This is a genomic window from Reyranella sp. (genome assembly GCF_004297405.1).
Classification (GTDB): Bacteria; Pseudomonadota; Alphaproteobacteria; order Reyranellales; family Reyranellaceae; genus Reyranella.
This window is the reverse complement of sequence record NZ_SCVC01000007.1, coordinates 57672-113096: the sequence shown is the minus strand read 5'-3', so window position 1 is coordinate 113096 and position 55425 is coordinate 57672. Positions and strand designations below refer to the sequence as shown.

Annotated in this window: 54 protein-coding genes (2 of these 54 running past the window's edge); 26 read left to right on the top strand and 28 right to left on the bottom strand. The window is 65.4% G+C overall.

The features are described from left to right. Nucleotides 1–976: the 5' portion of an alpha/beta fold hydrolase gene (locus EPO50_RS07475; RefSeq protein ID WP_296342539.1), read on the bottom strand. 584 nt of this gene lie to the left of the window's left edge; only the first 976 of its 1560 coding nucleotides appear in the window; the start codon lies at nt 974–976; its stop codon lies beyond the left edge, outside the window. Between the two features lie 71 nt (nt 977–1047). Here EPO50_RS07475 and EPO50_RS07470 point away from each other — a divergent pair, with 71 nt between their 5' ends. The 4 genes from EPO50_RS07470 (at nt 1048) to EPO50_RS07455 (ending at nt 7527) form a co-directional block, all read left to right on the top strand. Beyond that, nucleotides 1048–2298 carry an MFS transporter gene (locus EPO50_RS07470; protein ID WP_296342535.1) on the top strand — a complete coding sequence of 417 codons (1251 nt, stop codon included), beginning with the start codon at nt 1048–1050 and terminating at the stop codon, nt 2296–2298. 2 nt (nt 2299–2300) lie between these two features. Continuing rightward, a complete protein-coding gene (locus EPO50_RS07465; protein WP_296342533.1) occupies nt 2301–2432 on the top strand; it encodes a hypothetical protein in 132 nt (43 codons plus the stop codon). 66 nt (nt 2433–2498) lie between these two features. Then, nucleotides 2499–6527, top strand: a complete 4029-nt coding sequence (locus tag EPO50_RS07460) for a hypothetical protein (protein ID WP_296342531.1) — start codon at nt 2499–2501, stop codon at nt 6525–6527. A 10-nt stretch (nt 6528–6537) separates the two neighbouring features. Further along, the gene (locus EPO50_RS07455) at nt 6538–7527 is read left to right on the top strand and encodes a hypothetical protein (RefSeq protein ID WP_296342529.1); all 990 of its coding nucleotides are present in this window, start codon (nt 6538–6540) and stop codon (nt 7525–7527) included. A gap of 21 nt (nt 7528–7548) precedes the next feature. Here EPO50_RS07455 and hslU read toward each other — a convergent pair whose 3' ends face one another. Beyond that, nucleotides 7549–8859: an ATP-dependent protease ATPase subunit HslU gene (gene hslU, locus EPO50_RS07450; protein WP_296342528.1), complete on the bottom strand. Its 1311-nt coding sequence runs from the start codon at nt 8857–8859 to the stop codon at nt 7549–7551. 6 nt (nt 8860–8865) lie between these two features. After that, complete coding sequence (hslV, locus tag EPO50_RS07445) at nt 8866–9429, bottom strand: ATP-dependent protease subunit HslV (RefSeq protein ID WP_043284295.1); 564 nt, start codon at nt 9427–9429, stop codon at nt 8866–8868. A gap of 75 nt (nt 9430–9504) precedes the next feature. On the opposite strand from hslV, the gene EPO50_RS07440 reads away from it, so the two are divergent. Together EPO50_RS07440 and EPO50_RS07435 are read left to right on the top strand one after the other, a co-directional pair. Further along, nucleotides 9505–10749 carry an FAD-binding oxidoreductase gene (locus tag EPO50_RS07440; protein ID WP_296342524.1) on the top strand — a complete coding sequence of 415 codons (1245 nt, stop codon included), beginning with the start codon at nt 9505–9507 and terminating at the stop codon, nt 10747–10749. Nucleotides 10750–10757: 8 nt separating this feature from the next. Continuing rightward, complete coding sequence (locus tag EPO50_RS07435) at nt 10758–11168, top strand: GFA family protein (protein WP_296342523.1); 411 nt, start codon at nt 10758–10760, stop codon at nt 11166–11168. 23 nt (nt 11169–11191) lie between these two features. Here the strand turns inward: EPO50_RS07435 and EPO50_RS07430 are convergent, their stop codons facing one another. Continuing rightward, nucleotides 11192–12067: an FkbM family methyltransferase gene (locus EPO50_RS07430; protein ID WP_296342521.1), complete on the bottom strand. Its 876-nt coding sequence runs from the start codon at nt 12065–12067 to the stop codon at nt 11192–11194. 64 nt (nt 12068–12131) lie between these two features. Continuing rightward, entirely contained in the window at nt 12132–12875 is a 744-nt protein-coding gene (locus EPO50_RS07425) for a M48 family metallopeptidase (protein ID WP_296342519.1), read from the bottom strand. 16 nt (nt 12876–12891) lie between these two features. Between EPO50_RS07425 and EPO50_RS07420 the strand changes: the two genes are divergently transcribed. From EPO50_RS07420 to add, 4 genes are read left to right on the top strand one after another with little or no spacing between them, the layout of a single operon-like run. Continuing rightward, a complete protein-coding gene (locus EPO50_RS07420) occupies nt 12892–13287 on the top strand; it encodes a carboxymuconolactone decarboxylase family protein (RefSeq protein ID WP_296342517.1) in 396 nt (131 codons plus the stop codon). Nucleotide 13288: 1 nt separating this feature from the next. Next, on the top strand, nt 13289–14470 hold the full coding sequence (locus tag EPO50_RS07415) for an aminotransferase class V-fold PLP-dependent enzyme (RefSeq protein WP_296342515.1): 1182 nt from the start codon (nt 13289–13291) through the stop codon (nt 14468–14470). A 51-nt stretch (nt 14471–14521) separates the two neighbouring features. After that, complete coding sequence (locus tag EPO50_RS07410; protein WP_296342514.1) at nt 14522–16105, top strand: ABC transporter substrate-binding protein; 1584 nt, start codon at nt 14522–14524, stop codon at nt 16103–16105. Nucleotides 16106–16116: 11 nt separating this feature from the next. Next, nucleotides 16117–17184 carry an adenosine deaminase gene (gene add / locus EPO50_RS07405; protein ID WP_296342512.1) on the top strand — a complete coding sequence of 356 codons (1068 nt, stop codon included), beginning with the start codon at nt 16117–16119 and terminating at the stop codon, nt 17182–17184. A gap of 29 nt (nt 17185–17213) precedes the next feature. Here add and msrA read toward each other — a convergent pair whose 3' ends face one another. Next, nucleotides 17214–17876, bottom strand: coding sequence for a peptide-methionine (S)-S-oxide reductase MsrA (gene msrA / locus EPO50_RS07400; protein ID WP_296342510.1), 663 nt, complete (start codon nt 17874–17876; stop codon nt 17214–17216). Between the two features lie 89 nt (nt 17877–17965). Here msrA and EPO50_RS07395 point away from each other — a divergent pair, with 89 nt between their 5' ends. Both EPO50_RS07395 and EPO50_RS07390 read left to right on the top strand, forming a co-directional pair. Beyond that, the gene (locus EPO50_RS07395; RefSeq protein WP_296342508.1) at nt 17966–18352 is read left to right on the top strand and encodes an MAPEG family protein; all 387 of its coding nucleotides are present in this window, start codon (nt 17966–17968) and stop codon (nt 18350–18352) included. Between the two features lie 41 nt (nt 18353–18393). Then, nucleotides 18394–19263 (top strand): YihY/virulence factor BrkB family protein, encoded by an 870-nt coding sequence (locus EPO50_RS07390; RefSeq protein ID WP_296342507.1) that lies wholly within the window; start codon nt 18394–18396, stop codon nt 19261–19263. 17 nt (nt 19264–19280) lie between these two features. Here EPO50_RS07390 and EPO50_RS07385 read toward each other — a convergent pair whose 3' ends face one another. Beyond that, a complete protein-coding gene (locus tag EPO50_RS07385; RefSeq protein ID WP_296342505.1) occupies nt 19281–20066 on the bottom strand; it encodes a SapC family protein in 786 nt (261 codons plus the stop codon). Between the two features lie 294 nt (nt 20067–20360). Further along, nucleotides 20361–21356, bottom strand: a complete 996-nt coding sequence (locus tag EPO50_RS07380) for a D-glycerate dehydrogenase (protein WP_296342503.1) — start codon at nt 21354–21356, stop codon at nt 20361–20363. A gap of 164 nt (nt 21357–21520) precedes the next feature. Here EPO50_RS07380 and EPO50_RS07375 point away from each other — a divergent pair, with 164 nt between their 5' ends. The 3 genes from EPO50_RS07375 (at nt 21521) to EPO50_RS07365 (ending at nt 24453) form a co-directional block, all read left to right on the top strand. Then, a complete protein-coding gene (locus EPO50_RS07375; RefSeq protein WP_296342501.1) occupies nt 21521–22066 on the top strand; it encodes an SH3 domain-containing protein in 546 nt (181 codons plus the stop codon). Nucleotides 22067–22129: 63 nt separating this feature from the next. Then, the gene (locus EPO50_RS07370) at nt 22130–23344 is read left to right on the top strand and encodes a cell envelope integrity protein TolA (protein WP_296342499.1); all 1215 of its coding nucleotides are present in this window, start codon (nt 22130–22132) and stop codon (nt 23342–23344) included. Nucleotides 23345–23412: 68 nt separating this feature from the next. Then, nucleotides 23413–24453 carry an energy transducer TonB gene (locus EPO50_RS07365; RefSeq protein WP_296342497.1) on the top strand — a complete coding sequence of 347 codons (1041 nt, stop codon included), beginning with the start codon at nt 23413–23415 and terminating at the stop codon, nt 24451–24453. A gap of 10 nt (nt 24454–24463) precedes the next feature. Here EPO50_RS07365 and EPO50_RS07360 read toward each other — a convergent pair whose 3' ends face one another. The 4 genes from EPO50_RS07360 to irrA all read right to left on the bottom strand — a co-directional run bounded on the left by EPO50_RS07360 (nt 24464) and on the right by irrA (nt 27471). Further along, nucleotides 24464–25051 carry a DUF3501 family protein gene (locus EPO50_RS07360; RefSeq protein ID WP_296342495.1) on the bottom strand — a complete coding sequence of 196 codons (588 nt, stop codon included), beginning with the start codon at nt 25049–25051 and terminating at the stop codon, nt 24464–24466. Continuing rightward, on the bottom strand, nt 25048–26406 hold the full coding sequence (locus tag EPO50_RS07355) for a heterodisulfide reductase-related iron-sulfur binding cluster (protein ID WP_296342493.1): 1359 nt from the start codon (nt 26404–26406) through the stop codon (nt 25048–25050). The genes EPO50_RS07360 and EPO50_RS07355 overlap by 4 nt, the downstream gene beginning before the upstream one ends. A 98-nt stretch (nt 26407–26504) precedes the next feature. Beyond that, nucleotides 26505–26924 carry a rubrerythrin family protein gene (locus EPO50_RS07350; protein WP_296342491.1) on the bottom strand — a complete coding sequence of 140 codons (420 nt, stop codon included), beginning with the start codon at nt 26922–26924 and terminating at the stop codon, nt 26505–26507. 139 nt (nt 26925–27063) lie between these two features. Continuing rightward, nucleotides 27064–27471 (bottom strand): iron response transcriptional regulator IrrA, encoded by a 408-nt coding sequence (gene irrA, locus EPO50_RS07345; RefSeq protein WP_296342489.1) that lies wholly within the window; start codon nt 27469–27471, stop codon nt 27064–27066. Nucleotides 27472–27641: 170 nt separating this feature from the next. Here irrA and fabA point away from each other — a divergent pair, with 170 nt between their 5' ends. The 4 genes from fabA to EPO50_RS07325 all read left to right on the top strand — a co-directional run bounded on the left by fabA (nt 27642) and on the right by EPO50_RS07325 (nt 30805). After that, entirely contained in the window at nt 27642–28172 is a 531-nt protein-coding gene (fabA, locus tag EPO50_RS07340; RefSeq protein WP_296342487.1) for a 3-hydroxyacyl-[acyl-carrier-protein] dehydratase FabA, read from the top strand. Further along, nucleotides 28172–29407, top strand: a complete 1236-nt coding sequence (gene fabB, locus EPO50_RS07335) for a beta-ketoacyl-ACP synthase I (RefSeq protein ID WP_296342485.1) — start codon at nt 28172–28174, stop codon at nt 29405–29407. Before fabA ends, fabB begins: the two co-directional genes overlap by 1 nt. Before the next feature lie 121 nt (nt 29408–29528). Further along, nucleotides 29529–30320 (top strand): SDR family oxidoreductase, encoded by a 792-nt coding sequence (locus EPO50_RS07330; RefSeq protein WP_296342581.1) that lies wholly within the window; start codon nt 29529–29531, stop codon nt 30318–30320. A gap of 41 nt (nt 30321–30361) precedes the next feature. Continuing rightward, nucleotides 30362–30805, top strand: a complete 444-nt coding sequence (locus EPO50_RS07325) for a hypothetical protein (RefSeq protein ID WP_296342483.1) — start codon at nt 30362–30364, stop codon at nt 30803–30805. 66 nt (nt 30806–30871) lie between these two features. Here the strand turns inward: EPO50_RS07325 and pnp are convergent, their stop codons facing one another. From pnp to truB, 3 genes are all read right to left on the bottom strand, one after another. Further along, nucleotides 30872–33019, bottom strand: coding sequence for a polyribonucleotide nucleotidyltransferase (pnp, locus tag EPO50_RS07320; protein WP_296342482.1), 2148 nt, complete (start codon nt 33017–33019; stop codon nt 30872–30874). Nucleotides 33020–33235: 216 nt separating this feature from the next. After that, the gene (rpsO, locus tag EPO50_RS07315; protein WP_296342480.1) at nt 33236–33505 is read right to left on the bottom strand and encodes a 30S ribosomal protein S15; all 270 of its coding nucleotides are present in this window, start codon (nt 33503–33505) and stop codon (nt 33236–33238) included. A gap of 17 nt (nt 33506–33522) precedes the next feature. After that, nucleotides 33523–34428, bottom strand: coding sequence for a tRNA pseudouridine(55) synthase TruB (gene truB / locus EPO50_RS07310; RefSeq protein WP_296342478.1), 906 nt, complete (start codon nt 34426–34428; stop codon nt 33523–33525). An 80-nt stretch (nt 34429–34508) separates the two neighbouring features. Here truB and EPO50_RS07305 point away from each other — a divergent pair, with 80 nt between their 5' ends. Continuing rightward, nucleotides 34509–36731 (top strand): hypothetical protein, encoded by a 2223-nt coding sequence (locus EPO50_RS07305; protein WP_296342477.1) that lies wholly within the window; start codon nt 34509–34511, stop codon nt 36729–36731. Here the strand turns inward: EPO50_RS07305 and rbfA are convergent. From rbfA to EPO50_RS07270, 7 genes are all read right to left on the bottom strand, one after another. After that, the gene (rbfA, locus tag EPO50_RS07300; protein WP_296342475.1) at nt 36718–37122 is read right to left on the bottom strand and encodes a 30S ribosome-binding factor RbfA; all 405 of its coding nucleotides are present in this window, start codon (nt 37120–37122) and stop codon (nt 36718–36720) included. The genes EPO50_RS07305 and rbfA overlap by 14 nt on opposite strands. 151 nt (nt 37123–37273) lie before the next feature. Beyond that, a complete protein-coding gene (infB, locus tag EPO50_RS07295) occupies nt 37274–40096 on the bottom strand; it encodes a translation initiation factor IF-2 (protein WP_296342473.1) in 2823 nt (940 codons plus the stop codon). A gap of 32 nt (nt 40097–40128) precedes the next feature. Further along, nucleotides 40129–40719 (bottom strand): RNA-binding protein, encoded by a 591-nt coding sequence (locus EPO50_RS07290; protein WP_296342471.1) that lies wholly within the window; start codon nt 40717–40719, stop codon nt 40129–40131. 37 nt (nt 40720–40756) lie between these two features. Next, on the bottom strand, nt 40757–42307 hold the full coding sequence (gene nusA / locus EPO50_RS07285; protein WP_296342469.1) for a transcription termination factor NusA: 1551 nt from the start codon (nt 42305–42307) through the stop codon (nt 40757–40759). Nucleotides 42308–42335: 28 nt separating this feature from the next. Further along, the gene (gene rimP / locus EPO50_RS07280) at nt 42336–42998 is read right to left on the bottom strand and encodes a ribosome maturation factor RimP (protein ID WP_296342467.1); all 663 of its coding nucleotides are present in this window, start codon (nt 42996–42998) and stop codon (nt 42336–42338) included. A gap of 48 nt (nt 42999–43046) precedes the next feature. Beyond that, nucleotides 43047–43775: a tRNA (guanosine(46)-N7)-methyltransferase TrmB gene (gene trmB, locus EPO50_RS07275; protein WP_296342465.1), complete on the bottom strand. Its 729-nt coding sequence runs from the start codon at nt 43773–43775 to the stop codon at nt 43047–43049. 20 nt (nt 43776–43795) lie between these two features. After that, nucleotides 43796–45340 carry an acetolactate synthase large subunit gene (locus EPO50_RS07270; RefSeq protein ID WP_296342579.1) on the bottom strand — a complete coding sequence of 515 codons (1545 nt, stop codon included), beginning with the start codon at nt 45338–45340 and terminating at the stop codon, nt 43796–43798. 207 nt (nt 45341–45547) lie between these two features. Between EPO50_RS07270 and EPO50_RS07265 the strand changes: the two genes are divergently transcribed. Further along, the gene (locus EPO50_RS07265) at nt 45548–45988 is read left to right on the top strand and encodes a hypothetical protein (RefSeq protein WP_296342463.1); all 441 of its coding nucleotides are present in this window, start codon (nt 45548–45550) and stop codon (nt 45986–45988) included. Nucleotides 45989–45991: 3 nt separating this feature from the next. Here EPO50_RS07265 and EPO50_RS07260 read toward each other — a convergent pair whose 3' ends face one another. Beyond that, nucleotides 45992–47185 carry a M20 aminoacylase family protein gene (locus tag EPO50_RS07260; RefSeq protein WP_296342462.1) on the bottom strand — a complete coding sequence of 398 codons (1194 nt, stop codon included), beginning with the start codon at nt 47183–47185 and terminating at the stop codon, nt 45992–45994. Nucleotides 47186–47312: 127 nt separating this feature from the next. Between EPO50_RS07260 and hisA the strand changes: the two genes are divergently transcribed. From hisA to EPO50_RS07245, 3 genes are all read left to right on the top strand, one after another. Beyond that, complete coding sequence (gene hisA, locus EPO50_RS07255) at nt 47313–48041, top strand: 1-(5-phosphoribosyl)-5-[(5-phosphoribosylamino)methylideneamino]imidazole-4-carboxamide isomerase (RefSeq protein WP_296342460.1); 729 nt, start codon at nt 47313–47315, stop codon at nt 48039–48041. A 4-nt stretch (nt 48042–48045) separates the two neighbouring features. Next, entirely contained in the window at nt 48046–48819 is a 774-nt protein-coding gene (gene hisF, locus EPO50_RS07250) for an imidazole glycerol phosphate synthase subunit HisF (RefSeq protein WP_296342456.1), read from the top strand. A 106-nt stretch (nt 48820–48925) separates the two neighbouring features. Then, on the top strand, nt 48926–49309 hold the full coding sequence (locus EPO50_RS07245) for a phosphoribosyl-ATP diphosphatase (protein ID WP_296342454.1): 384 nt from the start codon (nt 48926–48928) through the stop codon (nt 49307–49309). 10 nt (nt 49310–49319) lie between these two features. Here the strand turns inward: EPO50_RS07245 and EPO50_RS07240 are convergent, their stop codons facing one another. The 4 genes from EPO50_RS07240 to EPO50_RS07225 are packed head-to-tail and all read right to left on the bottom strand — an operon-like array spanning nt 49320 to nt 53974. Beyond that, nucleotides 49320–50186 carry a hypothetical protein gene (locus EPO50_RS07240; RefSeq protein ID WP_296342452.1) on the bottom strand — a complete coding sequence of 289 codons (867 nt, stop codon included), beginning with the start codon at nt 50184–50186 and terminating at the stop codon, nt 49320–49322. Continuing rightward, nucleotides 50183–50863 carry an ABC transporter ATP-binding protein gene (locus EPO50_RS07235; protein WP_296342451.1) on the bottom strand — a complete coding sequence of 227 codons (681 nt, stop codon included), beginning with the start codon at nt 50861–50863 and terminating at the stop codon, nt 50183–50185. Before EPO50_RS07235 ends, EPO50_RS07240 begins: the two co-directional genes overlap by 4 nt. A 3-nt stretch (nt 50864–50866) precedes the next feature. Further along, entirely contained in the window at nt 50867–52105 is a 1239-nt protein-coding gene (locus EPO50_RS07230; RefSeq protein ID WP_296342449.1) for an ABC transporter permease, read from the bottom strand. 45 nt (nt 52106–52150) lie between these two features. Continuing rightward, nucleotides 52151–53974, bottom strand: coding sequence for a hypothetical protein (locus EPO50_RS07225; RefSeq protein ID WP_296342448.1), 1824 nt, complete (start codon nt 53972–53974; stop codon nt 52151–52153). Between the two features lie 149 nt (nt 53975–54123). On the opposite strand from EPO50_RS07225, the gene EPO50_RS07220 reads away from it, so the two are divergent. Then, a complete protein-coding gene (locus EPO50_RS07220; RefSeq protein ID WP_296342446.1) occupies nt 54124–54843 on the top strand; it encodes a hypothetical protein in 720 nt (239 codons plus the stop codon). A 19-nt stretch (nt 54844–54862) separates the two neighbouring features. Here the strand turns inward: EPO50_RS07220 and EPO50_RS07215 are convergent, their stop codons facing one another. Then, a complete protein-coding gene (locus tag EPO50_RS07215; RefSeq protein WP_296342444.1) occupies nt 54863–55171 on the bottom strand; it encodes a hypothetical protein in 309 nt (102 codons plus the stop codon). Between the two features lie 110 nt (nt 55172–55281). Here EPO50_RS07215 and EPO50_RS07210 point away from each other — a divergent pair, with 110 nt between their 5' ends. Next, a protein-coding gene (locus tag EPO50_RS07210) for a histidine triad nucleotide-binding protein (protein WP_296342442.1) crosses the window boundary here: on the top strand, nt 55282–55425 show its start. Its footprint extends 243 nt past the window's final position; the window shows 144 of its 387 coding nt (coding positions 1–144); the start codon lies at nt 55282–55284; its stop codon lies beyond the right edge, outside the window.

Below are 55425 nucleotides of genomic sequence, written 5' to 3'. Positions count from 1 at the left end.
GCATCATGTTCAGCAGCACCATCAGGAGCTTGGTGCCGTCGAGCTGCACGGATTGCGGTCCGTCTTCCAGGGCAAGCGTAAGGTCGAGAGGTTTGCGATCGGCGGCCTCGATCACGCCTTCGACCGTGGCGCGCAGGTCGGGTTGCCGCTCACGGCAAAGCGCATCGGCGGCGCAGTCTGCATAGAGCTGCTCGAAGGCACGGCGCACGATCGCAGGCTCGTTCTGCTCGCCGTTGATCTGCGGCGGGTAGACGCCGTCGAAGACGGCCGCACGCACCAAACTGGGATGCCGGCGCATCACCTCGAGACCCCAGCGCGTACCGTAGGACACGCCGTAGATGTTGATGCGGCTCAATCCCATCGCTGTCGCCAGATCGGCCACGTCGTCGGCCAGCACGGGTGTGTTGTACATCGTGAGGTCGATCTTGCGGCGATCGAGGTTGGCCCGGCAGCGCGCCAGGATCTCCTTCTCTTGCTGTTCGGTGACGGCGCGGCGGCGCGCCTTGGCGGGCTCTGTCATCCGGGTATCGAAACAGTCGAGATTGGGCGTCGAACCACCGGCGCCGCGCTGGCTCAGGATGATCACGTCGCGCTTGCGGCGAATCACGGCCGTCTCGTTCCACCAATCGCCTTCGGCCAGCGCATCGGCGCCGGGACTCGAAGCGACCAGCGGCGCGTCGCCCGGCCCGCCCGAGAGATAGACCAATGGCTCGACACCGGCCGTGCGCTTGGCCTTGAGGACGGCGACCTTCAGCTTGACCTCGCGGCCCTGCGGCTGCTCGCGATTCTCCGGGACGATCAGCACGAAGCATTCGACCCTGTCGCCGCGCGGCGGCTTGAAGGTGCAGCGCTCGCGTTCAAGGCGCGGCGCCGCGACAGCGCTCTCTGCCAAAATGAGCAGAAATGCTGCCAGACCGCACAGGAACCGCAATCGCGCCATGGCTATGTTCTGCCACATCGTGGCTTGTGACGGCATGAAGTAATTCTATGGAAGGGATGCCGGCGAACATCTTGCCAGCCCGACCGCCCCGCCTCACTTTGCCGGTCATGACCTCCCGCTCATATTGGACCGCCGTCTGGTGCGGCTTCCTCGTCCTCACCATCGGGCTCGGCGTCCGCCAGAGCTTCGGCATCTTCCTCAAGCCCGTCTCGGCCGAATTGAATGTCGGTCGCGAACTCTTCTCCTTCGGCACCGCGCTTTCCATGCTGCTGATGGGCGCCGTGGCGCCCTTCGCCGGCCGGCTCTGCGACCGCTTCGGGTCGGCACCGACGATCGCCGGCGGTGCCGCTCTCTACGTGGCGGGCATGGTCGTGACGGCGGTCATGCATGACGGGTTCATGCTGATCCTCGGCAACATCCTGGTCGGCGTCGGCCTCTCGGCCGCGAGCTTCGGACCAGTGCTGGGCGTGATCCTGCGCGTGGCGCCGCCGGCCAAGGCCGCGCTCGCCGTGGGCATCTGCTCTGCCGGCGGCTCGTTCGGCCAGTTCTTCATCGTGCCGCTGGCCGCCGTGCTGCAGAATTATTTCGGCGACTGGCGCCCCACCATGTGGGCGCTGACCGGCATTGCCGTGCTGATGATGCTCCTGGCCGTCGGCCTGAACGACAGCAAGGAGATCGCGGCCAGCAAGAAGGCCGGCGGCGGCAACCAGACCACTGGTGCGGCGCTCTCCGAGGCTTTCGCGCAGAAGAGCTACATCCTGCTGGTGATCGGCTACTTCGTGTGCGGCTTCCACGTCGCCTTCGTGGGCGGCCATCTGCCGGCCTACATCTCCGACAAGGGGATCGGCCTCTCGCTGTTCGGCATGAAGCTCTCGCCCGCAGAGCTGGGCGGTTGGGCGATCGGCATGGTTGGCCTGTTCAACATCGCCGGCGCCATCCTGTGGAGCTCGATGGGCGCCAGGTACAAGCGCAAGAACCTACTGTCGCTGCTCTACCTGCTGCGCTCGCTGGTCTTCCTAGGCTTCGTGCTGGCGCCGCTGTCGGCGGCTTCGGTGCTGACCTTCGCCGCGGCACTAGGCTTCCTGTGGCTGGGCACGGTGCCGCTCACCACATCTCTGGTCGGCTATATCTTCGGCCCGGTGCATCTCACCATGCTGAACGGCATCGTCTTCTTCGGCCATCAGGTCGGCAGCTTCTTCGGCGGCTGGGGCGGTGGCCGCATCTTCGACCTGCAGGGCAACTACGACCTGATGTGGTGGATCTCGATCGCGCTCGGCCTGGTTTCGGCGGCGCTACACTACCCGATCGTCGAGGAGCGGCTGACGCGGCCCGCGATGGCCGTGCCGCAGCCGGCATGAGCGTGAGCTGGCAAGCCCTGCTGCTCTGGGCTTCCGCCAGCCTCGTCGTGGCCGCGACCGCCGTCTCGTTCGTCCTGTGGGGCATGAACGGGCCTGCATATCTCGTGGACCTGATCGCGGCCTATTGTCTGTGATCCAGAGTCGCTAGGCTCGACCCGCGCACAATGCTCGACATTGGCGCGGGGAGCCGGGGGGCGACGATGCCGACAGCACGACTGGATCAGGATGTCTTCGCCGCGGGCGGGACGGTCGCCACCGATTGGGCACAGGCCGGTGGCAACGCCCAGGTCTCGATAGCCGCGGGAGCTCAGGTCCGACGCGGCCTCAATCTCGACCTCGGCATCCAGGCGCTGGCCAGTGTCGACGCCAGCGTCGGCAAGTTCCTGAGCGCCGAAGTCTCGGGGCAGGCCAGCGCGTCCGCGTCCGTGACGGCGCAGATCCAGGCGCCGATGAACCTGTTCCAGGAGATCGGCTTCGCCGTCCGCCTGCAGGCGATCGCCGAGCTGGCGGCAGCGGTCCAGGTCGGCCTTGGCCTGAAGATCGGCGACTTCCTCGAGCTGGCGGAGCGGGATCAGCAGATGCGTGGTCTGCCGATAGACTTGCTGCGGGTGTTCCTGTCGGAGGTCAATATCAAGGCCGGCGTCTACGCCAAGGCCGCCCTGACCGCGCAGGCCTACGCTCAACTCGTCGTCACTGGCACCGCCATCGCGCAGCCCGGGAAGAACATCAAGCCCGGCTTCAACATCGTCGCCGGTGCCGGTGTGGGGCTGAAGGCCGGCGCCGGATTCCGCGTGTTCGCCGCGATGGAGATCGACGATTTCAGTCGGTTCGTCGCGCGCTCGGTCGACGTGCTGGTCGAAAAGGCATGCGATGAGCTCAAGGATAACCTGCCGTCGGACAGCGTAGCGCCGAGGATGCTGCTCGACGCGGCGCGGCCGCTCTTCAAGACGGTGCTCCGTACCTCCTACGAGCTGGGCGAGTACCTCGCCTTGAATGCGCCCGCGGCAACGGCTGCAGGCGCCCAGGATGTCGCGCTGCGCTGTGCCCAGGTGGCCCTGGAGGAAGGTCAGCGCTTCCTGCTGAAAGGCCTGACCGACGCGGGGTTTACCGCGCTCGAAGCCACGCTCCGAACCTGGGTGGCGACCCTCTCGCAGGCCCAATGGGATCGGACCCTATCGGCCCGGCGCGCCCTCGCGAGCCACTTGCAGGCATTTCCTGCAGAGCCGTTCGAGGGCACGCCGGCAAACGAAACCTACTGGAACACGCTGGTCGCTCGCCTGGTCGATCTGACCACCGCCGCGCTGGGCGGCACGGTCGATGTCCAGACCCAACGCTTCGTCTCCGTGTTGTGGTCGGCCTCGCAGCTCGCGTTGATCGCCAATCGCCGGGTGATCCGCGCCGATGCCCGCCTCAGTGTCATCGGTCAGCCGCCGCGCCAAGCCAAGGCCGCCTTCTCCGGCAACCTGACGACACAGCCACCGGCGCTGGTGCGCGATCACATCCGCAGCTCCCTGCCGTCACCGCCTGCTGCCGGCTCCCTCAAGCTCGATCACGTCGTCGAATTCCTCGCCGCCGACGCCGCCCTCGATTTCCTGCGGCAGCACCAACCCGGCGTGGACCGCTTTCTGTCGGCCATGACCGGCCCGCTCGGCGCCGCGGCCAACGACGTCGGACGGACGATCCTGCGCAACATCGGCAGCGTGATCGCCAGTGGCTCCGGCCAGCCCGATGCGCAGGCCACCCTCGCGGCGATCGCCGGCGGGTTACGGACATTCATGTCCGACCAGATCCACGACGAGCTCGCGCCGGTCCTGCGGGATCGGCTGGCATCGCGTCCTGACCTCAAGAGCTATTTCGACGAAGTCTTCCTGCCGACGACCGACTTCACGATGGAAACGGTGTTCGGCATCGTCCTCGACTGGCCACGACGCGGCGCCGACCGTGAGGCGCTGAAAGAGGCTCTCTCTGGCGTGCTGATGAAGCTGGTCGGGCGCAGCCTCGTCGTCACGACCGATATCATGCTGGCCACTGCGCAGGCGCAGATGCACGGCATCCTCAACGGCCTCGCCGACAACGTCGACGCGCCAAACGGGATCGTGAAGCAGCTCTCGAAGGCCGCCAACCTGCCGGTCCCGGTGAACGAGATCGCCGAGCTGACGGCCGATGCACTGCGCATCGGCGCCGAGGTACTGGGACCGCTCGACGAGGCCCAACGGGCAAAGATCCGCTCGCTGATGTACGAGGTCATCGATCCTCTGCCGAGCACGGCCGGCGCCGGTTTCCTGCAGGAACTCGGCGACGGCGCCTTCATCCCCAACAGCGACGCCATGATGGCGCTGGCGACCGAACTGGCGGCCGTCGGGGGCGAACGTTTCCTGCAGTTCGTCACGAAGCTGATCGAACTGATCGGCACCAAGATCCTGGAAGAGCTGGCCGAAGTGCTCGAGGCCGCGCAACGCCAGGTGCAGCAATGGGTCGACGACGCGCAGCAGGCGCTCGAAGACATGCAGCGACAGCTAGGCCAGCTCCTGGCCGATATCGAGCGGCTCGCCCGAGAGGTTGCCGACCAGTTCGACCAGGCCGCTGAAAGCCTGTTGGGCGCGCTCACGCCGTTGGCGACAAGCTCGGGGCGGCGCAAGTTCAAGTCGAAGCTGGCGGCCGAAATCGTCGACCAGGCGCTGGCCGTGCTGACCGACAATCACGTCTATCGCACGCTCGCACCGCCGGATTTGAAGCGGGCGATGCGGGGCATGGCGCGTGACGCCGTCGAGGATGCGCTCGACAACGACGTGATCGACGGTGTGCTCGATATCGTGGGCGAACTGGCGGAAGAGCTCGACTCGATCATGGACGACGTCCGCGAACTCGACCCCGATCGCGATCTCGCGCAGCAGATCGGCAATCTGCTGATCAACCGGCTCACCGACGCGATCTACGACAATCTCGGTCGTGATCCGCATATCCGAGTCGCCTTCGACGTCAATGTCCTGGGGGTCCGTCACCGGATTTCCCTGGGCCGCGTGGACGTCCCGGTGGAGGCGATCGTCGATGGGCTGCGTCGCGCCGTACGCGAACTCGATGCCTTCGAAGATGCTGTCCGCGACGCAGCCCGGTCGCTGTCCTCGGCCTTCACCAAGGAGGCCATACTTCAGGAAGCGGAGGCCGAACGGGCGGATGTCGGCGCAAAGCGCGAGCGTCTCAGCCGGCAACGGACAGCCCTCGAAGCCGCTCCGCGCGGCGTGAGGATCCTCTCGCCAACGCCAGGGACCGTGGCGCACGGCGAAGTGCGCGTGCGGATCGAAATCCAGGGCCTGTCGCGCGAGGCCGTGCTCGATGAGGACGATCGACCCGACTCGGTCCATGTCTTTCTCAACGGCCAGGAACTGCCGCTGAAGTCCTTCTCCGTCGCCGATCTCGGATCAACATCGGAAGCCACTTCCGAGGTTGTCCGAAAGGCAGGCCGGTTCGATCCGCGTGCAGACCTGACCTTGCGCCCGCATTGGGCCGCTTCAAAGCTGGACAAGGTCGGTGTGAAAGGTACGCCGCGCGGCGGGCTGCGGGCACTGGACGCGAGCTTGGTGAAGGGCCAATCGCGCAAAACCGACAAGTTCTCGTTCACCATGTCGGGCGCCAATGCTCTGGCCAACACCCGAGGCAATCGGATAGCGGCTCTCGCCACTGTGGCCGTACCGGGAGGAGCGCGAGGACGGTCGATTGCACCCAAGCAGCCTGAGCCGACAGCGCCGCCGCCGCGGCGCGGTGAACGGCGTTTTGGGGCGCCCCTCACGGTGACTCAGGTCGACCGCCTCACGGCACTGTCACCGGCCGGCATCGTGCTGTCGTGCACGGTCCCCGCCGTCCGACTCGAGGAAGGCATGAACACGCTGATCGTGTCGATCACGCCGCCGGGAGGGCAGCGCGTCGAAGCATCGTGCGTGTTCTTCGTCGAAGCCGCGCCTGTCCGACCGACCAAGCCGAAACCGGGTGAGAGCCGCCTGCCACGGAAGAAACCGCGCAACATCCGCGATCTCACGCCACAGAAGATCGCCGGCAAGTTCGCGCTCCCTCCGAAGAAGGATCGACTGAAAACAGTCGCCGCGCAGAAGAAGGCGATCATCGATCGCGGCGTGACAAAGCGAACCACGCTCATGGCTGCTCTTCCCGCAGGAGTGAAGCTGAAGCACCCGCCCGCCGGCGTGCGGCAACCCACACCCAAGCCGGGAGCATAGCCCCATGACGATGGGATTGATCATCGCCTTGCTGAATCTGCCCGGCCAGGTGCCTGCGGAAACACCGGAAGCACGGGCCCGACGACTGCAGGAAAGCGGAAGCAGATCCATCGCCCTGGACGCAATCGAGGCGTGGCTCCGTTCGTCATCTGCGAAAAAAGAATGGCACATGGAGCCTGACGCTTTCGCGGCACGCCTCAAAGTGCTGGTCGAAGCGCCGTACAAACTGGCCCAAAGCGGCTACCCCTGGTGCACCTACGCGTCGGTGCTGATGTGCCTGTTGCGGCGCGACCCATCGGGGGTCGTGAACTATGCTCTCAAACTCTACAATACCGGCAGGATCAGCCTCGGAAGGATCACCGGCGAAGTATCCTCCGACCTGCGCGCCTTCGATGTCGCGCGATATCTGCGCCGGGAACTGGACAAGAAGCCGCCCAACGGCAAGACCCACTATGCGCAGGCCGTCGATTTCATGTTGATGGCGGGGCTTTGCAGTCACGAGATGGACGGAATCATCGAGTTCGATGGCCCGATCGATGACTACAACGCCGCCCCTCCGATCGACGATCTCACGCCCACCAAGAACCTGATGCTGGCCAGTGGCATCTACGCATCAGTGACCGTGACCAAGATCAATCCTTCGGACACGGATGCCGCCGTGCAGGCGCTGATCGCGCCGTCCTCGGAGCAGGACATACTGCTCGTGGCGCCCATGTCCTATTTCATCGCCGGCCTCAACTTCGTTCCGAAGTTCAACAGACCCGGCCGACATATCGTCCCCGTCGTCAGAAACGACGGCACCAAGCTCGCCTTCTGGAGCTGGGGCGACGAACCGATAGAAGCACTCGGCATGACGGATGACGGCGACATGGCTCCGCCGACGCTGGACAGCGTGGCCGGCGGCTATTCCATGGCCATCAATCTTCCCGAACTCAAGAAGACGGTGACCGACAACAAGGCTTCTCGCTGGGTCGTAACCGCGACGCTCAAGCCGGCGTAGACACCACGCCGGTCCGAGACATCACAGCACGAACTTCGAGAGGTCGGCGTTCTTGGCGAGCGAGCTCACGCGCTCGCGAACATAGGCGGCGTCGATCTCGACCTTGTGGCCGGGCTTGTCCGAGGCGGTGAAGCTGATCTCCTCGAGGAGCTTCTCCATCACGGTGTGCAAACGGCGGGCGCCGATATTCTCGACCGTCTCGTTAATCTCGGCCGACAGACGTGCCAGCTCGTCGATGGCGTCGGGCTTGAATTCGAGCTCGACCTTCTCGGTGCCGAGCAGCGCCTTGTACTGCTTCACCAGGCTGGCCTCCGGCTCGGTCAGGATACGGCGGAAATCCTCCTGGTTGAGCGAGGCCAGGCTGACGCGGATCGGCAGGCGGCCCTGCAGTTCGGGCAGCATGTCCGAGGGCTTGGCGAGGTGGAAGGCGCCGGAGCAGATGAACAGCACATGGTCGGTCTTCACCGGCCCGTGCTTGGTGTTCACCGTCGTTCCTTCGATCAAGGGCAGCAGGTCGCGCTGCACGCCTTCGCGGCTCACGTCACCGCCGCCGCGGAACTCGCTGCGCGCCGTGATCTTGTCGATCTCGTCGATGAAGACGATGCCGTTCTGCTCGACCATGTCACGCGCTTCGCGCACCACGCGCTCCTGATCGAGGAGCTTGTCGCTCTCCTCGCGCATCAGCGTCTCGTGGCTTTCGGACACGGTCATCTTGCGCTTCTTGGTCCGGCCGCCGAACGCCTTACCCAGCATGTCGCCGATATTGATCATGCCGACCGACGCGCCGGGCTGGCCCGGCACTTCGAACTGCATGGGCGAGCCGGAATCGGCCACTTCGACCTCGATCTCGCGGTCGTTGAGTTCGCCGTTGCGCAGCTTGTGGCGGAAGCGCAGCCGCGTCTCCTCGCTGGCATTGGGGCCGCACAGCGCATCGATGACACGATCCTCGGCAGCCATCTCGGCCTTGGCGCGCACGTCCTTGCGCAGACGCTCCTTCGCCATCTCGAGAGCGGCTTCCATCAGATCACGCGCGATCTGCTCGACGTCACGGCCGACATAGCCCACCTCGGTGAACTTGGTGGCCTCGACCTTGAGGAATGGTGCGTTGGCCAACTTGGCGAGGCGCCGTGCGATCTCCGTTTTGCCGCAGCCGGTCGGGCCGATCATCAGGATGTTCTTGGGCAGCACTTCCTCGCGCAGCCCTTCGGGCAATTGCAGGCGGCGCCAGCGGTTGCGCAGCGCGATGGCGACGGCGCGCTTGGCGTCCTGCTGGCCGACGATGTGCTTGTCGAGTTCGGAAACGATCTCGCGGGGGGAAAAGTCGTTGCTCATGATTTTTTAGAGCTTCTCGATGACCAGATTGTGGTTGGTGTAGACGCAGATGTCGGCGGCGATCTTCATCGACTTGCGCGCGATCGCTTCGGCATCCATGCCGTCGACATCGATCAGGGCGCGCGCCGCGGAAAGCGCATAATTGCCACCCGAGCCGATGGCGATGATGCCACCTTCCGGCTCCAGTACATCGCCGGTCCCCGACAGCAGCAGCGACACATCCTTGTCGGCCACCGCCATCATCGCCTCGAGACGACGCAGATAGCGGTCGGTGCGCCAGTCCTTGGCGAGTTCGATGCAGGCGCGCAGGAGCTGGCCGGGATGGCGCTCCAGCTTGGTTTCCAGCCGCTCGAACAGGGTGAAGGCATCAGCCGTAGCACCGGCGAAGCCAGCGACGATCTGGCCATTGCCGATGCGGCGGACCTTGCGGGCGTTGCCCTTGACGATGGTCTGGCCCATCGACACCTGGCCGTCGCCGGCCATGACGACCTGATCGCCCTTGCGCACCGAAAGGATGGTCGTGGCATGCCAGCCCGGACCGGCGGAACTGTCTGATTGTGCGGAAGACATGCGCCCTAAATAGGCATTTGGGGGCACAAATCAATCGCGCATCTATGCCCGCAGAGGCCGTGCTAACGTCAGCCCATGAGCGACCCCGTCATCGTCATTGGCGCCGGCATCGTCGGCACCGCCACCGCCCGCGCCCTGCAACGCGCCGGCCATAGCGTCACCCTCCTGGACAGCGCCGAGCCCGGCAAGGCGACGTCCTTCGGCAATGCCGGCTTCCTGTCACTCGACAGCCTCATTCCGCTGGCCAGACCTGCGACCCTGAAGAAGGTGCCGCAGATGCTGATGGACCGTGACGGCCCCCTCACTTTGCACCGGCCGAGCATCCCGACCTTGCTGCCCTGGATGGCGCGTTTCGCCCTGGCGGCGCTCAGCACCGCAGAGGTCGACAAGGGCAAGGCTGCCTTCAAGCCGCTGATGCTGGAGGCCGATATTGCCTGGAAGGCGGAGATCCAGGCCTCGGGTCTCGGTGAACTCTTCCGGACCAAGGGCGCGCTCTATGTCTACGAAAGCGAGGCCTCGTTCCAGGGCACCGACGAGATGCGCGGCCTGCAGGCCGGCAAGGGTACGGAGTTCGAGATCGTTGACGGCAACCGTGCGCGCGAACTGGCGCCGGGCCTTAGCCCGCACATCGTGCGCGGCATCTACTATCCACGTGGCAGTCATACGGTGAACCCCTACCAGGTCGTGGCAACCCTGGCGGAACGCTTCGCGGCCGAAGGCGGCACCGTGATGCGTGGTCGGGTACGCGGATTTCGCCGCGACGGCGATCGCGTGACGGCCGTCCAGCTCACCGACGCCGAACTGCCCGCAAAGGCCGTCATGATCACCGCCGGCCGTGCCTCGGGCGAGTTGACGCGGCTGCTCGGCTTCAATGCGCCGCTGGTCGCTGAACGCGGCTATCACGTGATGCTGGCGCCCGACAATGTGCGCTTCGATCTGCCGGTCAGCCCGCCCGATCGCGGCCTCTTCTTCACGCCCATGGACGAGGGCTTGCGTCTCGCGGGCACGGTCGAGCTTGCCGCCCCGCACCAGCCGCCCTCCTGGCATCGCGCTGATCTGCTGATCAAGCATCTCAAGGCGATCTTCCCCGGTGTCGGCGGTGAGGAACGCAGCCGCTGGATCGGCGAGCGCCCAACCCTGCCCGACTATCGCCCGGCCATCGGCCGCGCGCCGCGTCTCGCCAATGTCTATTGCGGCTATGGCCATCAACATCTCGGCCTGACACTGGCGACCGCAACCGGTCGGCTGATCGCCCGTCAGATGGAGGGCGAGGAACTGCCCGACGCGCTGAAAGCCTGTGATCCGGGTCGTTTTGGGTGACGACGCGCATGCTTGCTGGGAAATGCTTTTGCGGTGCTGTGCAGTATGCCGTGGCCGATGCCTTCACCTACGCGCTGAACTGCCACTGCTCCAACTGCCGGCGCACGACAGGCTCCGCGTTCAAGCCTTTCGCCGGCATCACGCGCGACAAGTTCGCGGTCACCGAAGGCTGCGACAAGCTCCTGATCTTCGGCAAGGAGAAGACCCACGACGCGCATTGCAAGGTCTGCGGCTCGCTTCTCTATTCAGTCGTTCGCGACGGCATGTATGTTCATGTAACCATGGGCACGCTGGTCGATGCCCCTGCCATCCGGCCGACCGCGCATATCTTCGTCGGCTCCAAGGCGCCGTGGTTCACCATCACCGATGACCTGCCGCAGTACGACGAACACATGCCGACGCCTGCTGGTTCCGGCTGACGCCGCTCACCGGGTTGCGGGTGCTAAATCTTCCGGCCGAAGATCGTTACAGGTTTGGCGGTCGCCACGCGATTCTCGACGAAATCCCAATCCTTGACGAAAAACTCGTTGGAAAGCGTCCATTGGCCGTTGGAGAAGGCCAGCTCATTGGGCGCACGCTGCAGCAGGCGCGTGAACGGATCGTAGAACGCCCGCTCGAAGCCGTGCGTCTGGAAGAGCTTCAGGGTTTGGGGCGACGTCCCTTCCAACAGGATCGCCTTGAAACCCGGCTTCTTCAGCAGGCGCGGCGCACCGCTCAACACCTGCTCTTCGAAGCCCTCGACATCCAGCTTGAGCATCGCGGGTTCATCGTCTCCGACAATACTGTCGAGCGATCTTTGCGGAACGACGCGGACATTCTCGCCCGATGTCGAAACGACCTGGTTCATGGCGCCATGCCCGGTCGTGAAGAAGGCTTCTCCATCGCTCGGTCCCAACGCCACGGTCAGAACTTTCGCCAAGCTCGCCAGTCCGTTGATCTCGATATTCCGTGCGAGATCATGGCTGGTTTCGGCATCGGCCTCGATCGCCAGCGTCGTGGCGCGGCAGATGCCGGAGGCCAGCAAGGTGTAGGAGCCGATATTGGCGCCGGCATCGAGGAAGAGGTCGCCTTCCCGCAGAAAATGCAGGACGAACCCCATGCTCATGAACTCGTGCAGGCCAAAGTACAGATTGCCTGTCGCGCCGGTCATTCCCCGGCGAACGATCAGCCTCTGGCCGCCGATCCAGGGCATGACCACTTCCCGGTTGAGACGGCTCCTGACTTGCCATGTGGCGAACCTTGCCCAGGCACCGAGCTGGGCGTCGCGGGTGAGCGGATGGGCACCGATCGAATGGGCGATCGCCAGGAGCGAATTCATCGTCCTCGCATCCTAGCCCAGAGCCCCTCCGGACTCGACTGGACCAAACACGCCGGACGCTCCCCTAAGCCCCATACTGGAGCAAGGTCTCGCCGTTCTTCTTGAGCCAGGTCTGCGGCCCCTCGATGGGACTGTCGCAGAGGGCTCGAGCCAGTTCCCAGAAGCGTGGCCCATGGTTCAGGTGCACGAGATGGGCGACCTCGTGCGCCACCAGATAATCGAGCACCTCCGGCGGCGCGAAGACCAGCCGCCAGGAGAAGGACATCGCGGCATTCGGCCCGCAGCTCCCCCAGCGCGAACGGCTGTCGCGCAAGGTGATGCGCTTCACCGGCCGCTCGACCCGCTGCGCCTTGGCATGGACCAGCGGCACCAGCCGCGCCTTGAGCTCCGCCATCAGCCAGTCGCGCACGCGGCGCGGCAGATGTTCCGGCCTGCCGGCTACATGGATTTCCGCACCTTCCCGCCAGACGGTGCCGCGCTGGCCGGCGCGGTGGCGGATCACATGCGGCACGCCGAACAGCGGCACTTCGGCGCCATCGCAGAACGGCCGCCGCTCCGGCAGGCGATCGAGTCGGGCAGCAATCCAGCCGGCCTGTGCCTCGGCGAAGTCCACCGCCGTGCCGCGGGCCATGCGCAGCGGCGCCGTCAGCACGATACGCCGATTGGCCGGATCGACACGCAGCGACGCGCGCCGCGCCCGGGCGTTGCGCACGAAGGTGACGGGCAGCGTATCTCCGGCATGAGCAATGGTCAGTTGCTCGGGCTCGGGCAGCGTTTTAGGCAGGAGACGACTGAACCAGGATGACATCGAGGAGGGAAAGAGGATGAGCGAACAACAGGCGCACAAGACGCTGAGCGACGCCGGACGCAAGGTACTGGCCGAGGTGCTGGGCGAATCCTATCTCGCGCGGCGCGATGCGACCAACAACGATTTCTGGGCTCCCGTCCGCGCCTTCTCCGAGGAGTTCGCCTACGCCTCCCTCTGGACCCGCGACGGTCTCGACAAGAAGCAGCGCAGCATGATCACCGTGGCCATGCTCTGCGCCCTCAACCGCCCGCATGAACTCAAGATCCACCTCGTGGGTGCCCTGAACAACGGCTGCAGTAAGACCGAGCTCCGCGAGATCTTCACCCACGCGATCGCCTATTGCGGTTTCCCGGCCGCCATCGACGCCCTGCGGGTCGCCGAGGAAGTGCTGAAGGAACAGGGGAAGTTTTGACATGAGCCTCGATCTTGCCCGCATTCGCGCCGAGACGCCGGGCTGTGCCCGCGTCCTGCACCTCAATGCCGCCGGCTCGTCCCTGCCGAGCAAGCGCACGCTCGACGCGACGCTCGATCACCTGAAGCTCGAAGCCGAGATCGGCGGTTACGAGGCCGCGGACCAGGCCCGGGACACGCTGGATGGCTTTTACCCGTCCATCGCGCGCCTGATCGGCGCCGAAGCCGGCGAGATCGGCTTCATCGAGAATGCGACGCGCGCCTGGGATCTCGCCTTCTATTCACTCGACTTCAAGCCGGGCGATCGCATCCTGACCTGCGTCAGCGAGTATTCTTCGAACTACATCTCCTACCTGCAGGTGGCGAAGAAGACCGGCGCCGAGATCGTCGTGGTACCCGACGACAAGCACGGCCAGATCGACCTCGCCGCCCTGGAGCGCGCCATCGACAAGCGCACGAAGCTCGTCTCCATCTCACATATCCCGACCCAGGGCGGGCTCGTGCAGCCGGCCGAAGCGGTCGGCAAGATCGTGAACGATGCCGGCGTCCTCTACCTGCTGGATGCGTGCCAGTCGGTCGGGATGATGCCCATCGACGTCAAGAAGATCGGCTGCGACTTCCTCTCCGCCACCGGCCGCAAATACATGCGCGGCCCGCGCGGCACGGGCTTCCTCTACGCCCGCACCCGCAGCACTTCGCAGATCGAACCGATCTTCCTCGACAACCACGCTGCCCGCTGGACTGGCGACCAAGAGTACACCGTGCTCGGCGACGCCAAGCGCTTCGAGAATTGGGAGCGCTACTTCGCCGGTGTCATCGGCCTCAAGGTCGCGGCCGACCAGGCCAACGAACTCGGCATGGAGGCCGTATGGGCGCGTCTGCGCGCGTTGGCCGATGGCCTGCGCGCCCGCCTGGCGAAGCTCGACGGCGTGACGCTCACGGACCTCGGCGTGGTGAAGGGCGCCATCGTGACCTTCGCGGTCAAGGACGCCGATCACACGACGCTCAAGGCGGCGCTGCGCGGCCAGGGCATCAACGTGTCGGTATCGACGCAGTTTTCCTCGCGTCTTGATCTCAAGGGCCGTGGCTTACGCGATGTCATGCGCGCCTCGGTGCATGTCTATAATACGGAAGACGAGCTTGACCGGTTTGCCGCCGCGCTCGACTCTTTGATCCGACGCTAGCGTGGCATGGGGTTTGCTGCAGCGGCGTTGATTTTGGGGAAGGGAAACTCGATGACCGTTCGTCACACATGGACGCTGGCGGCGGTAGCCGCCATGGCGTTGTCGGCTGCCGTGCCGTTCGGCGCGGCCGGTCAGACGCAATCGACCTTGCGCGTGGCGCCCGAAACGCTGAGCCGCGTGCTCGATCCGCATTTCACGACGTCGTTCACGACTCGCGACCTTGGCTACCTGATCTACGACACGTTGTTCGCGATGAACGACAAGTTCGAACCGCAGCCCCAAATGGTCGGCAGCTATACGGTCAGCCCCGACAAGCTCACCTACACGTTCGTGCTGCGGCCCGGCCTCAAATGGCATGACGGCCAGCCGGTGACGGCGGGCGATTGCGTCGCCTCGATCCAGCGCTGGGCATCGCGCGACAGCATAGGCCAGACCCTGGCGAAGTTCATGACATCGCTGGAAGCCACGGACGCCAACACGATCAAGCTGGTGCTGCGGGAGCCCTATGGTCTGGTGCTGGACAGTCTCGGCAAGATCGGCGCACCGGTGCCTTTCATGATGCCGGAGCGCATCGCCAAGACGCCGGGCAGCGAGCAGGTGAAGGAGATCATCGGCTCCGGACCCTACAAGTTCCGCGCCGACCTGCATGAGCCCGGCGTGAAGATCGTCCTGGAGAAGTTTGCCGACTACAAGCCGCGCAGCGAGCCACCCAACTGGGCCTCCGGCGCCAAGATCGCCAAGTTGGACAAGGTCGAGATGCTGGGCATGCCCGACGCACAGACCCAGGTGAGCGCCCTGATCCGCGGCGAAGTCGATTATCTCGAGCGCGTGCCGGCCGACCTGCTGCCGTTGTTCGACGCCAAGTCGGGCGCCAAGGCCGAAGTGGTGAGCAAGTATGGCTTCCAGGCCATCATGCGCATGAACCACCTGCAGCCGCCGTTCGACAACGTGAAGGTGCGGCAGGCCATCGCCAAGGCGATCGACCGGTCGATGTACGCGGCTGTTGTGGCGGGCGATCCGCAGTTCGCCACCGACTGCGCGGCGATCTTCGGCTGTGGCATGCCGTACGAAAGCAAGGACGGCATTCCGGCGCGCGACGTCGCCGGCGCCAAGGCGCTCCTCAAGGAGGCCAATGTCGATATGTCCAAGCCGCTGGTGATGCTGCACGTCGCCAACGCGCCGGGCATCGCCGCGCTGGGCAACGTGACGCGTCAGGTGCTGGTCGATCTCGGCTTCAAGGTCGACATGGTGTCCATGGATTTCCAGACCTTCGCCACACGCCGGCTCAACACCGGCCCCGTCGCGCAGGGTGGCTGGAACCTCGCCCACACCACCAACTCCGTGCCCGACCAGGGCAATCCGCTCAGCAATCCGTTCCTGGTGGCGTCCGGTCCGCCGGCCGCCGCCTGGGGCTGGCCGACCGATCCCAAGACCGACGAGCTGCGCCTGAAGTTTGCGACCGCACCCGACGAAGCTGCGCGCAAGGCCATCGCCACCGAGATCCAGGTCCGCGCCTACGAGCAGGTGCTCTACCTGCCGCTGTCGCAGTTCACGACACCGTCGGCCTGGCGCAACAGCCTCGACGGCGTGCTGAAGTCGCCGGTGATGCTGCTCTACAACATCGAGAAGAAGTAAGGATTCCCGTCATGGCGAAAGCCGTTGCCGACGATTATCTGCGGCGCATTCCCAAGGCCGAACTGCATTGCCACCTGGCCGGCACGATCCGGGCCACCACGGTCGCCGAGCTGGCGAAGCGGTATGGAATGACCCTGCCCCGGCCGGCAGAAACACTCTACCAATGGCCCGACTTCGACGGGTTCCTGGAGATCCTGCGCATCGCTGCCGCGGTGTTGCGCACCCCTGCCGATTTCACGCGGGCAGTCTACGAATACATCGAGGACGCCGTGCGGGACGGCAACCTCAAGCACGTCGAGTTCTTCTTCAACCCGGACTACTTCTACCCCAACGGCATCGACTACCCCTCTCAAGTCGCCGGGATGGTGGAGGGCCTCCGTCAGGCCAAGGAGCGCTTCGGCGTGACCGGCCTGCTCATCTGCTGCATCGACCGCTCGCTCAACAACGGCGCCCAGGCAGTCGAGATCGTCGAGACGGCACTCGCGCACCGCCACGAACTCGTGGTGGGTATCGGGCTCGATGGCAACGAAAGTGTCGGGCCTCCCGCACTCTATGCCGAGGCTTATGCGCTCGCGAAGAAGGGCGGCCTGAAATGCACGGCGCATTGTTGCGAAGACTATCTGACGCCGCTGCAGGCGCCGCCCACGAACTACCTGATCTGCCGCGACGTGCTGAGGTGCGACCGCATTGATCACGGCTACAACATGCTGGCGTCGGACTTCGTGATGGCCGAAGCACGGCGCGACGGGCTCTACTTCACGCCCTGCGCCTGGACGAGCCTGCTGCACAACCGGCCCCACCGGCCGCAGCGTATCCGGCGCATGGCAGAGGCCGGCCTCAACGTTACGATCAACACCGACGACCCGGCAATGTTCGGGACCAATCTCGGCCACGGCTTCACGACCCTGTTCGAGTCGGTCGGCTGGGGACCGGACATGGCCCGCAAATTCAGTCTGAACTCGGTCGAAGGCTCGTGGCTGCATGAGAGCGACAAGGCCGCTCTCAGGATGGCTTTCCGCAAGGAGATCGCCGCCCTCGACAAGGAGTTCGGCTACGAGACGGCCGCACCGCCCGTGTAGCCGGCGCGAGCCTGGTGTGAATCTGGCGGCTACTCCGCCGCGACACCAAGCCCGATGGGGCAGGAAACGCCGGTGCCGCCGAGACCGCAGTAGCCGCCCGGATTCTTGGCGAGATACTGCTGGTGATAGTCCTCGGCGTAGTAGAAGACCGGCGCCTCGAGGATCTCGGTCGTGATGGCGCCGTAGCCTTTCTTGGCGAGCTCCTTCTGGAACAGCGTCCGCGAGGCTTCGGCTTGGGCTTTCTGCTCGGGCGAACAGGTGTAGATGCCCGAGCGATATTGCGTGCCGACATCGTTGCCCTGGCGCATGCCCTGGGTCGGATCGTGGCTTTCCCAGAAGACGCGCAGCAGCGCGTCATAGGAGGTCTTGGTCGGATCGAACCAGACCATCACCACTTCGTTGTGGCCGGTATAGCCTGAGCAGACTTCCTCGTAGGTCGGGTTGGGCGTCGGACCCGCGGCATAGCCGACGGCCGTGGCGTAGACGCCTGGCGCTTCCCAGAATTTCCGCTCCGCTCCCCAGAAGCAGCCCAGGCCGAACATCGCCTGTTCGAGGCCGGCGGGAAACGGCGGCTGGATCCTGTTGCCGTTGACGTAGTGCTCGGCCGGCACCTCGAACGGACGTGACGCGCGACCCGGCAGGGCCCGGTCAGCCGTCGGCATCTCGGTCTTCTTGCGCAAAATCTGCCACATGGCGCGGCTCCTCTTGCTGTCACCCACTCAATTTGCCTGTCATCAATATGGCCATACAATGCCGCCGAATCGAGGGGGAGAGGCTTCCGATGCCCGTGTTTTTCGTCTGCGCCGGCCTGCTCGGCCTCCTGGCGGTGGTCCTCACCATCAATGTCGGCCTGATGCGCGGGCGCAAGAAGATCTCGCTGGGCGATGGCGGCGATGCCGAGATGCAGGCCGCGATCCGCGCGCAGGGCAACCTGTTGGAGATCGTGCCGTTCACCTTGCTCGTGATCTACATGGCCAGCGACTTCTACGGTTTTCGCATCGTGGCGATCCTGTCGGTCGTGCTGCTGGCGGCGCGTGCCCTGCATGCCGGCGGCATGCTGGGCTTCATTCCATACGGCCGGGCGGTCGGTGCGATGGTCACCACTGCGACCTTGGGCGTCGCTTCGGTGTTGCTGGCGTTGGCAGGTCTCGGCCTGAAGCAATACTGAGGCGCTGGGCGGCGAACGACGGGCGGAGTCGAACGGCGATCATGCTCAACACGATCTGGCGTATCGCCTACGAGGCCGGTGAGGGCTACTTCACCAACCGGCTCTCGACTTCAGCCGCGGCCATGGCGTTCTACACGATGTTCGCGCTGGGCCCGATCATGATCTTCGTCATCGCTATTGCCGAGCCGATCGTCGGCCGGTTGATGGCGCAGGAAGCGATCTTCAGTGCACTCAGCACCGTCGTAGCGCCCGAGCAGCTTCAGAGCATCCGCCGCTTCGCCTCGGAAGATCTGTTCAAGGGCGGCGGCCTCGCCGCAATCGTCGGCGCCGTGGTGCTGCTCTACACGGGCACGCGTGTCTTCGTGGAGCTGGACGACGGTATCGACGCCATCTGGCGAGATACCAAAGCCAGGGCTCTGCATCCCGTGCTGGCCAGCCTGCAGTCGCGGTTGCTGGCATTGGCGCTGATGGTGGTGCTGGGCGTGGTGCTGATCGCGGTCATCCTGGCCAGCGTTCTGGTCTCGGCCTATGCCGGCGCATTGCAACGGTTTCCGATCCTGGGCGAATGGATCGGCCCGGCCTTCTCGACCACGGTGCACTATGGGCTGCTCGCCGGCTTCTTCACGCTGATCTACAAGTGGCTGCCGACCGGCAGCGTTCCGTGGCGATACGCGCTGATCGGCGGCGCCGTGAACGCGCTGTTGTTCGCCGCCGGCAACCGCGCCCTGGTTTACTATTTCGAGGTGACGCAGCTCACCTCGGCCTTCGGCGCCACGGCGGGTTTTGCCGCCATCATGGTCTGGATGTACTGGACCTCGCTCACGATCCTGATCGGCGCCCAGGTCGGCCGCGCGACGCGCGATGTGTTGATCGAAAATCGCGCGCGCGAAATGGTCGAGGGCGATCTCTAGCCCTCGCTCCGTTGCGGTCAGTTCTTGGCGCCCTGCGGCGTGGCCTTGGCGTTGAGGTCGAGCAGAACCTCCCAGTTACGCTGCGAGGCGAGATGCAGCGAGACGAGATCGAGCCAGCCCGCCTTGTGCAACTCGGCAAGCTTGTCGGCTGCCAGGGCGCGATAGGCCTTCTCGTCGATCGTGAGGAAGCCGTCGAGCGTATAGCGCTCGCCATCCGGGAAGGTGATTTCGGCCCGGTTGGAGGTCAGGAGATTCGCCCCACGCAGCGCGTCGGCGAAGGCGACGGTGCGGAGATGGTCTTCGTGCATGGCCTGGCAGAACTCCATGGCCGCGCGCGTCGCCTGGGTCGGCCCGCCGCCGCTCTCGAACAGCAGATCGCCGGCGGCGTCCTCGCCCAGCGTCTCGATGAACCGCTCGGAGGCTGAGTCGATGCTGAGCAGCCGCGTGTTGGGATCGGGCGTCTCGGTGATGATGAAGGGATAGCGGCGCACGTAGGCCGGCACATAGTAGCCCGCGCGCCAGGAGCCATCGTCCTCCAGGAACAGGTTGCGCCCCTGCTTCAGGCCCAGCACCGCCAGCGGCACCGGCCGTTCGGCATCGGCGAAGACGATCGGATAGTGACGCAGCGCCGGCATGAACTCGCCGATCATGAGCGGCACGGCGGTGGCTTCGCGCGTGAAGCTGAATTCCTGAGCCCTGCCGAGGCCGGCGCGACGGTGATCCTCGAAGCGCAGCACGACGGGCGTGCGGTAGAAGAGCGGCAGGCCGGCGGCAGCGGCAGTCGGGGAAGCGGCGGTGGTCATCGGTCCTCGCGGGCTCGGAATGGTAGGTGTTCGAACGGACCAGGCTCGCGCACTTGTCGCGAACCGGCGGCGGACGAAGAACCGATAGTTGCGAGTCCGGGACGATGCCTGTCAAGGGAATCGGGAAAGCCGACGATCCCGGGCCAGCCGCCGCACGGCATCGTTGAATGCCGCCAAAGGGATCGTATTTCAGAGAGTTAGCATCCCCTGCGGCAGCGGCAGGTGATGGCCTCGCGTGGGAATCCACCCAGAAAAAGTCGGCACGTGGCTGCTGGTCAGGACAGCAGCAGGAGATCAGAACATCGTCGCCAGCACGCGGTCCGGCGGCTTGTGGCCGTCGGCGAAGGTCTTGATGTTGATCAGCACCTTCTCGCCCATCTCGATGCGGCCTTCGAGCGTAGCCGAGCCCATGTGCGGCAGCAGCACGACACGGTCGAGTTCGAGCAGCTTGGGATTGACCTGCGGCTCGTGCTCGTAGACGTCGAGGCCGGCGCCCGCCAGCTCGCCTGCCCTCAGCATGCGCACCATGGTGTTCTCGTCGATCACTTCGCCGCGCGCAGTGTTCACGATGATAGCCGTGGGCTTCATCAGCTTGAGGCGGCGCGCCGACAGGAGGTGGAAGGTCGCCGGCGTGTGCGGGCAGTTCACCGAGACGATGTCCATGCGCGCCAGCATCTGATCGAGGCTTTCCCAGTAGGTCGCCTCGAGCTCGCGCTCGATCTCGCCGTGGACACGCTTGCGGTTGTGATAGTGGATCGCGAGCCCGAAGCCGCGCGCGCGACGCGCCAGCGCCTGGCCGATACGGCCCATGCCGACGATGCCCATGCGCTTGCCCTGCAGCCGTGCGCCCAGCATCGAGGTCGGGCTCCAGCCCGCCCACTTGCCCTCGCGCACCAGACGCTCGCCCTCGCCCATGCGTCGCGCGGTGGCCAGCACCAACGCCATCGACATGTCGGCAGTGTCTTCGGTCAGCACACCCGGCGTGTTGGTGACGGTGATGCCGCGCTGCCGTGCCGTGTCGAGATCGATATGGTCGACGCCGGTGCCGAACGAGGCGATCAGCTTCAGCTTCGGGCCGGCTTGCGAGAGTATGCGGCTGTCGATGCGATCGGTCACCGTCGGCACCAGCACATCCGCGGCCTTTACCGCCTCAATGAGCTGGGCAGCTGTGAGCGGCTTGTCGTCGGCATTGAGGCGCGTCTCGAAAAGCTCCATCAGCCGCGTCTCGATGGCGTCGGGCAGCTTCCGGGTGACGATCACCAGCGGTTTCTTGTTGGAACTGGACGGCATAGGCAGATGGGGACCGGAGGCTCGCGCGGGAGAAGACGATAGCCCGATTAGCAATTCCTCGCGCGTTTTGTCCAGCAGGCGGCTTTCTGGGCGTGCGCGGCGGAAAAGCGCGCTTTTTCAGGTACTTGTCGATCGATATGAAGATTTCAGGTATATAGGCGTCGATGGGAAGTCGATTGCCGCTCCTGGTTTGCCTGCTGTCCGTTGCCCTGGCAGGGGCTGGGGCCTCCTTCCTTTCCGCTTCGACGGCCTCAGCCCAGGCAGGCAGCAAGCCTCTGGCCCTGCAGCGCAAGGGGTCGGGCCTGCCAATTCCGCGCTTCGCGTCGCTGCGATCCGACGAGGTCAACGTCCGAACCGGCCCCGGCTCGCGCTATCCGGTCGACTGGGTCTTCAAGCGCAAGGCCATGCCGGTCGAAATCGTCGCGGAATTCGAGAACTGGCGGAAAATCCGCGACTGGCAGGGCGCCAGCGGCTGGGTCCACCAGAGCCTGCTGACCGGCAAGCGGAGCTTCATCATCGCCACCAAGGCCGCCAGCGTACACAAGACACCGGCCTCGTCGGCGGAGGTGATCGCCAGGCTCGAGCCCGAGGTGATGGGCGAGATCCGCTCCTGCGCCGGCGATTGGTGCCGCGTCAAAGTGTCTGGCGTCAGTGGCTGGATCGAACGGACCGGCATGTGGGGCGTCTACAAGTCGGAACCCATCAACTAGCTTGCCGCGCGACTGCAACGGCGCTGGCGGCCAGGCGTATCGGACCGTAGAACGAGCATCGCCGTGGCCCACGACGTAAGTTTCACCCGCGCCCACCACTTCGACCGCATGCCCCCGTCGGCGATCCTGCTGACGACGACGCTGCATGTGCTGGTCGCCATGGCGCTCTTCTGGATCTCGCCGCTGCGGCCGGTCGACCATTTCGAGGACGCCATCAACATCACGATGGATGCGCCGCCGGAGCCTGCGCCACCGCCGCAGGCCGCCGCTGAACCAGAACCGGCCCCCACGCCTGCGCCGACACCGCCACCAGCCACGCCCCCTACCACGACGGTGCCGACGGCGGCCGTCCAGCCGCCGCCTCAACAGCCGCCCCAGCAAGCACCCCAGCAGCCCCCCCAGCAATCGCGCACACCGGTACAGCGGCTCGGCCTGCCGCCTGTGGGCACGACGACCGATCCCCAGGCCAAGCCGGGAACCGAGACGACAGCCGAGAAACCGGCTGAAACGCCGCCGCCGGCGAAGGAAGAGCCGCCCCTCCCTCAACAAGAGACCGCCAAGGCGGAGACGCCGGAGCCACCGCCAGAGCCGGCCAAGCCGCCGGAGGTGCAGCAGGCAGCCGCTCAACCGCAGCCGCAACCTGAGCCCACACCGGCGCCGCAGCCTCCACCACCATCGCTCGAGGCGGCGCTACCACCGCTCGAAGCGCCACCGCCTCCCGTCACCGAGCGCGAGGTGCCACGGCCGGCGCCCGCGCCTCCGCCCGCACCGAAGCCCCCAGCACCGCAGGCGACGCGCCCTCCTCCTCCGCCACCGGTGCAGCATCCGCCTCCCCAGCACCCGCCGCCGCAACAGCAGCAGGCCCTGCGGCCCTCGCCGCTCGGCCAGGCGCCGCAACAGCGTGCGCCGGCTGACCGCCAGGCCGCCGCCGAACCGGCGCCGACCTTCCGCAATCCAGCCGATAACTTCGGCAACAAGCGTGCACAGGAGCAGTATCTCTGGTCGGTCATGCGCCGCATCGCGCAGTTCCCGTACGTGCCCAAAAATACCAACACGATCCGTGAAGAAGGAACGGTGCTGACGCGCGTAACCATCGCGCGGGACGGCCGTTTGATGAATGTCGTCATGGAAAAGTCGAGCGGACTGGCCTCGCTCGATGCCGGTGTGATGGAGACGATCCGAAAAGCGTCGCCCTATCCGCCGTTGCCCGGTGAAATTCCCGGCGCCAGCCATACATTCATGCTGCCGGTCAGCTTCCGCTACAACGAGCAGCGCTAAGCCGACCGCACAAGGGCTGCCGTTCCGGCTGGCCCCTGATCCGCACGGGTCGTAGAACAAGTGGTGCCGTGACCCACGACAGCATCCTTCCTTCGCCCGGCGGGGCGTTGCCCAGCGGGGCGTTGCCCGCCGGTGTGTCGCAATCCGGACGCATGTCGCCGGCGGCGCTCACCCTGGCGATTGGTTTGCATGTCGGGATCGCAGCGGCGCTGTGGTGGATCTCGCCGTTGCACTCCGACGATCACGCCGAAACGCCGATCATGGTCTCGGTCGAGCCCGAACCGCTCGGCGGGTCGAGCACGGGAGCCCAGAACAGCGCGGCCTCCGCCGGGGGCGCGCCGGCCTCCAGTGCCTCCACCTCCACGCCCACGATGGAAACCGCGACGGCACCAACGCCGCCGCAGACAGCGCCGACGCAGCCTCAGCCGCCTCAAGCCGAACCGCAGCGGGAGCCGCAACAGCCCCAGCAGCAAGCAGCACAAGCGGTGGAACCGTCACCTCCCGCTGAAGCCGATCCGCAGGCGACCTGGCAGACCGACGCGTCGGCGTGGAAGCCGCAGGTAACCTTCGAGGAGGCATTGCCACCGCCAGAAGCGCCACCGCCGCCGACCTCGCGCGACATTCCAAAGCCGCAACGCGCCGCGCCGCCACCGCGACCCGTGCAGCGCGCGCAGACGGCTGCCCCGCCGCGACCAGCACCGCCGCCGCCCGCTGCATCGTCTTCATCGTCATCGGTGGGCGAGCAGCAATCGACCGCCAGCCTGTTGTCATCGTCAGCCGCTGGGGCCTCGAATTCGGACCTGGCAGCCGGACAGGGCGGGATGCGCAACGATTACCTGTCGCGCGTGTTCCGCCACATCGAGCCGTACCGCGTTTATCCGCCGAGCGCGCGCGAGAACCGCCAGTCGGGCCGCGTGGTGACGCGCGTCACGATCAATCGCAACGGCCAGCTCGTCGACGCCAAAGTCGAGCGGTCGAGCGGCTGGCCCATCATCGATGCTGCCGAACTTGCCGCCATCCGCCGTGCCATGCCGCTGCCACCGGTGCCGAGCGGCATGCTCGGCGACCCGATCGTGCTGATCCTGCCGATGAACTACGGGATGCGATAGACCTTGAAGGTCAGGCGAAGTCGGCCGAGAGGGCCTGACGAACGGCCTCAGGCATCACGGCCATGTGGCCGTAGTTGGGATGGTCGAAGCCGACCACGACGTCGCCCGCACCGCTCTTGAAGGCGGCGCTCTCGGCAGCAGTGAAGGGGAAGCGGATGAACTGCACGGCCGAGGCCTTGCCGTCTTCACGCGAGCGCTCCTGATCGTCTTCCGCCACGCCACGCACTGTCGCGCCGTTGATGCGGATGAACGCACGCTGCTCGACGCCACCGAGCGTGGCGAGGACGCGCGCGCGGCGCAGCGGATCGTCGATCTCGAACATCACCGTAGCGACTAGCTCGCTGCCCTGTGGGATCAATGGATTGTAGGCCGCGAGTTCGTCGACGAGCTGTTCGGCGCCGCCCTTCTCGATGAAGAGCATCTCGTGCACCTGGTGCAGCATCGTATCGTAGGACTCGAAGTAGAAGGTCGCGAACGGCCCGACCTCGAGCCGGCGGCTCTTCTTGATCTCGGCGATCCGCTTGCGGCGCTCGGCACGCTGGCCGACATACTCCGCCAGCGGGATGATCATCGAGGCATCGATCTTGCGCGGGGTCATGCTTCCTGCCTTCCGATACCGTAAGCGCGCGCCAGCAGCTCGATCGGATGATCGGCACGCGAGGGCTTGGGCTTCTGTTCGCCGGCCGTGATTTCCATCACCTGCATGAGATGATCGGCGGCCAGCGGGCATTCCGAAGCAACGAAGCTGGTGTCGTTCTTGAGGGCGGTCTGCGCCGCGGGCTTGCCGACCTTCACCGCCGTCTCGAAATTCTCGGTGCGCGCGCCCCAGATGCCGCCATGGCCGCTGCAGCGTTCGATTACCGCCACGCGTGTCTTGGGAATGAGGCGCAGCATTTCGGCCGCCTTGGCGCCCATGTTCTGTGCCCGCGCATGGCAGGCGAGATGGACGCTGACGCCTCCCTCCAGGGGTTCGAGGCCCGGCGCCAACCCGTTCTTCTTGGCGATGTCGACGATATATTCGGAGAGGTCGAAGGTCGCATTGCTCAGGCGTTCGATGGCGGGATCCTTGGGACAGATCAGCGGCCATTCGAACTTCAGCATCAGCGCACAGGACGGCGTCAGCGCGACGATATCGTAGCCCTTGTCGACCCACGGCAGCAGCGCCGCCGAAACATTGTGGGCCGCCGCAGCGACCGATTCGATGTCGCCCAGTTCGAGCTTGGGCATGCCGCAGCAGGCGGGATGCACGACCTCGGTCTCGACACCGTTCTTCGCCAGCACCGCACGCGCGGCGGCACCGATGTCGGTATTGTTGAAGTTCACGAAGCAGGTTGCGTAGAGCACGGCCTTGCGCTTGCCGAAGGCGGGTGCGGCTTCGTTCAGTTCAGCGCCTTCGCGACGCGCGCGGATTTCGAAGGTTTCCCCGGCATAGCGCGGCAGGCGCGCGCCGTGATGGATATCCGCGAACTTTTCCATGCTCTTGCGCATGGTCGTGTTGTGCTCGTCGGTCACCCAATTCGCCGCCGTGGCAGTGAAGGTGCCGAGCCGGCCCATGCGATCGGTGTCGGCGAGCTGCCGCGCCACGAAGTCGACGCCGTTCTTGCGCGCCTGGACCGCGCGATGGCGCAGCATCAGGTGCGGAAAGTCGAGCGCCCATTCGTGCGGCGGCACGTAGGGGCATTTGGTCATGAAGCACATGTCGCAGAGCGTGCAGGCTTCCTCGACCTGCGCGTAGTCCTCCTTCTTCACGCCGTCGAGTTCGCCGGTCGGACCGTTGTCGATCAGGTCGAACAGACGCGGGAAGGAATCGCAGAGGTTGAAGCAGCGTCGGCAGCCGTGACAGATATCGAAGACCCGCTCCATCTCCTTTTCGAGCGCCTTCTCGTCCCAGAACCAGGGGTTCTGCCAATCGAGAGCGTGTCGGATCGGGGCTTCGAGGCTGCCTTCGCGCATGGTGTGGTGCTCTGCTGCCGGCGGGTAGCGGGGTTTGATCGGTAAGCTAGACGAAAAAGGGGACCCGTGCGGGGTCCCCTTTCGAGAGCCCGGAAGGCTCAGGCCATCGTGTCGAGCGCCTTCTGGAAACGACCGGCGTGGCTCTTCTCGGCCTTCGCCAGCGTTTCGAACCAGTCGGCGATTTCGGCGAAGCCTTCTTCGCGCGCCGTGCGCGCCATGCCCGGGTACATGTCGGTGTACTCGTGCGTCTCACCCGCAATCGCGGCCTTGAGGTTCGACGTGGTCTCGCCGATCGGCAGGCCGGTCGCCGGGTCGCCGCTCACCTCGAGGAACTCGAGATGACCGTGCGCGTGGCCGGTCTCGCCTTCAGCGGTCGAACGGAAAACGGCCGCGACATCGTTGTAGCCTTCGACGTCGGCCTTTTGAGCGAAGTACAGGTAGCGGCGGTTCGCCTGGCTCTCGCCCGCGAAGGCGGCCTTCAGATTGTCTTCGGTCTTGGATCCCTTGAGGTTCGCCATGGTCTTCCTCCTATGCGATCGGCCCATCCGCCAATCTCACCGAGGATTTAGGATTCCGGCGGCGATACCGTCAAGAAGATTAGAACTATTCTAAAACTTGCAAACGATTCGCAAGCCTTAGATTACAGACACGCGTCGTTCAGCGGCGGACGCGGACGATCACGTCGACGCGCGACAGGCGCGTGCCCTTGGGGGGTGTCGGCAGGCCGGCGATGGTCACCTTCTCCGAGGGGAAGTCGTGCAGTTCGCCATCCGGCTCGATGTAGAAGTGATGATGGTGGCCGGTGTTGGTATCGAAATAGGACCGGCCGGGCGCCACCACCACTTCGCGCAGCAAGCCGGCATCGCGAAACTGGTTCAGCGCGTTGTAGACGGTGGCCAGGGATACCGACATGCGGCTCGCCTTGACCTCGGCATGCAGGCTTTCGGCCGTGACATGGCGATGGCCGGCCTCAAAAAGCACGCGCGCCAACGCCACCCGCTGCCGCGTCGGGCGCAGGCCGGCCGCACGGAGGCGGGCGGGGAAGTCGAGGCTATTGCCAGACATCGTTGCAATCATATGTAAGCAGGAGAAAAGGACAAGAAAAGGGCTGTTGTTCACCCTGTTTGCCCCCTAAGACAAGGCGGAAGGGGCGTTTTGGGGTGGTTTGCGCCGGGCGTCCGGCATCCCTATTCTGCCGCCCGACGCCCGCGTGGGGTGGCCGCAGGACGGTGAAAGTGAGCGAGCAGAAGCATAGTTATACCTTCGAAGACCTGATCGAGTGCGCCAAGGGGCACCTTTTCGGCCCGGGCAACGCCCAGCTGCCGCTGCCGCCGATGCTGATGTTCGATCGTATCGTCAAGATCGATGACAAGGGCGGCCTGTACGGCAAGGGCGAGATCGTGGCGGAGCTCGACGTGAAGCCCGACCTCTGGTTCTTCGCCTGCCATTTCAAGGGCGACCCGGTGATGCCGGGGTGCCTCGGCCTCGACGCGCTGTGGCAGATGCTGGGCTTCTTCCTCGGCTGGATGAAGGCGCCGGGTCGTGGCCGGGCGCTGGGCGTCGGCGAAGTCAAGTTCACGGGCATGATCGTCCCCACGGTGCGCAAGCTGACCTATCACGTGCATCTCAAGCGCGTGATCCTGCGAAAGCTGGTCCTGGGCATTGGCGACGGTGTCGTTCATGCCGACGGCGAGCAGGTCTTCGAGGTGAGCGGCCTGAAAGTCGGCCTGTTCCAGGACGCGGCGCCGGCCGCAGCGGCGGGCTGATGAAGCGCGTCGTCGTCACCGGCCTCGGCGTCGTCTCCCCGATCGGCAACAATGCCGCCGAGGTGACGAAATCGTTGAAGGACGGCAAGTCGGGTATCGAGTTCGTCCCGCAGTACAAGGAACTGGGCTTCCGCAGCCAGATCGCCGGCACACTCAAACTCAATGTCGAGGAGCTGGTCGACCGGCGCCTCATGCGCTTCATGGGTAACGGCGGCGCCTACGCCTACCTCGCCATGAAGGAGGCGATCGCAGATGCAGGCCTCGGCGAGGCGGAAATTTCCAACGAACGGACCGGCCTGGTAGCGGGCTCGGGTGGCCCGACGACCGGCGCCATCGTGCAGTCCGCGATCATCGCCAAGGAGAAGGGCCCCAAGCGGGTCGGCCCCTTCCAGGTGCCGCGCGCCATGTCGAGCACGGTCTCGGCGAACCTCTCGACTGCCTACAAGATCAAGGGGCTGAGCTATTCGATCAGCTCCGCCTGCTCGACGTCAGCGCACTGCATCGGCAATGCCGTGGAGTGCATCCAGCTCGGCAAGGCCGACCGCATGTTCGCGGGTGGCGGCGAAGAGCTCGACTGGACCCTGTCTGTACTGTTCGACGCCATGGGCGCCATGTCGGCGAAGTACAACGACACGCCGCAGCGTGCGAGCCGCGCCTACGACAAGGACCGCGACGGCTTCGTCATCGCCGGTGGCGGCGGCATCCTCGTGCTGGAAGAACTGGAGGTCGCCAAGGCGCGCGGCGCCAAGATCTACGCCGAAGTGATCGGCTACGGCGCGACCTCGGACGGCGCCGATATGGTGGCCCCCTCGGGTGAAGGCGCACTGCGCTGCATGCGTTTGGCCCTCGAAGGCTTCGACGGCGGTGCCCGGCGCAACCTGCCGGTCGACTACATCAACACGCACGGCACCTCGACGCCGGTCGGCGACATCACCGAGCTCGATGCGATCCGCAAGGTGTTCGGCGACAAGCTTCCGACGGTCAGTTCGACCAAATCGCTGACCGGGCACAGCCAGGGCGCCACCGGCGCGCACGAGGCGATCTATTCGCTCCTGATGATGAAGGAAGACTTCATCGCCGCATCGGCCAACATCGAAAACCTCGACCCTGGTGCGGAGGGCTATCCGATCGCCCGCGAGCGCATCGACAACGCCGGCCTGCAAACCGTTTTGTCGAACAGCTTCGGCTTCGGCGGCACCAACGCCTGCCTGCTCTTCTCCCGCTACGATCACTGAGAAGGATCCGATGTCCACCGAAAGGACCCTCTCCGCCGCGCCCGATGCCTCGGGCAGCGGTGCGGCAGCGACTCCGGCATCAGGCGCCAAGCCCGCGACGCTGCCTGACGTTCCCAAGCTGATGGCCGGCAAGCGCGGCCTGATCATGGGCGTTGCCAACGACCGCTCGATCGCCTGGGGCATCGCGCAGTCGCTGCATGCCGCCGGCGCCGAACTCGCCTTCACCTATCAGGGCGCGGCTTTCGGTAAGCGCGTGCTGCCCATGGTGCAGAAGCTCGGCTCGACTGTCATCGTCGAGGCCGATGTCGAGGACGAGGCGAGCCTCGACCGACTGTTCGAGACGCTGGAGAAGGACTGGGGCCGGCTCGACTTCGTGGTCCATGCCATCGCCTTCTCCGACAAGGAGGAGCTGAAGGGTCGCTACGTCGACACGACCAAGTCCAACTTCCAGCGCAGCCTCACCATCTCCTGCTATTCCTTCACCGATATCGCGCGGCGCGCCCTGCCGCTGATGAATGAAGGCGGCAGCATGATCACGCTGACCTATGAGGGCGCCACGCGCGTGATGCCCTCCTACAACGTGATGGGCGTAGCCAAGGCCGCACTCGAAGCCAGCGTCCGCTATCTCGCGGCCGATCTCGGCCCGCAGGGCGTGCGGGTGAACGCCCTCTCTGCCGGCCCCATGCGCACGCTCGCGGGCGCAGTGATCGGCGGTGCCCGCTACGTTTATCGCGTCTCGCGCGAAGCCTCGCCGCTGCGCCGCAATGTCGAGCTCACCGATGTGGGCGGCGCGGCGCTCTACCTGCTCTCGGACCTGAGCGCGGGCGTCACCGGCACGGTGCACTTCGTCGATGCCGGCTACCATGTCATCGGCCTGCCGCACGATGGCAGCGTGACGCCCGGCAGCGAGTAACGGGCACCGAATAGCCTCTCGCACCGTGCTATGATCGGGCCATGCGCCCGATCCTCCCGAGATATCTCGCCGGCGCCCTGGCTTGTTGCTCTCTCCCGGGTGCCGCTGCGGCCGAGCTGCTGACGCCCATCAGCTTTCAGGCCGCGCTCGAGTCGGCCAAGACCTACGCCGCCGACCGCACGCTGGTCTTCTATTGCCTGCGCCACAACACCGAGATGGCGCCCTTCACCTATTTCATCGTCCATGCCGAGCTTCAGGACGCGCTCGTCAAACTGCGCGGCGCCGGCAGCAGTGCACAACAGAACGCCGAACTGGTCCAGGCCGTGCTGGCCAACGTGCGCTTTCCCACGCCAGGTACCGACGACCCGGCGTTGGAGACGGAGTGCAGGGCGCGCGACGTCGAGAAGAGCTACTACAGATTCGAAGGCAGCTTCAGCATGCCGCTCGTCATGCGCCGACCCTTCAAAGATTTCACGGCCTATTGATCGATCGACGCACAAACAAAAACGGCGGCCCATACGGGCCGCCGTTTCCGTTTTCGTTGAAAGGGCTTACTCGCCTGCCGCAGGAGCGGCCGGAGCCTCTTCGCGCGGCTTGTTCGTGATGTCCTCGCCCGTCTCCTGGTCGACGACCTTCATGCTGAGGCGGACCTTGCCGCGGTCGTCGACGCCCAGGACCTTGACCTTGACCTGGTCACCTTCCTTGACGACGTCGGTGACCTTGGCGACGCGGCGTGGCGCCAGCTCCGAGATATGGACGAGGCCGTCACGGGCGCCCAGGAAGTTCACGAAGGCGCCGAACTCGACGGTCTTCACGACCTTGCCGTTGTAGATCACGCCCACTTCCGGCTCGGCCACGATGCCCTTGATCCAGTCGATCGCGGCCTGGCCCTGCTTGGCGTCGACGGCGGCGACCTTGATCGTGCCATCGTCCTCGATGTCGATCTTGGTGCCGGTCGTCTCGGTGATCTCGCGGATCACCTTGCCGCCGGTGCCGATCACTTCGCGGATCTTGTCCTTCGGAATGGTGAACTGTGTGATGCGCGGCGCGTTCTGGCTGACCGAGTCACGGGCGCCGCCCAGACCCTTGGCCATTTCGCCGAGGATGTGGATGCGGCCGTCCTTCGCCTGGCCGAGTGCCACCTTCATGATCTCCTCGGTGATCGAGGTGATCTTGATGTCCATCTGCAGCGACGTGATACCCTTCTCGGTGCCAGCCACCTTGAAGTCCATGTCGCCGAGGTGATCCTCGTCGCCCAGGATGTCCGTCAGGACGGCGAAGCGCTCGCCTTCCTTGATCAGACCCATGGCGATGCCGGCCACCGGACGCTCCATCGGAACGCCGGCGTCCATCAGCGACAGTGAGCCGCCGCACACCGAGGCCATCGACGAAGAGCCGTTGCTCTCGGTGATCTCCGACACGATGCGGATCGTGTACGGGAACTTGTCCTTGCCGGGCAGCATCGGGCGGATCGCGCGCCAAGCGAGCTTGCCGTGGCCGATCTCGCGGCGGCCGGGCGACCCCATGCGGCGCACTTCACCGACCGAATAGGGCGGGAAGTTGTAGTGCAGCATGAAGTTTTCGCGGTACTCGCCTTCGAGCGCGTCGATGATCTGCTCGTCCTGGCCGGTGCCCAGCGTGGCCACGACCAGCGCCTGCGTCTCGCCGCGGGTGAACAGCGACGAACCGTGAGCGCGCGGAAGCACGCCGACTTCCGCCACGATCGGACGGACGGTCTTGGTGTCACGACCGTCGATGCGCTTGCCGGTGTCGAGGATGGCGGTACGCACCACGTCGGCCTCGAGGTTGCCGAACTGCTCGCCGAAGGCGGCGAGCGCCTCGTCGTTACCTTCGAACAGCTTCTTGGCCTCGGTCTTCACGGCGCTGATCTTGGCCTGACGAGCCTGCTTCTGGGTCTCGGCGAAGGCCTCGACCAACTTACCGCGCATGTCGGCCTTCAGCTTCTCGGCCACGGTCTTGGACGCTTCCGACGGATCGGTGAGCGGCAGCGGCTCCTTGGCGCAATGCTCGGCGAGCTGGATGATCGCATCAATCACCGGCTGGAACGAGCGATGGGCTTCCATGACGGCGCCCAGCATGACTTCCTCGGAAAGCTCCTTGGCTTCCGACTCGACCATCAGCACGCCTTCCTTGGTGCCCGCGACCACGAGGTCGAGCGAGCTCGCCTCGGTCTGCTCCAGGGTCGGGTTCACGACGAACTTGCCGTCGAGATAGCCGACGCGCGCCGCGCCGATCGGGCCCATGAAGGGCACGCCCGAGATGGTGAGCGCCGCCGACGTGGCGACCATCGCCAGAATGTCGGGATCGTTCTCCATGTCGTGCGCCAAGGTCGTGACGACGACCAGCGTCTCGTTGCGATAGCTCTCGTGGAACAGCGGACGGATCGGGCGATCGATCAGGCGCGAGGTCAGGATTTCCTTCTCGCTGGGACGGCCCTCACGCTTGAAGAAGCCGCCGGGGATCTTGCCCGCCGCGAAAGCCTTCTCCTGGTAGTTCACGGTCAGCGGGAAGAAGTCGAGGCCAGGCTTCGGCTTCTTCTCGAACACGACAGCGGCCAGCACCGTGGTGCCGCCGTAGGTCGCCATCACGGCTCCATCGGCCTGACGCGCGATCTTGCCGGTCTCGAGCACGAGCTTGCGCCCGGCCCAATCGATCTCTTTGCGAAAAACTTCGAACATCTCATTCATCCTTTCCATCACGGCCGTTCGCCCCCGTTTGGCAACGACCGCCCGCCGACGCCCTTGCGCCGACAGGACCGGGATAGACGTTTGCTCTCGCCCCTGCCTTCCCGGTTACTGCGATGTCGCGTCAGCCGGCCGAACTCACGGGGACCGGACGACACGACGCGAAAAGGCCCCGCCCCATCTTTGGAAGAGGGGAGCGGGGCCTGAGGTTCAACGGCGGAGACCCAGGCGCTCGATCAACGAGTCGTAGCGCTTGTTGTCCCTGTCCTTGAGGTAGTCGAGCAGACGCCGGCGCTGGCCGACGAGCTTCAGCAGACCACGGCGCGAATGGTGATCCTTCGCGTGGCCCTTGAAGTGCTCGGTGAGGTTGGAAATGCGCTCGCTAAGGATCGCGACCTGGACTTCCGGCGAACCGGTATCACCCTCTGCTTGGGCATAGGTCTTGATCAGCTCCGCCTTGCGCGCGGCTGTAATCGACATCGGTCATCTCCATAATCTTAAAGGTTGAACACGCGCACCGGCTGGAGAGCGACACCGTCCGAACGGACAAGTGCCACGAGCCTGTCGCCGAGCTCGGCGCGAACCAGTGCGCCGGACGGCGGTGCGTCCCGGGTCAAGAGTACAGGTTGGCCTTGGCGCAACCGGTCCGCTTGGGCTTCCGTCACGGCCAGCGCCGGGATGTCGTCCAGCGCGGTTGCAACGGGAGCCAGGGCCCCGAAGAGCGCGGGAATATGCCCGAGGGCCTCCAGTTTGGGAAGCGAAATGGCCGCCGCCTCCCGGAAGGGTCCGGCGGCGGTCCGACGCAGCATCGACAGGTGTCCGACGGTGCCCAGAGCCTGTGCCAAGTCGCGCCCGAGGGACCGGATGTAGGTGCCCTTGCCGCAACCGACCACGAAATCTGCATGGTCCCTGTCCGGCCGGGCGAGGAATTCCAGGCGCTCGATCAGGACGCGGCGTGGCTTGAGCTCGACCGTCTCACCCGCCCGGGCCAAATCATAGGCCCGACGGCCGTCGACTTTGAGGGCCGAGAAGACCGGCGGCATCTGCTCGATCTCGCCCAGGAAGGCCGGAAGCGCTGCGGCAATCGCCGCGTCTTCGGGCCGAACCTCGCTCGTGGCCGTGACTTCGCCTTCGCTGTCTTCGGTCGAACGGGCTTCTCCGAAGCGGAGCGTGAATCGGTATTCCTTTCGGCCATCCATCACGAACGGCACGGTCTTGGTCGCCTCGCCGAGCGCGATCGGCAGCACACCGCTGGCCAGCGGATCGAGGGTACCGCCATGGCCCGCCTTCTGCGCGCCGAACAGACGGCGCACACGACTGACCGCCGGTGTCGACCCCAGCCCCACCGGCTTGTCGAGCACCACCCATCCATCAACCTTGTCGCCTTTTCGCCTGCGCGCCATCCCATGACCTCGTTCGAGGAGCGCTCGTTTAAGCCGACTAATCGTTGCGCGCCAGCCGTCGCTTCAGGCAGGCTGCAAGCATGACATCAGGGCTACGGTCGGATCGCGTCCGGCAATCCACGCTTTTCGGACTGTTCTTTCTCTCAGGCGCTGCAGCCCTGATCTACCAGACAGCCTGGCATCGATTGCTGGGCCTGTTCGCCGGCGCCGACACGATCGCCGCCGCCTTGGTGGTCGGTGCCTTTCTGCTAGGCCTCGGCATCGGCAGCCTCGCGGCCGGTCTCTACGCCGACCGGCTGTCGCGGCATGGCGCGCTGCTCGCCTTCGCGCTCTGTGAGGTGGGCATCGCCGTCTTCGCCGTGCTGAGCCCATGGCTCTACTACGACGTCATCTATCGCGAACTCCTGCCGCTATCGGCCTCGCGCGGCGTGATCTTCGGCATCGTGTTCGCCGGCCTGCTGTGGCCGACCTTCCTGATGGGTTGCTCCCTGCCCTTTCTCTCCAAGGCCGTGGTCAGCCAGATCGCCGGGTCGGCCAAGCTGATCGGCTGGCTCTACGGACTCAACACGCTGGGGGCCGGCATCGGTGCCTTTCTAGGCGGCTGGTTCCTGATCGGCTCCCTGGGCTTCGACAAGGCCATTTATCTGGCCGCTGCGCTCAATCTCGTGGTCGCCGCCGGCGGCCTTCTGCTGGCGCGCGGCCTCGACATGCAGGGTGGCGCGCCTTCAAGGGCCACGACAAGCACCGCCGAAATCGGCCGCGACGGCATCGTCTGGCGCTGGTCGCTGCTGGTCTTCATCAGCGGCTTCCTGATCGTGGCCTTGCAGATCGTCTGGTATCGCCTGATCGGCGTGTTGCTGCAGTCGAACGGCTACAGCTTCTCGCTCGTGCTCGCCGTGTTCCTGCTGGGCGACGCCGCGGGCCTGCTGGTCGGCGCACGCACGATCGATCGCATTTCCGATCCACGGCGTTTCTTCTTCCTGATGCAGGGCGTGGCGACGGCGCTGGCCTTGGCGGGCGCCTGGTTCGTCTACCTCGCCATTGGCGTGGGCCTGCTGCCCTCGACTTTCGTCGATCACGACATCATGAGTGGCCGCGCCGATGACATTGCGCTGATCGTCCTGCTGGTCGCCGTCGTCGTGTTGCCGGCGTCCTTCATCATGGGCTTCTCCTTCCCGGTCGTGCAGAAGGCCGTGCAGCGTGACCTCGACCGGTTGGGCAGCCGCGTCGGCCTGGTGCAGCTCGCCAACATCGTGGGCAACAGCATGGGCAGCCTGGTGGCGGGGCTTCTGTTGCTCGACCTGGCGGGCACCGCCGGCACCTTGAAACTCCTGGTGGCAATCGGGCTCGCCTTCGCCGTTCTGCAACTCGCCGGGCCGCGGGCGACGCGCTGGGCCTATCTGCCGGCCGCCGTGCTGGTGGCCGGCCTGCTGTTCTTTCCGGGGGGCGATGCCTTCTGGCGGCGCTTGCACGGGCTCACGACCGAAACGGCCATCGTTGCAGAGGACAAGACCGGTCTCAGCTTGCTGAAGATGTCGGACCGTGAAAATGGCCGGCTTTACATCCAGGGCCATTCGCAAAGCCGCCTGGCCTTCGACACGGTGCACGCTTTCCTGGGTGCCATCGGCCCGCTGGTCCACGAAGCACCCAAGCGCGTGTTGGTGATCGGTTCGGGCACTGGCGGTACGCCCTATGCGGCCGGCTTGCATCCCGCGACCGAGAAGGTCCGCGTCATCGAAATCGTGGCGCCGGTCATCGAGACGCTGCGCAGCTATCTTACGCAAGGCGGCCGCTCGGGCGTCGACGAACTGCTGGCCGGCAAACGCTTCGAGGTCCTCGTAGCGGACGGGCGGCATGCGCTGGCTCTCGACCCGACCCTCTACGATGTGATCGAAGCCGACGCGATCCTGCCCAAGACGGCGCTCTCGGGACTTCTGAACTCGCAGGAATTCTTCCGTCAGGTGCGCTCCAAGCTGGCGCCGGGCGGCATCTACGTCCAATGGGCACCGACCGAACGCTCGATCGAAACCTTTCGCTCGGTCTTTCCCTACGTGACCATGGTGCATCCGGCCCTGATGGGCAGCGACCGGCCCATTCCCTACGCGCGTGAGAAGGTGCTGGCGCTGCTGACACAGCCGGAGATCGCCGCCCATCTCAAAGCGGCGCGGATCAATCGCGATGAGCTGCAGAAATGGTTCGCGGACAAGAAGGTCGAGCCGCTGAACAACGGCCAGGTGGTGGCTGCGGCCTCACCCAATACCGATTTCTTTCCGCGCGACGAGTATTACCTCAATCGTCCTTGATATCGCGCGCGACGTCGGGCCGGCGCAGCAGAGCGCCGATCTTGTCGGCTTCGTCGAAGGTCCGATCGATCTCGAAGCGGATTTCGGGGGCGTGGCGCAGGCCGGCGCGCTCGCCGACCCGGGCACGGAACCAGGGCGCTGCCCGGCGCATGGCCGCCAGCAGCCGCTTCTCGTCCTGGCCGCCGAGCGGCATGACGAAGGCGGTGGCGTTGCGCAGATCGGGGCTAATGTCGACCGCAGTCACCGTGATCGAGGCGCCGCGCAGATCGGGGTCGCGCATGTCGCCGCGCTCAAACAGCTCCGCCAGCAGATGGCGCAGTTCCTCGCCGACGCGAAGCTGACGCTGGCCGGGAGCACGATTGTCTTTGTCGGATGAGCTACGCCGGGACATGGCGTTCCTCCTTCTTTTCCTCCCCATTCAAACGGGGAGGTGCCCGCGAAGCGGGCGGAGGGGTCACCGGCCGCAATGCCTTTGCGACTTTTGACCCCTCCGTCGTCGCAAGACGACGACACCTCCCCCGATGACGGGGGAGGTTGGATGACTACAGCGTCGGCGTAACTTCCACGACGTCGAAGCATTCGATCACATCGCCGACCTTGATGTCGTCGTAGTTCTCGAACGCCATACCGCATTCGAAGCCATGCTGAACTTCGCGGACTTCCTCCTTGAAGCGGCGCAGCGTCTTCAGCGTGCCTTCGTGGATCACGACGTTGTCGCGCAGCAGGCGAACCTTGGCGCCGCGCTTGACCTGGCCTTCCGTGACCATACAGCCGGCAACGTTGCCGACCTTGGTGATGCGGAAGACTTCGCGGATCTGGGCGTTGCCGAGGAAGGTCTCCTTGTAGGTCGGGTCGAGCAGACCGACCATCAGAGCCTGAATGTCCTCGGTGACCTTGTAGATGATGCTGTAGTAGCGGATGTCGATCTTGTCGCGCTTGGCGATCTCACGGGCCTGCGGGTTCGCACGCACGTTGAAACCGATGAGCAACGCACCCGACGCCTTCGCCAGCGTGATGTCGGCTTCGCTGATGCCACCGACGCCGCTGTAGACCACGCGGGTCGCGACCTTGTCGGTCGACAGCCGCGCCAGCGCACCGGCCAGCGCCTCCGCCGAGCCCTGCACGTCGGCCTTGATCAGCACCGGCAGCTCCTTGGCCGTGCCCTCGCGGATACCCTTGATCATCTCCTCGAGGGTGCCGCGGCCGCCCGCGGCGCGGGCAAGCTGGGCTTGGCGGTCACGGCGAGCGCGGAAGTCGGCGATCTCTCTCGCCCGCGCCTCGCTGTCCATGACATGGAACTCGTCACCGGCCTGCGGCGTGCCGTCGAGACCCAGGATCTCGACCGGGAAGGCCGGACCTGCGTTCTCGATCGCGTTGCCACGGTCGTCGACGAGACGGCGGACGCGGCCCCACACCGAGCCGGCAACGAGAATGTCGCCGACCTTCAGCGTGCCACGCTGCACCAGAACGGTCGCCACCGAGCCACGGCCCGGATCGAGCTTGGCTTCGACCACGACACCGTCGGCAGGTCGGTCGGGGTTGGCCTTGAGTTCCAGCACTTCCGACTGCAGGAGGATCGCTTCCTCGAGCTTGTCGAGGTTAATCCTCTTGGTCGCCGAGACCTCGATCGACTGGACGTCGCCGCCCAGTTGCTCGACCTGGATCTCGTCCTGCAGCAGTTCGGTACGAACGCGGTTCGGATCCGCGCCCGGCTTGTCCATCTTGTTGATGGCGACAATGATCGGCACGCCCGCCGCCTTGGCGTGGGCGATCGCTTCCTTGGTCTGCGGCATGACGCCATCGTCGCCGGCCACCACCAGCACGACGATGTCCGTCACCTTGGCGCCGCGGGCGCGCATGGCCGTGAAGGCCTCGTGGCCCGGCGTATCGAGGAAGGTGATCTTCTGCTGCGACGGCAGAGTCACCTGGTAGGCGCCGATATGCTGCGTGATGCCGCCGGCTTCGTGCGCCGCCACGTCAGTGGCCCGCAGCGCGTCGAGCAGCGAGGTCTTGCCGTGATCGACATGGCCCATGATCGTGACGACCGGGGGCCGCGGCAGCATGTTCTCTTCGGCGTCGACCAGATCGGTCAGGCCGGTTTCGACGTCACCCTCGGCCACACGCTTGGAGCGGTGACCCATTTCGGTGACGACCAGCTCGGCGGTGTCGGCATCGATCGCCTGATTGATCGTCGCCATCACGCCCATGCGCATCAGCGTCTTGATGACGTCAGCGCCCCGCTCGGTCATGCGGGCCGCGAGTTCCTGGACGGTGATCGTCTCGGGAATCGTGACCTCACGATAGACCTTCTGCTGCGGCTCGCTGCCGAACTGCTGGCGGCGCTCGCGTTCCAGGCGGCGGCGCTGCTGCGCCACCGACCGGCTGCGGAAATCGTTCTCGCCCGCGACGGCGCGGCCAACGTCGACCTTGTCGTTGCGGCGCTTCGGCGCCTCTCGACGAGCGCCCGACGGCGGCGGCAGACGCTTGTTGACGATCGGCAGGCGCGGCGGCGGACGACGCAGCGCGTCACCGGTCGGCGCGGCACCGACGGGACGACGGATCGGCGCGGAGGGAGCCGCAGGAGTGGCAGCCGGAGCCGGCGGCCTGATCTCCTGAGCCTGGCGCGCGATCGGCGCCTGCGGCGGAGCGGTAGCGGCCTGGTCGAGACGCTTCTGGACCTGGGCATCGGCCTTGCGCTTGACCTCTTCCTCGGTCTTCTTGCGCGCCTCTTCCTCGGCGAGGCGCTTTTTGTGCTCCTCGTCGGCCTTCTTGCGCACCTCTTCTTCGGCGGCACGGCGCACCGCCTCCTCGGCGGCGCGCTGGCGAGCGATTTCCGCGTCGCGGTTGGCGTCGACCAGGGCGCGAGCGCGCGCTTCCTTCTCTTCCTCGGTCAGCGTGCGCAGCACGATGCCACGGCCACCATCACGACCGGTCGGACGTGATGGCATCGTGGAGCGGCTGGGCGGGCGCGACGGCGGAGCACTCGTCGGCGCGGGAGCCGGGGCGCCACCAATCTTGAGGGTGCGAGTGGGCGCGGGGGCAGGCGCAGGCGCAGGCGCAGCAACTGCCGCCGGCTTCGGTGCCTGCGGCGCCGGTGCGGGAGCTGCCGCAGCAGGGGCTGCCGCTGCGGGTGCCGGCGTGGGGGCAGCAGCAGCGGGTGCCGGCGTTGCCGCTGGCACTGGCGCTGCAGCGCCAACCGGGCGCTTCACCGGCTTCTTGACCTCGACCGTCACTGCGCGCGTGCGACCGTGCGAAAATTTCTGGCGCACCTGGGTCGCGTCCGCCTTCGCCGCAGCGCCGGTACGCGCCGTCGTCGAGAGGCTGAGCGGCTTGGTCGACTTGGTCTCTTCTTTCTGTTCCGTCATGTCGGCTGTTGTCCTTGGTCCGTCTCGGCCCGTCAACCGGCGCCGTTCAATCGGAACCCGCGCCACCGCGCCGCCCCGACCGCAATCCGTTGAATGAAGGCGCCACCCGCATCATCGCGAGCGACCGCCACGTAGACCGCTTGTTCGCGGCCAAAAATCCCACCAAGCGACGCGGCGTCGCCCAGCTTCTCGATCGGCAGGCCCGTCGCCTGCAGCTTGGCAAGTCCGTCGCCGTCGGCCTCGTTGGCCACAATGAGAAGGCCAGCCCGACGCTGACCAACCATCTGTTCGACCTTCACGAAGCCTGCGACCGCACGGCCGGCACGACGCGCACGGCCGAGATCGTCGAGCGCCCGCTCCAGCAGCAACCGCTCGACCCGATCGGGCAGATCAGCCGCTGCCTTCACCGATGCGCGTGCGGCCTTCGAGAACAAGTTCTTCGCGAGGACCCGTTCGAGCGCCGCCCGCTCCGCTCGCACCCACATACCACGCCCCGGCAGACGCCGCGCCAGATCGGGCACGGCATCTCCCTCAGGACCGACGACGAAGCGGATCATCCGCTCCGGCGCAGCCTCCTCGCCGGTCGCGATGCAGGTGCGGACCGAGAGATGGGGTTCAGACATCGTGAGGGCAAGTGCCAAGAGTGTCGGTCTCCTTCGTTCAGGCCTTTGCGACGTCGCCCGCTGATCCCTGGGCTGCTGCTTCGTCAGCCGGGAACCAGTGTTCGCGCGCCTTCATGATGATGGCGTTCGCCGTTTCGGAATCCATGGTGCTCTCGCCGACGATCTCGCGCAGTTCGTCGGACGCAAGGTCACCCAGGTCGTCGAGCGTCTTCACGCCGGCGTCGCCCAGCGCGACCAGCATCGCCAGGGTGAGACCCTCGGCCGACCGCACATCCTCGGAAACGCCCAGCTCCTCGAGGCGCTGCGCCAGCTCGGCGTCGCGCTTCTCGATGTATTCACGGCCACGCCGCTGCAGCTCCGTGGCGATCTCCTCGTCGAAGCCCTCGACTCCGGCCAGATCCTCGACCGCGGCGTCGGACACTTCCTCGACCGAGGCATAGCCCTCGGCCACCAGCAGATGGGCGATGACGTCATCGACGTCGAGCGTCGCCTTGAAGAGCTCGGTGCGCTCGCGCGTTTCCTTCTGGCGGCGCTCGCTCTCTTCGGCCTCGGTCATGATGTCGATTTCCCAGCCGGTGAGCTGCGAGGCGAGCTTCACGTTCTGGCCGCGGCGGCCGATCGCGAGGCTGAGCTGGTCGTCGGGAACCACGACCTCGGTCTTGTTCTTCTCTTCGTCCATCAGCACCTTGCTGACCTCGGCCGGCGCGAGCGCGTTGACGATGAAGTTGGCGGTGTCGCCCGACCACGGGATGATGTCGACCTTCTCGCCCTGCAGCTCCTGCACCACCGCCTGGACGCGGCTGCCGCGCATGCCGACGCAGGCGCCGATCGGATCGATCGAGCTGTCGTGGCTGAGCACGGCAATCTTGGCGCGGCTGCCGGGATCGCGGGCGACGGCCTTGATCTCGATGATGCCGTCGTAGATTTCCGGCACTTCCTGGGTGAACAGCTTGGCCATGAACTGCGGATGGCTGCGCGACAGAAAGATCTGCGGGCCGCGCGGCTCTTCGCGCACGTCGAAGATATAGGCGCGCACGCGGTCGTTCACGCGCAGGCTCTCGCGCGGGATCGTCTCGTCGCGGCGGATCACGCCTTCGGCGCGCTGCAGGTCGACGGTGATGTTGCCGTAGTCCACGCGCTTGACCACGCCCGACACGATCTCGCCGACGCGATCCTTGAATTCCTCGTACTGACGCTTGCGCTCGCTTTCACGCATGCGCTGGGTGATGACCTGCTTGGCGGTCTGCGCGGCGACGCGGCCGAAGTCGATCGGCGGCAGCTCGTCGGTCAGGAAGTCGCCGACCTGCGCCTCGGGATTGCGGCGCTGGGCCTCCACGAGCGGCACCTGCACGCTCTCGTTTTCGATCGGGTCGGCGACCTGCATGTAGCGCAGCAGCTTGATCTCACCGGTCTTGCGATCGATCTCGGCGCGGATGTCGTGCTCGAGCCCGTACTTGGCGCGGCCGGCCTTCTGGATGGCCTGCTCCATCGCCTCGAGCACTTCCTCGCGCTCGATGCCTTTTTCACGAGCGACCATGTCGGCCACCTGCAGCATTTCAAGGCGCGGGATATCGGCAGTCGTCGCCATGTCTATGTCCCTCTTCTACCCAGTCCGTTCAGTGAGTCTGCCCGGCCCCTTCGTGGGCCAGGCGGTGTTCTTCGATCAGCCGGTCGGTCAGTTCGAGCTTGGCCTTCGATATCGCGTCGAATGGCACTGCGGCTTCCTTGCCATCATCGAGGCGCAGCCGGACCACGCTATCCTCCAGTCCGAGCAGCGTGCCCTTGAAGCGACGGCGGCCCTCGACCGCCAGTGTCGTCTCGATCCGGGCGAGATGGCCGGCCCAGCGGACGTAGTCCTTGGGGCGCGTGAGCGGCCGGTCGATGCCGGGTGAGCTCACCTCGAGCGTATAGGCCTCAGAAATCGGATCCTCGACATCGAGCACCGCCGAAAGAGCGCGCGAAAGCGTGGCACAGTCCTCGACATCCATCGGCCGGCCGTCGGCGGGCTCGATCATGATCTGCAGGGTGCCGCCGCGGCTCATGGCGACACGAACCACCTCGAAGCCCATGCCGACAACGGTCGGGGCGACGATGTCTTCGATGCGACGCAGCAGATCGGTCACGCGGTTGGGCTTCTCGACGATTTGGGTCGCTGGAGTTGTGCCAAATGAAAAGAGCGGGTTTTTGGCCCACTCTTTTTGTTTGGTTCGTCCCGCGAACCCGATGAGGATGGCGCGGATATAGTCTTCCCCCCGCCAACTGGCAAGAAAATCCGGCACTTCCTATGGGGGAATTGGATGTTCCCGCTATATGTAGTGGGCCTGCCCTCAGCACCGTCGAAGTCGCAGGAACACCGGTTTGTGACCGGCCAACATTTTTTTCTCGTAGCGTGTGCCGGGCCAATCCTCCGGTCGACCGCGCCAGTCCGCCGGCCCCTCGGCCAGCCACTCGAACGACGGGTGCAGACAGGCGTGCTCGACCATCCAGGGCAGATAGCTCGGATCGTCAGTGGCCAGGCGCAGCTCCGCCCCCGGCCGCAGCAAACGGGCCAGCACGTCGAGGTTGTCGCGCTGCACGAAGCGGCGCTTGTGATGGCGCGTCTTGGGCCACGGATCGGGAAAAAGCACGAAGGCGCGCGACAGCGATGCCGGCGGCAGCGCTGCCATGACAAAACGCGCATCGTCGGTGAACAGCCTCACGTTGGTGACGCCCGTGCGTTCGATATGAGCCAGGCATTTGGCGACGCCGTTGATAAAGGGCTCGCAGCCGATCAGCCCAACCGTCGGATGATGCTCGGCCTGCCAAACCAGATGTTCGCCAGCCCCGAACCCAACTTCGAGCCACACGCCGTCGGCCGGCAGCGTGCCGCCAAAGAGGCGCGCAAGGTCGATCTTCGCCGCGCTCTCGGTGACATCGGCCTCGGGCGTGACGATCGGTTCGGCGGGCAAGTCGAGGGCGAGGCGCGGCAGCAGCGTATCGAGCAACGACTGTTGCCCGGCACGCAGCTTCTTGCCCCGACGACGACCATGCAGCGTGCGTCGGCGGGCTTCTTCCATGATATCTTCCGCAGCGTCCCTTACATGATCACGTCGATCAGATACGGGCCCTTCTGCGACATGGCGTAGGTGAGCTGCTTGGTGAGCTCCTCGAGGTTCGTCGCCTGGCCACTCGGCACGCCCATGCTCTTCGACATCATCGCGAAGTCGAGCGTCGGCCGGTCGAGAGTCAGCATGTCGATGGCACGAGGGCCGGGATTAGCGGCACCGACATCGGCAAGCTGGCTATAGAGGATGTTGTAGGAGCGGTTCGAGAAGATCATCACGCAGACGTCGAGATTCTCGCGCGCCATCGTCCACAGCGACTGGATTGTATACATCGAGCTGCCGTCGCCGATCATGCAGATGACCTTGCGATCCGGGCAGGCGACGGCGGCGCCGACAGCCACGGGCGCCCCGAAGCCGATCGAGCCACCCATGTTGTTCAGCCAGTCGTGCGGCGGCGCACCGGCGCTGAACGGGAAGAAGCCGCGGCCCGTCGTAACTGATTCGTCGACGACGATGGCGCCCTCCGGCATCGTGGCGCCAAGTGCCTGGCCGAGACCATCGAGCGTGAACTTGCCGGTCGGACGCTCCGGACGGCTGGGCTGGGCAATGCCGGCGGGCTTTTCATTCAGCGCGCCGAGCTCCGCCGCCAGCGCTTCGAGCGCGACGATGGGGTCGCCTTCGACCGGGCAGAGCGTGCTGATCTCGCAATCGTCGGGCGACAGAACCGAGGGCTTGCCGGGATAGGCGAAGAAGGCGAACGGCGCCTTGGCGCCGCACAGCACCATCTGCTTCGTGCCCTTGAGCTGGGCCAGTGCGTTCTCGACGACGAAGTGCAGACGCAGGACCGGAATACGACCGGCGCCGCGCTCGATGCGGGCCGTGCCACCTGCACCCTGCACTTTGCAGCCCGTCTTCGCCGCGATCTTGCCGGCAAGCTCGAGGCCGCGGGCACGTAGCGCCCGGCCACCGATGAACAGCATCGCATTGGGCTGCTTCAGCGCCTTGGCGGCCGCCACGACCGTCTCGCTGGACGGTGCCGGCGGCGCCGGGGTCGCGGGCGTCTCGGCGACACCGTCGGCCTCGGTCCAGGCCGTGTCGGCCGGCAGGATCAGGGTCGCGATCTGACCCGGCGCAACGCGCGCCGCCTGGATCGCCGCGGCGCCATCCGCCGCCACGGTCTTGGAGGTCGGCGAAGTCTTCACCCAATGGGAGAAGGGCCGCGCGATGCCTTCAATGTCGGCGGTGAGCGGCGTGTCGTACTTGATGTGATAGAGCGCATGCTCACCCACGATGTTGACGATGCCGGAGCCCGCCTTCTTGGCGTTGTGCAGGTTGGCCGCCGCATTGGCGAGGCCGGGACCGAGATGCAGCAGGGTCGATGCCGGCTTGTCGGTCATGCGGTAGTAGCCATCGGCCGCCCCGCTGCAGACGCCTTCGAACAGGCCCAGCACGCAGCGCATGCCTTCGACGCGATCGAGCGCGCCGACAAAGTGCATTTCCGAGGTACCGGGATTGGCGAAGCAGACCTCGACGCCGCCCTTCACCAAGGTCCGAACCAGACTCTCTGCTCCGTTCATCATGTCCCCCGAAACGCTCAATCGACTGAAAATCACAAAAGTGGGCGGCACCCTAGGCCAGAGCCGGGCCGAACCCAAGTGCTTGCAATTGCTTGCGAAATTTATGCCTCAGATGTTCTTTCTTTATTCTCAACGATTTATTCAGTAAACTTGAATGATTATCTGAGCATTCATTTGAACTCGTAAGAACAAAAGATTTTTTTGCCCATGAGCCAATCGGTCCCCTCCGAGAGCTCGGCCATCGACGCACCGTTCATCGTCGGCGCCGACCTCGTCGAATTCGATCGCCGCGACCTGCCGATCTACCAGACGCCTGACTCGCGCTGGGCGGAAGCTTGCATCGACGATGCCGCCTATGGCGCGCCGCTCGACCGGCTGTTCGGCGAGCCCGATCCCGTCTTCATCGATGGCGTGGTGGGCTCGACTGCCGGCGATCCCCTGCCGCCGATCGGCGCGGACGTACTGGTCACGCTGAGCGATCTTTCCGACGCGCTGTTGCTGCCTGCCACCGACGAAGCGACGGGTGCGGCTCACGACATCGCGGCGATCTACGATTTCGGCGCCGACAGCCATGCCGTCGTTCATCTGCACGACGGCTTGAGCTGGGAGCAAAGCGCAGCGGAGTGGTCGTACGACCACCACGGCTGAAGTCTAAGCGGCATCACCCAGTTCGAGCTGGACGAGATTCATCCAGTAGGCCGCCCCGGTCGTCAGAATCTTGTCGTTGAAGTCGTAGAGCGGCGAATGCACGTTCTGGCAGCCGCCTTCGCCTGTGCCACCGTTGCCGATCATGATGTAGGCGCCGGGCTTCTTCTCCAGCATGAAGGCGAAGTCTTCGGCGCCGGCAATCGGTGACGTGTTCGGCTCGACATTCTCGCGACCGACGGTCAAGGCCGCCGCCTCGACCGCGATCGAGGTCTGCTCGGCCGCGTTGACCAGGGCCGGATAGCGGCGGAAATACTTGGTGATAGCCTCGCAGCCTCCGGCCTGAGCTATGCCCCCAGCGACTTCCGCAAGGCGACGCTCCAGCAACTCGCGAACGGCTGGTGAGAAGCTGCGCGCGGTGCCTTTGACCAGAACCTCCGACGGAATGACGTTGGGCGACCCGGCCGTTCCCGCCGCGATATGGCCGACGCTCAGCACGGCCGCCTGGCTTGGCGGCACGTTGCGACCGATGATGCCCTGGATCGCCACCATGAACTGTGCCGCGACATAAGTTGGATCGGTGCCGCGATCGGGCATCGCGCCATGCCCGCCGGTGCCCTTGAACGTGACTTCCCAGCTGTCGGACGAGGCCAGCATCGCACCGGGACGGATGGCGAAGTGGCCGACCGGAAAGCCCGGCATGTTGTGCATGCCGTAGACGACATCGCAGGGGAACTTGTCGAACAGGCCTTCCTCGATCATCACCCGCGCGCCCCCTAGGCCTTCTTCAGCGGGCTGGAAGATGAAGTGCACCGTGCCCGCAAAGTCCGGCGCGGCCGCGAGCTGCTTGGCGGCGCCCAGCAGCATGGTCGTGTGGCCGTCATGGCCGCAGGCATGCATCTTGTTGGGAATCGAAGAAGCGTAGTCGAACTCGTTCTTTTCCTGCAGATGCAGCGCGTCCATGTCGGCGCGCAGCCCGATCGTCTTTTGGCCCGGCCGGTTGCCCTTCAGCGTGCCGACGACTCCCGTCGTCGCCAGCCCGCGATGCACCTTGAGGCCCCAGGAGGTGAGCTTGTCGGCGACGATCTGCGAAGTCCGCTCCTCCTCGAACGCCGTCTCGGGATGGCGATGGATGTCGCGTCGGATGGCAGTGAGGTCGGCCTGGTCGGCGGCCAGGAGATCGGCGGTGAAGCGGGTCATGTGTTGGATCCTTTCGCGTGATGAGACTAGCCGGAGTCGGGGCCCCGTGAACACCCATTGCCCGGCGACGCGCCGGATGGGCGCAGGGGTGGCGCCGTCCTGCCCGCCGCGCTAAACCCCGGCCGCCATGATTCTGTTTCCCGCTATCGATCTCAAAGACGGCAAGTGTGTGCGCCTGCTGCGCGGCGACATGGCACGAGCCACGGTGTTCAATGACAGCCCGGCTGCACAGGCCAAGGTCTTCGCCAATGCCGGCTGCGAATGGTTGCATCTGGTCGACCTGAACGGTGCCGTCGAGGGCCATCCGGTGAACCGCGCCGCGGTCCAGGAGATCCTGAAAGAAGTGACGGTGCCGACCCAGCTCGGCGGCGGCATCCGCACCATCGAGAGCATCGCGCAGTGGATCGAGGCCGGCGTGCATCGGGTGATCCTGGGCACAGTCGCCGTGAAGGAGCCTGGGCTCGTCAAGGCGGCGTGCAAGCAGTGGCCCGGCAAGATCGCGGTGGGCATCGATGCCCGCGACGGCGTCGTGGCTGTCGATGGCTGGACCCGGCAGAGCACCGTGCGCGCCCTCGACCTCGCCTTGCGCTTCGAAGACGCCGGCGTCGCCACCATCATCTACACCGATATCGACCGTGACGGCGCCATGGGAGGCGTCAATGTCGACGCCACGGTGACTCTCGCCCAGCATCTCACCACGCCGGTGATCGCCTCGGGCGGCGTCAGCTCGCTCGACGATCTGCGCGAACTCAGGCCCAACGAGGAATTCGGCATCGTCGGCGCCATCGTCGGCCGCGCGCTCTATGACGGCCGCGTGACGGTGCCCGACGCCATCCGCGTGCTGAAGGGCGAGTAGCGGCATGCTGAAGGTCCGCATCATCCCCTGCCTCGACGTCAAGGACGGCCGCGTCGTGAAGGGTGTGCAGTTCGTCGGCTTACGCGATGCCGGCGATCCGGTCGAACAGGCCCGCGTCTACGATGCCGCTGGCGCCGATGAACTCACCTTCCTCGACATCACGGCCAGCCACGAGAACCGCGACACCATCCTCGATGTCGTCGGCCGCACCGCAGAACAGTGCTTCATGCCCCTGACGGTGGGCGGTGGCGTGCGCCAGGTCGAGGATATCCGCCGCCTGTTACTAGCTGGCGCCGACAAGGTCTCGATCAACTCCGCCGCCGTGACGCGGCCGGAGTTCGTGCGCGAAGCGGCCAAGAAATACGGCGATCAGTGCATCGTCGTGGCGATCGATGCGCGCAGCGTCGGCCCGGGCAAATGGGAAGTCTTCACGCACGGCGGCCGCAAGGGCACCGGCCTCGACGCCGTCGACTGGGCGCGGCGCATGGCCGAGCACGGCGCCGGCGAAATCCTGCTCACGTCGATGGATCGCGATGGCACCAAGTCCGGCTTCGATCTCGAGCTGACGCGCGCCGTCTCCGATGCCGTGCCCGTACCGGTCGTGGCGTCGGGAGGTGTCGGCACGCTCGATCATCTGGTCGATGGCGTGACTCGCGGTGGCGCTTCGGCGGTGCTTGCGGCTTCGATCTTTCACTTCGGCGAGTTCACCATCGCTCAAGCGAAGGAACATCTCGCGCAAGCGGGCGTTCCGGTACGACAAATCTCGCGCGCGGCCTGATTTTGGCGTAAAGTTGTCGTCTTAGTGATTCAAGAACGCTCGTCGACGAGGCGTTTGCAAAAAATCGATCGCCCATATTCCAACGGGCGGCGGAGTTCTCCCCCGGATGGCCAAGAAGAAAAAAGCGAAGAAGGCACCCAAGTCCAAGCGCAATGACGGTGTCGCGAGCGTCGACGAGCATGTGCTCGACCGCCTCTATGTCGTGATCGACAGCCGCAAGGGCGCCGACCCCGAGACGTCCTACACCGCCCGCCTGTTCAGCCGCGGCCGTCAGCAGATCGCCAAGAAGCTCGGCGAGGAAGCGGTCGAAGCGTTGATCGAGGGCATCCGCGGCGACAAGCCCAAGCTGATCGGCGAAAGCGCCGACATGCTCTATCACCTGCTGACCCTTTGGGCAGCGACCGGCGTGAAGCCGGCCGCCGTATGGACCGAGCTGGCGCGCCGCGAGGGCCTGTCGGGCATCGCCGAGAAGGCAAGCCGCAAGAAGTAATCGGCAGCCGTCAGTGCGGCGGCATCGGAATGAAAATCGGCGGGACGCCCGACATGCGCGACCTGGCCTTGATGTCCTCGTCGTTGGCGCCATGCGGTTTCAGGTAAACATAGAAAGGTGTGCGACGTTCGACCACGTCGTTGCCCGGCTGCGCCCTTTCGCTGACCAGAAGGTCCGACTGGATGCGGACGTGCATGTAGCCTGGAATCAGTTCGGCCCAGTTGGCGACCTCCGGCGTGAAGACGACGTCGTAGGAGTAGCCGTCGACCAGCTTCACGACGCCCCAGGTCACGCCCTCGGCCGGCCGTGAGGGCACCTGCAGCCAGTTCATGCCCGACTGAACATAGACACCGACGGCGTTCAGCATGACGTAGAGAGGGCCGGCCGGACTGGTGTTCTGCAGGAAGAGGGTCATGCGGAACGACTTGCCGTCCGGCTCGTAGGCGATGCGCTTCAACTCGACATAGAGCGACCGCATCGCGGTGTTCTCGAGCAGCAGTCGCGCCTGACGGGCTTCCTTCAGGGCGCGTGCCTGGTACCAGCCGACCCCGGCATCGACCGCGAAGGCCGCCAGCATCACCGCGGCGACGCCCACCACCATGGGCGAACGCCAGAAGCCCAGCCGGCGACCGAGCTTCACGGCGACGTTTGCCGTGGGTGCCGCCGTCTTGCGCGGCGCGGCAGCGCGTAACTCGTCGAGCAATTCGCGCGGCTGCTCCCTGCTCGAAGGCTGATCAGCCGGACGTGCGGTCTCCAGCCGGCGCTTCAGCAGCCGAGCCTCGGACTGGGCAGCGGCAAGCTGGCGGCGCAGGTCGGCGATCAACGCATCCTTGTTGGCCTCTGCGGGCTTCGCAGGAGTCGTCGGCCGCTTGCTCATTCGACGATCTCGCCGCGGGCGATGTGAATGATCTGCTCCGCCTGCTCGGCCAGAGCGAGATTGTGCGTGACCAGGATCAGGGTCGTCCCGCGTTCGCGGTTGACTGCGAGCAGCTCGTCCATGATCTCGATCTCGGTCTGCTCGTCGAGATCGGAGGTCGGCTCGTCGGCCAGGATCATTGCAGGATCGTTGATCAGGGCGCGTGCGATCACGGCGCGGCGCTGCTCGCCGGCCGAGACTTCCGACGGATAGGCGTCGAGGTGATCGCCGAGCCCCATCTGCGCCAGGAGGGCCGAGGCGCGTGCATAGGTGTCGCCGGCGTCGCCGTTCCTGCCCGGGCCCCGGCTCAGCATCGCCGGTAGGGCGACATTGTCGATCAGGCGCAAAGTCGGCAGGAGGCTCGCGAACTGGAAGACGTAGCCGATCCGGCGATTGCGGAAGGCCGCGAGTTCGTTCTCCGTCAGGTCCCAGATGTCTGTGCCGTTGACCACGACGCTACCCGCGGATGGCCGGCTGAGGCCGCCGATCATCGCCATCAGCGACGACTTGCCCGACCCCGAACGGCCGATGATCGCGGCAAAGCGGCCGGCTGCTACTTGGAGGTCGATGCCGGCCACGGCCGCGACCGCGCCGCGCTCGGTAACGTAATCCTTTCGCAGACCGAGGCAGGACAGCATGTCTCAGCCCTCGCCGCGCACGAGATCGTAGGGATCGCTCCGGCTGGCACGCCACGCTGGATAGAGCGCCCCCAGCGCACCGATGATAGTCGCGAGGACGATGGCGCCGACAGCCACGGCGACCATGCGTGGCGTATCGAGCCAGAGAAAGGGAACACCGACGTTTTCGAGATAGTAGACCAGCGAGCGTTCGTAGAAGCGCATCACCAGAGTGCCCAGCACGACGCCCAGCGCACCGCCGATGCCGGTGGCGATCACGGCTTCGATGACCATCATGCCGACGATCTGGGAGCGCCGCGCACCGATCGCCTTGAGAAGCCCCAACTCGCCACGCCGCTCGGTCACGATAGCGGAGAACAGCACGCAGATCATGAGCGCCGTGCTGGCGAACATCAGAACCATCAGGGCGAGGATGCCGTCGAGCAGCGCCGCCAAGCCCTGTCGGATGCCGCTCATGGTCGAGTCGCCCGTGACGACCTTGACGCCCTTCAAGGTCGAGAGGATCGCAAAACGCGCCTGCAAGGGCGCCGCACCCGGCGCGAGTTCGACGAGGAAGCCGCTCACCTTGCCTGGCTGCAGGACAGCCGGCGGCGAGCCGCCGCCATGACCGCCCATGGACATTGCCAGCGCATCGAGGGTGCCGAAGGCCATGAAGACGCCGCGCTCGTGGGTGCCAACGCCCGTCTTCCCGAGCCGGCCATAGACGGTGTGCGGCTTGCCGAAAATCAGGAGCTGCGAGCCCAGCGGCGCCTCGCGGCCGGCGCCCAGGATCACGTCACCTGGCTGCAGGTCTCGATTCAACTTCTCGACCAGCCAGGGTTGGATGGTGAAGTCGAGAGCGGGATCGAAGCCGATCAGGTCGGCCGATTCATGATGACTGCCGATGCCGGAATGCTCGACCCGCGCGATCTTCTGCGGCGCGGCGCGGCTCACGCTCGTCAACTGCGCCTTGGCGAAGAGATCGGCGTCGAGAACCAAGTCGGTGGGCTCGACCGTCAGGAGCGCGGCGGTGATGTTGGTCAGCGCCCCTTCCGGCACCACCATCATGTCGGCGCCCATGCGGGTGAAGCCCACCGCCATGCTGCGGTCGATGCTGCGCATCAGGGTCGCGCCGGTGAAGACGACACCGCTCGCCACCGCGACCGCGGCGATCAGCAGGAAGCTGCGGGCCTTGCGCCGACCGAGATTCTGCAAGGCCAGGCTGGCAAGCAGCCAGCGCAGGCCCCGACGTTCAGCAGTCATTGCCACGAGGTACGATCATGCTGGGCACGACCAGGCCGTGCCCGCTTAGAGCGTGCACGAGCGGGTGTGCTTCATGTGCTCGAGCTTGGTCGGGATGATCACACAGTCGTGGTGGCCGCCGTTGCTCGGCAGGATGCCGATCAACGTGTCGGTCGAGGTATCGATGACGGCGATGCCGCTCGACTGGCGCTGGAAGCCGCTGAACGGCGTCAGCACGTACTTGCCATCGTAGGTGATGGCGGGCGTCTGCAGGTCGGGCCCGATGCCCTGGATCTCCTTGATGATCGTCCAGGTCTTGGTATCGACCACCATGATACCGCTGAACGCTGGCGAAGGATGCAGGATGGACAAATAGAGCTTCGAGCTGTCCATCGAGAAGACCATGTGGAACGGATTGGGATACTTGCCGCGCCACAGCGGGTCCTCGACATGCGCAACCTTGCGCCAGTTCTTGGGGTCCGGATCCCGGCAACTGAAGATCGAACAGTTGTTCTCCCGGAGATTGTTCATCATCACGAGAAACTTGCCGTCGGGAGAGAAGCCGATCTCGTGGCCCGGCGAGTGGATTTTGTCGAAGACGACCTGCCAGGTGTCCTTGTCGATCTGCTCGACGGGATACTGGTCCTGCGAATCCTTGTTGAACTGCAGGAAGGCCACCGGCTCGAAGTTCTTCTCCGGATCGAGGATGCAGATGCCGCCGCAGAGGCGGACGACGGTGGCGGCCCATCGGCCTTCGGGATGCCAGATGGTGCCGTCGGCGCCGGTCAGCGTCAGTGGCGCATCGCCGGGCAGCGAACCTTCTTCGACGAAGAGCTCGCCCATCGGCACCATTTCCCAATCGATCTTGTTGCCCTTGGTGCCCTTGTAGTCGTAGAGCCCGGTGCGCTGATCGGGATAGATCTTCTTGATCGTGAGCGTGCCGCCCTTGATCCAGGCGTTGCGGAGCTCAGGAACATTGGGCGTCCAGTCGAACTTGAGCGCGGCCTTCACCTTGGAGGTAGTGCGGTCGAAGCAGGCGGCGATGTCCTTCTGGCCATCGGTCACGAAATACGACTGCGCATCCTTGGGATTGACCGTGACGTGAACACCAAGGCCGAGTCCGGTGGTCTCGGAGACGTTCTCGATCAACTGCATCTGCGTGCCGTCGTAGCGCACACGATAGATGTTGGTGCCCGGCGCCGGCTCGTTGATCGCGGTGGGAATGCCGTAGATCAGTGAGTTCTTGCCGCCCTGCGTGCTGTTGACGAATTCGAACCCGTGATAGGGGTCGGCACTCGGAAAGGCGCAGAGATGGTGGCTGATCGGGCTGTAGTCACCGTAGTTCCAGTACCAGATCGACGCCATCACCCGGTTCGAATTGAGGTCGATCGCGTAGGTGCCGCCACCCATCTTGGTCGGCAGCAGGGCAACCCAGTTGCCGAGGCTCTGGCCGCGAACGTCTGCACGGGTATCGACGACTTCGCGAACGATGCTGTGCCGTTGAGCTTCGGTGTAGTTGGCTCCGCCATGGCGGGCGCCCTGATCCGACACCGATCCGCCACCCAGCATGTTGTAGCCGAGCACGCCGGCTTCAGCGACGACGGCCGTGCCGGCCGCGGCACCGATGATCGTGCGCCGGCTGAAGCCACGCTTCTTCTCCGCCACCGCAGGCATCGACGCTTTCTTCTTCGCGTCGGCTTCTTCTTTAGCGGTGAGATAGGTCTGGAACTCTTCGCGATCCTTGACGGCGACTTCTTCGCGCCGCTTCACGAACGCATCGACTGCACCTTGGCGGGCGGGAACCCTACCCGCTTCCTCACTGGCGATCTTGACGCCGGAGCCGCCACGCGACGCCTGCTTGGTCTTCGACGTCTTGGACTTCTTGGCCATCTGTCGACTCCCCCTGATCAACTACGCGCGTGATACGGCGCGAGATACTAGAGAGGCCTCGTGCAGATTCATACCGGAAGTTGAATGCTGCGCCGCAGATCTCGACACAGCAGTGGACCCGCCGCCCTACAGCATGCTCAACTCGACGAATGGACTACGCGGTCGTCATCAGCGCCATCGTGCTCGGACTCTCCGTGCTGGCCACGGCGGCCAAATTCCTCGATTGGTTTCTCCATTCCGATCCAAAGACGATGGTACGCACCGTCCGTTGGATGCTGCTGTTATTGATCATTATCGGCGTCCCGCTGCTCGTCATGATGCTTCTTCGCGAGCAATGGGTCGGCGCGATGCTGTTGGGCGCGGGCATGCTGATCGTCGGCACGTTTCTCAAATGGCGCGCGATCCTCGGCCCACTGAACACACTGTTCAGTCATTTTCGGCCAAAGCCTCGACCCTTCGAAATGCCACCCGTCTGGGAAGAAGAACCGGCTACCGATCCGCAGGCTGTGGCACGCGCCGCCGCGATCCTCGAAGCCTATGTCAGGCAGACAGCGCCGAATGCTTTGCCTGCCGAGGTCCGTCGCCTCAGCCACGTCGCGCATGATGACGACGAAGACGAAGGCAATGTCAGCAACATGACGGTGAAGGAGGCGCTGGAGGTTCTCGGGCTGCCGGACGGCGCCGTGATTGCCGACGTCCACACCGCCCATCGACGTCTCATGCGGATGGCCGACCCCGATGAAGGCGGCTCACCCTATCTCGCCGCGAAGATCGACCAGGCGCGAGACGTATTGATCGATGTCTTGCGGCGGCGCACAAAGCCTGCCGCCATCGGCTCGGCAGCCCCGAAGCGGCTGCCGAAAAAATAACAACAGCCAGAATTGGCCATCAGTCTCGGAAGCAAGCCAAATGGAAGGGGCGCTTCGCCGGCTTGCCGGTAACGTCATAAGTATGGACGTGCATCTTCATTGGATCGGCCATCAGTCCGACCGTGCAAAAGCCCGGTTCCACCGGCTCCTGCTCAGCACTGCCGATCACGCACGAGAAGTTGGTCTTCGCTTCCTTCTGTAGCGGCACCTTCCATGTGATCACATACTCGTTGGCGCCGACCAGCTCGCACTTGTCGATCATGTAGCCGCGCGCGATCGACCCATCGGCCGCAATGACGCACGCTAGACGCTTCTCGAATTCAGCCATGGTAACTACCTCGTTTAAGGCGTTTGTCCCCGTGCCGGAGTGTAGGGAGCTTCATGAGGCACGAGCAAGGCAATCGACCTCGCCGCAAGTGACTTGCTCTGGAGTTCATCATGTCCGCCTACGATCGCAACAACGTCTTCGCCAGGATCCTGCGCGGCGAACTGCCGTGTAAGAAAGTCTACGAGGACGAGTTCGCGCTGGCCTTTCACGACATCAACCCGCTCGCGCCGGTCCATGTCCTGGTGATCCCCAAA

Excerpts from the sequence above, each read along its gene's own strand:
- EPO50_RS07395 (WP_296342508.1), top strand. The coding sequence starts at position 17,966 with ATGCCCGTGTTTTTCGTCTGCGCCGGCCTGCTCGGCCTCCTGGCGGTG.
- EPO50_RS07305 (WP_296342477.1), top strand. The coding sequence starts at position 34,509 with ATGACATCAGGGCTACGGTCGGATCGCGTCCGGCAATCCACGCTTTTC.
- pnp (WP_296342482.1), bottom strand. The coding sequence starts at position 33,019 with ATGTTCGAAGTTTTTCGCAAAGAGATCGATTGGGCCGGGCGCAAGCTC.
- EPO50_RS07360 (WP_296342495.1), bottom strand. The coding sequence starts at position 25,051 with ATGACCCCGCGCAAGATCGATGCCTCGATGATCATCCCGCTGGCGGAG.
- rbfA (WP_296342475.1), bottom strand. The coding sequence starts at position 37,122 with ATGTCCCGGCGTAGCTCATCCGACAAAGACAATCGTGCTCCCGGCCAG.
- EPO50_RS07430 (WP_296342521.1), bottom strand. The coding sequence starts at position 12,067 with ATGAATTCGCTCCTGGCGATCGCCCATTCGATCGGTGCCCATCCGCTC.
- EPO50_RS07415 (WP_296342515.1), top strand. The coding sequence starts at position 13,289 with ATGAGCCTCGATCTTGCCCGCATTCGCGCCGAGACGCCGGGCTGTGCC.
- EPO50_RS07245 (WP_296342454.1), top strand. The coding sequence starts at position 48,926 with ATGGCCAAGAAGAAAAAAGCGAAGAAGGCACCCAAGTCCAAGCGCAAT.
- EPO50_RS07270 (WP_296342579.1), bottom strand. The coding sequence starts at position 45,340 with ATGAACGGAGCAGAGAGTCTGGTTCGGACCTTGGTGAAGGGCGGCGTC.
- EPO50_RS07225 (WP_296342448.1), bottom strand. The coding sequence starts at position 53,974 with ATGGCCAAGAAGTCCAAGACGTCGAAGACCAAGCAGGCGTCGCGTGGC.
- EPO50_RS07260 (WP_296342462.1), bottom strand. The coding sequence starts at position 47,185 with ATGACCCGCTTCACCGCCGATCTCCTGGCCGCCGACCAGGCCGACCTC.
- EPO50_RS07375 (WP_296342501.1), top strand. The coding sequence starts at position 21,521 with ATGGGAAGTCGATTGCCGCTCCTGGTTTGCCTGCTGTCCGTTGCCCTG.
- EPO50_RS07215 (WP_296342444.1), bottom strand. The coding sequence starts at position 55,171 with ATGGCTGAATTCGAGAAGCGTCTAGCGTGCGTCATTGCGGCCGATGGG.
- add (WP_296342512.1), top strand. The coding sequence starts at position 16,117 with ATGGCGAAAGCCGTTGCCGACGATTATCTGCGGCGCATTCCCAAGGCC.
- EPO50_RS07455 (WP_296342529.1), top strand. The coding sequence starts at position 6,538 with ATGGGATTGATCATCGCCTTGCTGAATCTGCCCGGCCAGGTGCCTGCG.
- rpsO (WP_296342480.1), bottom strand. The coding sequence starts at position 33,505 with ATGTCGATTACAGCCGCGCGCAAGGCGGAGCTGATCAAGACCTATGCC.
- infB (WP_296342473.1), bottom strand. The coding sequence starts at position 40,096 with ATGACGGAACAGAAAGAAGAGACCAAGTCGACCAAGCCGCTCAGCCTC.
- EPO50_RS07240 (WP_296342452.1), bottom strand. The coding sequence starts at position 50,186 with ATGAGCAAGCGGCCGACGACTCCTGCGAAGCCCGCAGAGGCCAACAAG.
- EPO50_RS07265 (WP_296342463.1), top strand. The coding sequence starts at position 45,548 with ATGAGCCAATCGGTCCCCTCCGAGAGCTCGGCCATCGACGCACCGTTC.
- EPO50_RS07440 (WP_296342524.1), top strand. The coding sequence starts at position 9,505 with ATGAGCGACCCCGTCATCGTCATTGGCGCCGGCATCGTCGGCACCGCC.
- EPO50_RS07355 (WP_296342493.1), bottom strand. The coding sequence starts at position 26,406 with ATGCGCGAAGGCAGCCTCGAAGCCCCGATCCGACACGCTCTCGATTGG.
- EPO50_RS07390 (WP_296342507.1), top strand. The coding sequence starts at position 18,394 with ATGCTCAACACGATCTGGCGTATCGCCTACGAGGCCGGTGAGGGCTAC.
- hisF (WP_296342456.1), top strand. The coding sequence starts at position 48,046 with ATGCTGAAGGTCCGCATCATCCCCTGCCTCGACGTCAAGGACGGCCGC.
- EPO50_RS07420 (WP_296342517.1), top strand. The coding sequence starts at position 12,892 with ATGAGCGAACAACAGGCGCACAAGACGCTGAGCGACGCCGGACGCAAG.
- fabB (WP_296342485.1), top strand. The coding sequence starts at position 28,172 with ATGAAGCGCGTCGTCGTCACCGGCCTCGGCGTCGTCTCCCCGATCGGC.
- nusA (WP_296342469.1), bottom strand. The coding sequence starts at position 42,307 with ATGGCGACGACTGCCGATATCCCGCGCCTTGAAATGCTGCAGGTGGCC.
- EPO50_RS07220 (WP_296342446.1), top strand. The coding sequence starts at position 54,124 with ATGGACTACGCGGTCGTCATCAGCGCCATCGTGCTCGGACTCTCCGTG.
- EPO50_RS07350 (WP_296342491.1), bottom strand. The coding sequence starts at position 26,924 with ATGGCGAACCTCAAGGGATCCAAGACCGAAGACAATCTGAAGGCCGCC.
- EPO50_RS07330 (WP_296342581.1), top strand. The coding sequence starts at position 29,529 with ATGGCCGGCAAGCGCGGCCTGATCATGGGCGTTGCCAACGACCGCTCG.
- truB (WP_296342478.1), bottom strand. The coding sequence starts at position 34,428 with ATGGCGCGCAGGCGAAAAGGCGACAAGGTTGATGGATGGGTGGTGCTC.
- EPO50_RS07325 (WP_296342483.1), top strand. The coding sequence starts at position 30,362 with ATGCGCCCGATCCTCCCGAGATATCTCGCCGGCGCCCTGGCTTGTTGC.
- EPO50_RS07435 (WP_296342523.1), top strand. The coding sequence starts at position 10,758 with ATGCTTGCTGGGAAATGCTTTTGCGGTGCTGTGCAGTATGCCGTGGCC.
- EPO50_RS07290 (WP_296342471.1), bottom strand. The coding sequence starts at position 40,719 with ATGTCTGAACCCCATCTCTCGGTCCGCACCTGCATCGCGACCGGCGAG.
- EPO50_RS07425 (WP_296342519.1), bottom strand. The coding sequence starts at position 12,875 with ATGTCATCCTGGTTCAGTCGTCTCCTGCCTAAAACGCTGCCCGAGCCC.
- hslV (WP_043284295.1), bottom strand. The coding sequence starts at position 9,429 with ATGTCTTCCGCACAATCAGACAGTTCCGCCGGTCCGGGCTGGCATGCC.
- hisA (WP_296342460.1), top strand. The coding sequence starts at position 47,313 with ATGATTCTGTTTCCCGCTATCGATCTCAAAGACGGCAAGTGTGTGCGC.
- EPO50_RS07235 (WP_296342451.1), bottom strand. The coding sequence starts at position 50,863 with ATGCTGTCCTGCCTCGGTCTGCGAAAGGATTACGTTACCGAGCGCGGC.
- EPO50_RS07230 (WP_296342449.1), bottom strand. The coding sequence starts at position 52,105 with ATGACTGCTGAACGTCGGGGCCTGCGCTGGCTGCTTGCCAGCCTGGCC.
- trmB (WP_296342465.1), bottom strand. The coding sequence starts at position 43,775 with ATGGAAGAAGCCCGCCGACGCACGCTGCATGGTCGTCGTCGGGGCAAG.
- EPO50_RS07470 (WP_296342535.1), top strand. The coding sequence starts at position 1,048 with ATGACCTCCCGCTCATATTGGACCGCCGTCTGGTGCGGCTTCCTCGTC.
- msrA (WP_296342510.1), bottom strand. The coding sequence starts at position 17,876 with ATGTGGCAGATTTTGCGCAAGAAGACCGAGATGCCGACGGCTGACCGG.
- EPO50_RS07410 (WP_296342514.1), top strand. The coding sequence starts at position 14,522 with ATGACCGTTCGTCACACATGGACGCTGGCGGCGGTAGCCGCCATGGCG.
- hslU (WP_296342528.1), bottom strand. The coding sequence starts at position 8,859 with ATGAGCAACGACTTTTCCCCCCGCGAGATCGTTTCCGAACTCGACAAG.
- EPO50_RS07460 (WP_296342531.1), top strand. The coding sequence starts at position 2,499 with ATGCCGACAGCACGACTGGATCAGGATGTCTTCGCCGCGGGCGGGACG.
- irrA (WP_296342489.1), bottom strand. The coding sequence starts at position 27,471 with ATGTCTGGCAATAGCCTCGACTTCCCCGCCCGCCTCCGTGCGGCCGGC.
- EPO50_RS07380 (WP_296342503.1), bottom strand. The coding sequence starts at position 21,356 with ATGCCGTCCAGTTCCAACAAGAAACCGCTGGTGATCGTCACCCGGAAG.
- EPO50_RS07385 (WP_296342505.1), bottom strand. The coding sequence starts at position 20,066 with ATGACCACCGCCGCTTCCCCGACTGCCGCTGCCGCCGGCCTGCCGCTC.